48 protein-coding genes (1 of these 48 running past the window's edge) are annotated in these 57,671 nt (G+C 36.0%); 47 read left to right on the top strand and 1 reads right to left on the bottom strand.

Annotated elements, in window-relative coordinates; genetic code table 11:
- From C0430_RS10770 to C0430_RS10590, 37 genes are all read left to right on the top strand, one after another.
- Positions 1-658, top strand: the 3' portion of a protein-coding gene (locus tag C0430_RS10770; RefSeq protein ID WP_290869613.1) for a glycosyltransferase. The gene continues 554 nt to the left of window position 1, outside the view; 658 of the gene's 1,212 nt are visible here — the last part of the coding sequence; the start codon falls outside the window, past its left edge; the stop codon is at positions 656-658.
- A complete protein-coding gene (locus C0430_RS10765) occupies positions 659-2,176 on the top strand; it encodes an oligosaccharide flippase family protein (protein WP_290869609.1) in 1,518 nt (505 codons plus the stop codon).
- A gap of 299 nt (positions 2,177-2,475) precedes the next feature.
- Positions 2,476-3,582 carry an EpsG family protein gene (locus C0430_RS10760; protein ID WP_290869607.1) on the top strand — a complete coding sequence of 369 codons (1,107 nt, stop codon included), beginning with the start codon at positions 2,476-2,478 and terminating at the stop codon, positions 3,580-3,582.
- A gap of 46 nt (positions 3,583-3,628) precedes the next feature.
- Positions 3,629-4,831 (top strand): glycosyltransferase, encoded by a 1,203-nt coding sequence (locus C0430_RS10755; RefSeq protein ID WP_290869604.1) that lies wholly within the window; start codon positions 3,629-3,631, stop codon positions 4,829-4,831.
- A gap of 19 nt (positions 4,832-4,850) precedes the next feature.
- Positions 4,851-6,158, top strand: coding sequence for a hypothetical protein (locus C0430_RS10750; RefSeq protein WP_290869601.1), 1,308 nt, complete (start codon positions 4,851-4,853; stop codon positions 6,156-6,158).
- 86 nt (positions 6,159-6,244) lie between these two features.
- Positions 6,245-7,180, top strand: coding sequence for a hypothetical protein (locus C0430_RS10745; protein WP_290869598.1), 936 nt, complete (start codon positions 6,245-6,247; stop codon positions 7,178-7,180).
- Between the two features lie 170 nt (positions 7,181-7,350).
- Positions 7,351-7,617, top strand: coding sequence for a hypothetical protein (locus tag C0430_RS10740; protein ID WP_290869595.1), 267 nt, complete (start codon positions 7,351-7,353; stop codon positions 7,615-7,617).
- Positions 7,617-8,780, top strand: a complete 1,164-nt coding sequence (locus C0430_RS10735) for a glycosyltransferase family 4 protein (RefSeq protein ID WP_290869591.1) — start codon at positions 7,617-7,619, stop codon at positions 8,778-8,780. The genes C0430_RS10740 and C0430_RS10735 overlap by 1 nt, the downstream gene beginning before the upstream one ends.
- Positions 8,773-9,375 (top strand): sugar transferase, encoded by a 603-nt coding sequence (locus tag C0430_RS10730; RefSeq protein WP_290869588.1) that lies wholly within the window; start codon positions 8,773-8,775, stop codon positions 9,373-9,375. Before C0430_RS10735 ends, C0430_RS10730 begins: the two co-directional genes overlap by 8 nt.
- Positions 9,365-9,985, top strand: a complete 621-nt coding sequence (locus C0430_RS10725) for an acetyltransferase (protein WP_290869585.1) — start codon at positions 9,365-9,367, stop codon at positions 9,983-9,985. The genes C0430_RS10730 and C0430_RS10725 overlap by 11 nt, the downstream gene beginning before the upstream one ends.
- A 94-nt stretch (positions 9,986-10,079) precedes the next feature.
- Positions 10,080-10,634 carry a sugar transferase gene (locus tag C0430_RS10720; protein ID WP_290869582.1) on the top strand — a complete coding sequence of 185 codons (555 nt, stop codon included), beginning with the start codon at positions 10,080-10,082 and terminating at the stop codon, positions 10,632-10,634.
- On the top strand, positions 10,627-11,766 hold the full coding sequence (locus C0430_RS10715) for a DegT/DnrJ/EryC1/StrS family aminotransferase (RefSeq protein ID WP_290869578.1): 1,140 nt from the start codon (positions 10,627-10,629) through the stop codon (positions 11,764-11,766). Before C0430_RS10720 ends, C0430_RS10715 begins: the two co-directional genes overlap by 8 nt.
- A gap of 154 nt (positions 11,767-11,920) precedes the next feature.
- Positions 11,921-12,715 carry a polysaccharide biosynthesis/export family protein gene (locus C0430_RS10710; RefSeq protein WP_290869575.1) on the top strand — a complete coding sequence of 265 codons (795 nt, stop codon included), beginning with the start codon at positions 11,921-11,923 and terminating at the stop codon, positions 12,713-12,715.
- Between the two features lie 7 nt (positions 12,716-12,722).
- The gene (locus C0430_RS10705) at positions 12,723-15,113 is read left to right on the top strand and encodes a polysaccharide biosynthesis tyrosine autokinase (RefSeq protein WP_290869572.1); all 2,391 of its coding nucleotides are present in this window, start codon (positions 12,723-12,725) and stop codon (positions 15,111-15,113) included.
- A gap of 189 nt (positions 15,114-15,302) precedes the next feature.
- A complete protein-coding gene (gene recR, locus C0430_RS10700) occupies positions 15,303-15,923 on the top strand; it encodes a recombination mediator RecR (protein ID WP_290869568.1) in 621 nt (206 codons plus the stop codon).
- 228 nt (positions 15,924-16,151) lie between these two features.
- Entirely contained in the window at positions 16,152-16,940 is a 789-nt protein-coding gene (locus tag C0430_RS10695; RefSeq protein ID WP_290869557.1) for a polysaccharide biosynthesis/export family protein, read from the top strand.
- Between the two features lie 13 nt (positions 16,941-16,953).
- The gene (locus tag C0430_RS10690; protein WP_290869554.1) at positions 16,954-19,416 is read left to right on the top strand and encodes a polysaccharide biosynthesis tyrosine autokinase; all 2,463 of its coding nucleotides are present in this window, start codon (positions 16,954-16,956) and stop codon (positions 19,414-19,416) included.
- A gap of 29 nt (positions 19,417-19,445) precedes the next feature.
- Positions 19,446-20,426, top strand: a complete 981-nt coding sequence (locus C0430_RS10685; protein WP_290869551.1) for an SDR family oxidoreductase — start codon at positions 19,446-19,448, stop codon at positions 20,424-20,426.
- A gap of 200 nt (positions 20,427-20,626) precedes the next feature.
- Positions 20,627-22,018 (top strand): UDP-glucose 6-dehydrogenase, encoded by a 1,392-nt coding sequence (locus tag C0430_RS10680; protein ID WP_290869548.1) that lies wholly within the window; start codon positions 20,627-20,629, stop codon positions 22,016-22,018.
- A 115-nt stretch (positions 22,019-22,133) separates the two neighbouring features.
- A complete protein-coding gene (locus C0430_RS10675; protein WP_290869545.1) occupies positions 22,134-23,417 on the top strand; it encodes a nucleotide sugar dehydrogenase in 1,284 nt (427 codons plus the stop codon).
- Positions 23,418-23,633: 216 nt separating this feature from the next.
- Positions 23,634-24,680 carry a dTDP-glucose 4,6-dehydratase gene (rfbB, locus tag C0430_RS10670; RefSeq protein WP_290869542.1) on the top strand — a complete coding sequence of 349 codons (1,047 nt, stop codon included), beginning with the start codon at positions 23,634-23,636 and terminating at the stop codon, positions 24,678-24,680.
- Positions 24,681-24,930: 250 nt separating this feature from the next.
- Complete coding sequence (locus C0430_RS10665) at positions 24,931-25,410, top strand: UpxY family transcription antiterminator (protein ID WP_290869539.1); 480 nt, start codon at positions 24,931-24,933, stop codon at positions 25,408-25,410.
- 376 nt (positions 25,411-25,786) lie between these two features.
- Positions 25,787-28,207, top strand: coding sequence for an SLBB domain-containing protein (locus tag C0430_RS10660; protein WP_290869535.1), 2,421 nt, complete (start codon positions 25,787-25,789; stop codon positions 28,205-28,207).
- Positions 28,208-28,268: 61 nt separating this feature from the next.
- Positions 28,269-29,336, top strand: coding sequence for a Wzz/FepE/Etk N-terminal domain-containing protein (locus C0430_RS10655; RefSeq protein WP_290869532.1), 1,068 nt, complete (start codon positions 28,269-28,271; stop codon positions 29,334-29,336).
- A 12-nt stretch (positions 29,337-29,348) separates the two neighbouring features.
- A complete protein-coding gene (locus C0430_RS10650; RefSeq protein ID WP_290869529.1) occupies positions 29,349-30,860 on the top strand; it encodes an oligosaccharide flippase family protein in 1,512 nt (503 codons plus the stop codon).
- Between the two features lie 268 nt (positions 30,861-31,128).
- The gene (locus C0430_RS10645) at positions 31,129-32,460 is read left to right on the top strand and encodes a glycosyltransferase family 2 protein (protein WP_290869526.1); all 1,332 of its coding nucleotides are present in this window, start codon (positions 31,129-31,131) and stop codon (positions 32,458-32,460) included.
- A 57-nt stretch (positions 32,461-32,517) separates the two neighbouring features.
- On the top strand, positions 32,518-33,840 hold the full coding sequence (locus C0430_RS10640) for an O-antigen polymerase (protein ID WP_290869523.1): 1,323 nt from the start codon (positions 32,518-32,520) through the stop codon (positions 33,838-33,840).
- A 440-nt stretch (positions 33,841-34,280) separates the two neighbouring features.
- Positions 34,281-35,363, top strand: a complete 1,083-nt coding sequence (locus C0430_RS10635) for a glycosyltransferase family 1 protein (RefSeq protein WP_290869520.1) — start codon at positions 34,281-34,283, stop codon at positions 35,361-35,363.
- Between the two features lie 17 nt (positions 35,364-35,380).
- A complete protein-coding gene (locus C0430_RS10630) occupies positions 35,381-36,391 on the top strand; it encodes an NAD-dependent epimerase/dehydratase family protein (protein ID WP_290869517.1) in 1,011 nt (336 codons plus the stop codon).
- Between the two features lie 92 nt (positions 36,392-36,483).
- Positions 36,484-37,707 carry a glycosyltransferase family 4 protein gene (locus tag C0430_RS10625; protein WP_290869513.1) on the top strand — a complete coding sequence of 408 codons (1,224 nt, stop codon included), beginning with the start codon at positions 36,484-36,486 and terminating at the stop codon, positions 37,705-37,707.
- A 26-nt stretch (positions 37,708-37,733) separates the two neighbouring features.
- Complete coding sequence (locus C0430_RS10620; protein ID WP_290869510.1) at positions 37,734-38,627, top strand: NAD-dependent epimerase/dehydratase family protein; 894 nt, start codon at positions 37,734-37,736, stop codon at positions 38,625-38,627.
- A 149-nt stretch (positions 38,628-38,776) separates the two neighbouring features.
- The gene (locus C0430_RS10615) at positions 38,777-39,850 is read left to right on the top strand and encodes an EpsG family protein (protein WP_290869506.1); all 1,074 of its coding nucleotides are present in this window, start codon (positions 38,777-38,779) and stop codon (positions 39,848-39,850) included.
- Between the two features lie 84 nt (positions 39,851-39,934).
- Positions 39,935-40,891: a UDP-GlcNAc--UDP-phosphate GlcNAc-1-phosphate transferase gene (locus tag C0430_RS10610; protein ID WP_290869503.1), complete on the top strand. Its 957-nt coding sequence runs from the start codon at positions 39,935-39,937 to the stop codon at positions 40,889-40,891.
- A gap of 141 nt (positions 40,892-41,032) precedes the next feature.
- A complete protein-coding gene (rfbC, locus tag C0430_RS10605) occupies positions 41,033-41,581 on the top strand; it encodes a dTDP-4-dehydrorhamnose 3,5-epimerase (RefSeq protein WP_290869500.1) in 549 nt (182 codons plus the stop codon).
- A gap of 89 nt (positions 41,582-41,670) precedes the next feature.
- Entirely contained in the window at positions 41,671-42,528 is an 858-nt protein-coding gene (gene rfbD / locus C0430_RS10600) for a dTDP-4-dehydrorhamnose reductase (protein ID WP_290869497.1), read from the top strand.
- A gap of 122 nt (positions 42,529-42,650) precedes the next feature.
- Positions 42,651-43,520 (top strand): glucose-1-phosphate thymidylyltransferase RfbA, encoded by an 870-nt coding sequence (rfbA, locus tag C0430_RS10595; protein WP_290869494.1) that lies wholly within the window; start codon positions 42,651-42,653, stop codon positions 43,518-43,520.
- A gap of 363 nt (positions 43,521-43,883) precedes the next feature.
- Positions 43,884-45,821, top strand: coding sequence for a nucleoside-diphosphate sugar epimerase/dehydratase (locus C0430_RS10590; RefSeq protein WP_290869491.1), 1,938 nt, complete (start codon positions 43,884-43,886; stop codon positions 45,819-45,821).
- A 128-nt stretch (positions 45,822-45,949) separates the two neighbouring features.
- Here C0430_RS10590 and C0430_RS10585 read toward each other — a convergent pair whose 3' ends face one another.
- Positions 45,950-46,687 carry a CpsB/CapC family capsule biosynthesis tyrosine phosphatase gene (locus C0430_RS10585; RefSeq protein ID WP_290869488.1) on the bottom strand — a complete coding sequence of 246 codons (738 nt, stop codon included), beginning with the start codon at positions 46,685-46,687 and terminating at the stop codon, positions 45,950-45,952.
- Positions 46,688-46,999: 312 nt separating this feature from the next.
- Between C0430_RS10585 and C0430_RS10580 the strand changes: the two genes are divergently transcribed.
- The 10 genes from C0430_RS10580 to C0430_RS10535 all read left to right on the top strand — a co-directional run bounded on the left by C0430_RS10580 (position 47,000) and on the right by C0430_RS10535 (position 57,324).
- Positions 47,000-47,869 carry an ABC transporter permease gene (locus tag C0430_RS10580; RefSeq protein ID WP_290869485.1) on the top strand — a complete coding sequence of 290 codons (870 nt, stop codon included), beginning with the start codon at positions 47,000-47,002 and terminating at the stop codon, positions 47,867-47,869.
- 484 nt (positions 47,870-48,353) lie between these two features.
- Positions 48,354-49,610 (top strand): ABC transporter ATP-binding protein, encoded by a 1,257-nt coding sequence (locus C0430_RS10575; protein ID WP_290869482.1) that lies wholly within the window; start codon positions 48,354-48,356, stop codon positions 49,608-49,610.
- A 21-nt stretch (positions 49,611-49,631) separates the two neighbouring features.
- Complete coding sequence (locus C0430_RS10570; protein ID WP_290869479.1) at positions 49,632-50,348, top strand: bifunctional 2-polyprenyl-6-hydroxyphenol methylase/3-demethylubiquinol 3-O-methyltransferase UbiG; 717 nt, start codon at positions 49,632-49,634, stop codon at positions 50,346-50,348.
- Between the two features lie 44 nt (positions 50,349-50,392).
- Positions 50,393-51,232, top strand: coding sequence for a glycosyltransferase (locus C0430_RS10565; protein ID WP_290869476.1), 840 nt, complete (start codon positions 50,393-50,395; stop codon positions 51,230-51,232).
- On the top strand, positions 51,232-52,128 hold the full coding sequence (locus tag C0430_RS10560; RefSeq protein WP_290869473.1) for a glycosyltransferase family 2 protein: 897 nt from the start codon (positions 51,232-51,234) through the stop codon (positions 52,126-52,128). The genes C0430_RS10565 and C0430_RS10560 overlap by 1 nt, the downstream gene beginning before the upstream one ends.
- A complete protein-coding gene (locus C0430_RS10555; RefSeq protein ID WP_290869471.1) occupies positions 52,119-53,129 on the top strand; it encodes a glycosyltransferase family A protein in 1,011 nt (336 codons plus the stop codon). The genes C0430_RS10560 and C0430_RS10555 overlap by 10 nt, the downstream gene beginning before the upstream one ends.
- A 93-nt stretch (positions 53,130-53,222) precedes the next feature.
- Entirely contained in the window at positions 53,223-54,104 is an 882-nt protein-coding gene (locus C0430_RS10550) for an FkbM family methyltransferase (RefSeq protein ID WP_290869467.1), read from the top strand.
- Between the two features lie 23 nt (positions 54,105-54,127).
- On the top strand, positions 54,128-55,192 hold the full coding sequence (locus C0430_RS10545; RefSeq protein WP_290869464.1) for a glycosyltransferase family 2 protein: 1,065 nt from the start codon (positions 54,128-54,130) through the stop codon (positions 55,190-55,192).
- 10 nt (positions 55,193-55,202) lie between these two features.
- Positions 55,203-56,111, top strand: coding sequence for a glycosyltransferase (locus C0430_RS10540; RefSeq protein WP_290869461.1), 909 nt, complete (start codon positions 55,203-55,205; stop codon positions 56,109-56,111).
- 196 nt (positions 56,112-56,307) lie between these two features.
- On the top strand, positions 56,308-57,324 hold the full coding sequence (locus tag C0430_RS10535; protein ID WP_290869458.1) for an N-acetylneuraminate synthase family protein: 1,017 nt from the start codon (positions 56,308-56,310) through the stop codon (positions 57,322-57,324).
- Positions 57,325-57,671: the final 347 nt, after the last annotated feature.

Here is a 57,671-nt window from a genome sequence, read left to right as displayed (position 1 = left end):
AGTGAAAAAAGAATGTTTAGAAGAAATTAGAACTAAAACAGGGAAATACTTTAATGGTTTATCACCTGATATTTATTCAGCTGTAGCACTATCATTAGTTTCAAAAAACAATGTTTTTATAGATTACCCATTTACAATTTCGGGTATATGTAAAACAAGTGGATCAGCAGATTCTGCAACGGGCAGGCATACGGGTAAATGGGAGGATGCACCTCACTTTAAAGGACATTCAAATTATCAGTGGAATGATCAGGTTCCTAAAATATATAGCGTTGAAACTATATGGGCTGATTCTGCAATAGCGGCGATAAAAGATTTCAAAGTAAATGAGTTGATTTTTAACATAGCTCCTCTAACTGCATATTGTCTAATAAATCATACGGAATATTCAAAAATTCTAAAAACACACTATTATAACAGCATATCAAAGCGATGGGATAGCCAATTTTTGGCATATTTAAATTTATTTTTTCATATAGTAAAAGGACCAGGTTTAGATTTACTTCAACGAATAGTAAGAAAGATATTCAGAAAGAAAGGTGATTTTGAAAAGTTTTCTAATATACAAAATATAGGAATTGCTGAAAAAGTGTTAACGAATCACTTGCAAGAAAGTAAATTCAAGGAAGTGTTAATTAATCTTGAAAAGCTATATTAAATGAGTAGTAAAAAATCAGGTGTTATTCTGGGCTATATCGCCATGGCCGTAACTAACATATCTTCTTTTTTTCTTACGCCACTAATGCTGACTGTTTTTGGAACAAGTGAATTTGGCGTATATAAATTAGTACTAACATTTACCTCTTACTTTGCATTGGCCGATTTAGGATTGAGTAATGCAATTGTTCGCTATGTTTCAGAGTATAGAGCAAATAATGATAAAGTTTCAGAAGGGAAATTTGTCGGTTTGGTTACGCTTATCGATTTGTTAATGGGTGGCCTTCTTTTTATAGCGGGACTATTTTTCTATTATTACATTCCTCAGATATTCCATTCCTCTTTTAGCCAAAAAGAAATAATGCTTCTTAAAAATCTTTTCTTTTTGGTTGTGATCTCCGGAATATTGACATTATTTGTGAATTTAGCTGGTGGGATACTAAAATCATACGAAAGATTTTCTGTTCTCAAAACAATGAATATAGCTAAAACATTGGTTAGGGTTGGTTTAATAACAGTATTGCTTTTATTAGATTTTAAACCATTTGAAATTGTGTTAGTAGATACGGTTTTAATGATTCTGGTTTTTGCATATTCTTGGTATTATTGTGCAAAAGAATTGAACGTCAAACCGGTTTTTAGGAATTTAGATTTAGAATACAGCAAAAAAATTCTTTCTTATTCTTTAATAGTTTTTGTAGACGCCATTGCCTTTCACTTTTTTTGGGCCGCTGATACTTTTATTATTGGAATCTATATTTCAAGTGCAGCGATAGCAATATATTCAATTGGAACTTTATTATCCTCTTTGTTTTTTGCTTTTTCAATCGTGATTTCTGATGTCTTAATGCCGGATATTGTAAAACAGGTCGCTCTAGGCACTGATGACAGTGAACTTACGGCGCATATGATTAAAATAGGCAGAATAAAATTTATTGTTTTGGCTTTGCCCACTTTAGGCTTTATTTTTTTAGGAAAGCAGTTTATTAATTTGTGGGTAGGTGAAGATTTTGCAGAAGCTTATCTTGTTGCGATTTTAATTTTAGTGCCTCAAATGATTGCTGCATTAGCAGATGTAGGCTTATATGTTATGTGGGCTAAAAGCAAGCATAAAGTAAAATCATTTGTTTCGTTGGGTATTTGTATTATAAATATTTTTTTAACTATTGTTTTAGTTCAAAAATATGGTATTATAGGAGCTGCAATTAGTACCTGTTTGGCTTATGTTGCGGGTTATTTAATCTTTAATAGTATCTATTTTCATAAAGTTTTAAATCTTGATATGATTCGTTTTGTAAAGCAGACATTTCATAAAATGTGGTTTGGATTTTCCTTAGCCATAATCGGTGGGTTTTTAATTTCTTTTTACACAGCCACCAATTGGTTCTTTTTAGGAATACAAAGTGTAGGTATTACTGTGATTTATGTTTTTTCTTTATGGTTTTTCGGTTTTAATTTGTACGAAAAACAACTGATTATTGTTCCTTTAAAAAAAGTGTTATCTCCATTTAAAAAATAATAACAATGAATGGGATTACCTATTATATTATATAAGGACAAATGATAGGCAGAGGTGTTTTTGACATCAAATATTTCTCCAATGGATGATGTGTCAGGCGAAGGAGCTTTTTTAGTGAATCCCTCTAAATTAGAATCGATAAATAATGGATTTACAAGATTAATTTCGGATGATGTTTTTAAGACAAATTATTTTGGAAAAAGCACAAAAAAATGTTGTCAAATATTTACCAGCAAAAGTAGTTGATTAATATTGTCAAATATATAATGTATTATAAAAACACTTCAATTTAAAAAATAATGGATTTTCATGTATTCACTACTTTTTCAATAATTATAATAGGATTGTTTTTTTCAGTTCTAAAAAATGAAAACTCACTAAAAATAAGGAAGACCTATTTGTTTATTGTGTCGATTATACTTCTTCTAGAATCAGCTTTGAGGGGTATGTCTGTTGGAGATGACACATTGACGTACTTTGATTCATTTCAATCAATAAAATATACTTCGTGGGCTGATATTTTTCGCTATTTTACATTCTTTAGCGATAATAGTTATGAAAATCGTAATCAGGGTTATGATTTATTTCAGAAGATATTTCAGCTTTTTTCCGATGATTTTAGGGTTTATCTTTTTTTTATCGCCATAGTTTTTTTTTCGTCTTTGTATTATTTTTTATTAAGGAACACTTTTAATTTGTTTGAATTAATTCTATCATTTTTAATTTATAGTGCCCTGTTTTATTATTTTTTTTCAATAACGGGGATCAAGCAGACTATTACAACATCAGTGGCTTTATTTAGCATTAGGTATATTAAAGAAAGGAAATTATTGCGGTTTGTAATTCCTATAATGCTAGCATCTTTTATACATATCTCTGTATTGGTATTCTTGCCTTTTTATTTCTTTTCAGGGTTAAAAAAAATAAAATTAAATTTTCTAATAGCACTGTTTTTATTCATAATTATTTTTGGTTTTAAACAATATGTCGTGGCGATTCTAATTACTGATACTGTTTATGAAACATATCTATCAGATTTAGCAGGTCGTGGTACACTAGGTTTTACTTCATTATTACTTTTGGTAGTTTTACTCTCTTATTTTGTTGTTGATAAAATGGCAAAGGTTTATCCAAATTATATTCTTTATTATAATGGTATTTTGATGGCATTGGTATTGGTGCCATTAACTTGGGTTAACTCTAACGCTATGAGAGTAGTTCAATATTATTCAATATTTTTAATTGTATTTGCACCAAAAATAATTGAGGTTGTATATCGTAAGAACATCCTTTTTAAAAGGATTGCCTATTTTATATGTATTGTAATTTTACTTTCTTTTATTTTAAATGTACCAAGCTTTTATAAGTTTTTTTGGGAAGAGAGTAGTATTTATAGAGATTTATAGTTTTATTAAATCATTTATTTTCAGGCACTTAATTAATATAAATCTAATGCGAATACTTCAAATTAATGTTGTTTATAAAGTTGGTAGTACGGGTAAAATTGTTAACGAGATTCACAATCAATTACTAAAGTCAGGACAAGAATCGTTCGTAATTTACGGCAGAGGGAAAACGATTTCAGAATCAAATGTTTATAAAACTTCTCCAGATTGGGAAGGCAAACTACAAGCTTTATACGGAAGAATTTCAGGAGATTTTTATGGTGGTGCGTTTTACTCTACGTATAAATTAATCAAAAGGATAAAAAGCATTGCTCCTGAAGTTGTTCATTTACATCTTATGAATGGAAACTATGTTAATAATTACAGATTACTTTCGTTTTTAGCCAAAAATAATTATAAGACTATGATTACACTTCATGCTGAAATTGCCTATACAGGTATTTGTGAACATGCTTTCGATTGTGAAAGATGGAAAACAGGCTGCGGTAAATGTCCACAAGTTTTTAAAAAATACAAATCTTTATTTTTTGACAGGACAGCAATGGAATGGCAAAAAAAAGAAAAAGCTTTTGCTAAATTTAGTTCGTTAACAATAGTAAGTGTTTCGGCTTGGTTGCAAAACAGAGCAAAGCAATCACCAATGTTTAAGAATCGTAATTTTTATGTTGTTGGTAATGGTGTAGATACGGCAATATATAAACCCGTTAATGCAGCTACTTTAAGGGAAAGCCTTGGGCTAAAAAATCAAAAAGTAATATTACACGTAACCCCATCTTTTAAAAGCATTGTTAAAGGCGGAGAATATGTAGTTGAACTAGCCAAAAGATTGCAAAAAGAAAATGTAATAGTTGTTATAGTGGGGTATGATGGTTTTAAAGAAAAATTACCTTCAAATGTTATACCTATTAGTCATACTACTTCGCAAGAAGAATTAGCTGAATTTTATTCTTTGGCAAATATTACTTTATTGACAAGTAAATTAGAAACTTTTTCAATGGTTTGTGCCGAATCACTTTCTTGTGGCACACCAGTAGTTGGTTTTAAAGCCGGTGCTCCGGAGCAAATCGCAATAGCAGCGTATAGTGAATTTGTAACTAACGGTAATATAGACGCTTTGGAACAAGCTGTTAGAAATTGGTTGGCTAAAGACATTGATTGTAATGATGTAGTTCAAAAGGTTGATAATAAATATTCAATATTAAATATGATTGAAGGCTATAAAAGAATTTATGAAAAAAAATATAAATAATTTGTTTGAATTATAATATATGAAAATGAATGCTCAAAATTTCCCCAAATTATTAGTGATCACGGTAAATGCTTGGTCGGATAAAATAGCATCAGGAAATACAATTTCTAATCATCTCGGCGGCTGGGATAAGTCAAAATTATCAAATCTATATTTAAGAAATGAAGAAATAGATAACGATTGTTGCAATACCTATTTCAAAATCGATGAAAAACAGATTGTAAAGTCTTTTTTTTTTAAAAAGAAAATAGGGGTTGAAATTCAACTTAATAAAGAGATTGGAAAAAAGGAAACTATAGTTGCGAAACAATCAAAAATTAAATTTTTTTTTATAAGAACAAGACCTGTAATTATTTTGCTTTTGAGAGAGCTATTTTGGAAAGTAGGATTTAGAAGGAGAAGTAAACTTGATGAATTTCTTAATAAAAATGCACCCGAGGCCATTCATGTTCATAACTCTAGTATGATTTACGGACATAGAATTTTAAATTATTGCTATAGATTTACTAATGCTAAAGTTGTCGTGTTTTTTGGAGATGAAAATTATAGTTATAAAAATTATTGGCCTTTAAATCTTTTATATCAAAGTATTTTAAGGTATTGGATAAGAAAAACTGTTTCGATTTCAAGTATTAATTATGCAGCTACTCCAGAATTATGTGATTATTATTCAGATATTTTTGGCAAGGAATTCAAAGTGCTATACAAAGGGATATCTGTATTGCCTCCGGTTAGGAAATCGTATAGCAAACCATTGAAAATTGTTTATGCAGGAAATTTACTTTATGGCAGATGGCAAACCTTGTCCTTAATTTCAAAAGCCATTATTGAAATTTCTACAAATCAAATTGAGTTTGAACTATCGATTTATACGGGAACACCATTGTCAAAAGAAATGGATATTAATCTCAATACAAAAAATTCAACTGTTATGAATGCTGTTTCCTTTAATGAAATAAAAAAAATAATGGAGGATGCGGATATTGTTATGCACGTTGAGGCTTTTGATAAAAAGAATATTCAAAAGACAAAGTATTCATTTTCAACAAAAATTACCGATTGCATTCAAAGTGGTAATTGTGTTATGGGGGTTGGTCCTAGTGAATTAGCGTCAATTAATTTTCTTAAAAAATCAGAATGTGCAATTGTCGCAAACAGTTATGTTGATATAGTCTCTCAGCTACAAAAAATCACTTTAGATAGTGAAATAATTAACGATTATAGGATTAATATGTTTGCCGTTTCTAAAGATTTGTTTAATTTGGGTTCAATTAGAAAAAACCTTTATAAAGATATAATAGCATTAAATCAGAAAGAAATTCATTAAAGATTTAGCATTGACAAATTTAAATTATATCGAGTTCATAAAAGATTAACTTTTTTGAATATTTGTTTAACTCTTTTTTAGAAAATATGGATAAAATTTATCAACAATTACCTCATTTTTTTCAAAATATACTAATTAGTTTATTTAATATTTTAGCTTATAAACAGCGTTACGGAGGTAATTATAAAAAGTATATAAAATTATTTAAACAAAATAGAACTCTCTCAAAAGTTAATTTGGTAAATACTCAAAATGAAAAATACTCAAATCTGATTTCAAAAGCGATTGAACAATCTTTATTTTATAAAAATCTATATAGCAACATTGAAAAGGTTGAAGATTTAAAAAACATTAATCAATTACCAATTGTCAATAAAGAAATGTTTCGGAAGGACATTAATAAAGTACATACGATTAATAAAAATAATGGAATAGTTTCCAAAACAGGTGGTACCACAGGTAAATCTTTGGAAGTATTGTTTACTCATGATAATTTGCAAGAAAGATTTGCTATGTTAGATGATTTTCGAGGTAGATTTGGGTATCAATTAGGAAAAAAAACAGCTTGGTTTTCTGGGAAGAATCTATTGACAGAGAAAGATATTCATAAGAATCGTTTTTGGAAAACGGATAATTGGTATAAAGTACGTTATTATTCTACATTCCATATAAAAGAAGATTATTTGAAATATTACGTAGAAAATTTAATTCAATTTAAGCCGGAATATATTGTTGGTTTCCCATCTTCCATATTAGAAATTGCAAAGTATGGCATAAAAAATGGATATGATTTCCCCGCTGGAACTATGAAGGCTATTTTTCCCACTGCCGAAACTATTACTGCCGACATGAGACAGCCTATAGAAAGTTTTTTTAAAGCTAAAATGTATAATCAATACGCTTCGTCTGAAGGGGCTCCATTTATTTTTGAATGTACTAAAAACAATCTTCATTTAGAGCTCCAAAGTGGTGTATTTGAAGTGTTGGATGAGTACAATCAACCTGCTAAATCAGGTAATTAGTAATTACCTCTTTTACTACTGAGGGTACGCCTTTAATTCGATATGATATTGGTGACTCGATTGAATTATCGAATGAAGTTTGCGATTGTGGCAATAATAATCCTTTAGTAAAAGAAATTTTAGGCCGAATAGATGATTATATATATTCCCCTCAAAATGGTAAAATTAATTTGGGAAATGTTTCTAATACTTTAAAAGATACAAAAGGGATAATAAAGTTTCAGACCATACAAGATACTTTAGATACGATACATATAAAAATAATTGTTGATACAGATATATTCAATTCAAGTATTGAAAATGTTTTTATTAAAAATTGGAAGGATAGAGTAGGGAATGAAACTATTATAAATATTGAATATGTTGAAGATATTCAAAATGAAACTAGCGGCAAGTATCGTATGGTAAAAAATAATGTCAAACATTTGATAAATTGATGAGAAAACTCATTCGCATCACTACCGTCCCAATTTCTTTAGAAAAACTTTTGGAAAACCAATTGCTTTTTATGAAATTGCATTATGAAGTGACGGCTATTTCCTCTGATAAACCCTATTTAGAGCGAGTGGGAGAATTGCAGGAAGTTCCGGTATTTCACGTTGAAATGACACGGAAAATTACACCCTGGCAAGACTTAAAAGCAGTGTGGCAATTGTACAACTATTTCAAAAAAGAAAAGCCGTTTATTGTTCATAGCCATACTCCAAAAGCGGGTACTGTTGGCATGATGGCAGCTAAATTGGCCGGTGTACCTCACAGACTGCACACTATTGCGGGATTACCCTTGTTGGAAGCAAGAGGGCTTAAAAGAAAATTACTAATTGTCGTTGAAAAAGTAACCTATACTTGTGCCACTCATATTTATCCTAATTCACATGGTTTAAAAGAAATCATCATCCAGGAACAATTCTGCAAAACAAATAAACTAAAAGTGTTAGGCAATGGGAGTTCCAACGGTATCAACACCGCTTGTTTTAATCCCGAAAACTTTTCAGTGCAACAAAACATAGACTTAAAAAACAGTTTAGGAATACAGCCCGAGGATTTTGTTTTTGTTTTCGTGGGACGTTTGGTGGGAGATAAAGGAATCAATGAATTGGTCACCGCTTTTGAATCATTTAAAACCTATAACCTACAACCTATAACGCCAAAATTATTGCTTGTAGGCCCTTTTGAATCCAGTCTTGACCCCTTGCACCCAGAAACACTGCGAATAATGAATACGAATAAAAACATCATTTCAGTAGGCTTCCAGAAAGACGTTCGTCCCTATTTGGTCATCAGTGATTGCCTGGTTTTCCCTAGTTACCGCGAAGGTTTTCCCAACGTGGTGATGCAGGCGGGAGCCATGGGATTGCCCAGCATCGTGACCAATATCAATGGCTGCAACGAGATTATTGTGGAGGGTGAAAACGGCACCATCATTCCCGTTAAAAATACCGATGCGCTTTATGGAGCCATGCATAAAATGATGGAGGATAACGCTTTTAGAACCCAACTGCAACAAAATGCGCGTCCAATGATTGTTTTCCGTTACGAACAACAAGTGGTTTGGGAAGCCATTTTAGCGGAATATAAAAAATTGGAGCGCGATGTATAAACATTTTTTTAAAAGAACATTTGATTTTATGCTAGCCCTATTTGGGTTGGTAGTGTTGAGCCCTCTATTGGTTATAGTTACCATAGCTCTTTATTTTGCCAATGAAGGCAAGCCTTTTTTCTTTCAATTACGTCCCGGATTGAATGGTGAAATTTTCAAAATCATCAAGTTCAAGACCATGAACGACAAGAAAAACGAGGCAGGAAATTTGCTTCCTGATGGAGAACGGTTGACTAAAATGGGAAGCTTCGTGCGCAAAACTTCCTTGGATGAAATACCGCAATTATGGAATGTGCTCAAAGGGGACATGAGTTTGATAGGGCCAAGACCTCTGTTGCCGGAATATTTGCCTTTGTACAATGAAACCCAAAAACGCCGCCACGAGTTACGTCCGGGTATTACGGGTTGGGCACAGATTAACGGTCGTAACGCCATTTCGTGGAAACAGAAATTTGAATATGATATTTGGTATGTGGAGCATTTGAGTTTTGTGTTGGATTGTAAAATAGTGTTTTTAACCTTGAAGAAAGTAATGAAAACAGAAGGGATTAACGCTGTCGGTGCAGCAACAATTGAAAGATTTAATGGGAACTAATGTAACTTTATATGGAGCAAGTGGTCATTGCAAGGTCTTGATTGATATTTTAAATTTGCAGGGAATTCTAATCGAACTAATAGTGGATGATGACCCCGCAATAGTTGACTTGGTTGGTATTCCTGTGGTACTTTCAAAGGAATTCACAAAACAAGACAACTTGATTATTGCTATTGGAGATAATTTAATTAGAAAAAAAATCAGCCAAAAAAATAGTGCAACCTATTTTAAATTAATCCACCCAAAAACGACTATTTCGCCTATTGCCACAATTGGAAAAGGGTCCGTGGTAATGGCAGGAGCCATTATCAATTCGGACTCTAAAATAGGTTCACATTGTATTATTAACACTGGTGCTTTAATAGAACATGATTGCAATATTGGCAATTTTGTCCATATTTCCCCCAAAACTGCTTTGGCGGGTAATGTGAGAGTTGGCGAGGGTACTCAAGTAGGAATTGGCGCCGTTGTTGCTCAAGGAGTAAAGATAGGGAAGTGGTGTGTTATTGGTGCTGGGGCCGTCATCATCAAGGATGTTCCTGATTATGCGGTAGTCGTGGGAAATCCGGGGCGAATAATTAAGTATCTGGATAAAGAACTATATTTGTAAATGCGGGTTATGGCTGTCGGTTATGAGTTTTTGGTAAAAAAGAACTTTCCGCGGGAGTCGAAAAAAAGAAGTAGTGGATAAGATGATAAACAGCATGATAAAAAGAATTTTTGATTTTCTGTTTTCTTTTATTGGCTTACTGTTGGTTGGGGGACTTCTTTTTGTTCTTTGGGTCATGGCTTCCATCGATACCCACTCCAACGGTCTTTTTATTCAAGAAAGGATAGGGCAAGGTGGCAGGGTTTTCAAAATATACAAATTAAAAACGATACATCCTAAAACAGCGCAAATTTCCCCAATAGGAAGGTTTTTTAGAAAATCAAAAATAGATGAATTGCCCCAGTTGTGGAATGTTTTGATTGGCAACATGAGCTTGGTGGGGCCACGACCTGATGTAGCCAGCTATTATGATAAATTGGAAGGGGAAAATAAAAAAATACTGGAATTAAAACCTGGAATCACGAGCGAGGCTTCCATTAAGTATCAAAACGAAGAGTCTCTTATGGCACAACAAGATTGTCCATTAGCATACAACGACACCGTTATTTTTCCGGATAAAATACGGATGAATTTGGAGTATTATTACCAGCATTCCCTAGTTGGGGACATAAAAATTATTTTGAAAACAATATTTAGTTACAATGAATAAATCAAAAATTTGGCTTTCCTCTCCTCATATGGGTGGAAATGAGCAAAAATATGTTCAAGAGGCTTTTGAAACGAATTGGGTGGCTCCTCTGGGGCCCAATCTCACTGGTTTTCAAGAAGATTTGACAGAATATTTGGTAGACGATGTTTTTGTTGCCGCCCTGAGTTCCGGAACGGCCGCCATACATTTGGGTTTGATTTTATTGGGAGTAAAAGCTGGGGATGAAGTCATCTGCCAGAGCATGACTTTTTCCGCTTCTGCAAACCCTATTCTTTATCTTGGAGCCACGCCTGTTTTTATTGACAGTGAACTTGATACCTGGAATTTATGTCCCCTGGCTTTGGAAGAAGCCATTATTGACCGAATAGCCAAAGGACGGAAACCCAAAGCCATCATTGGCGTTCATTTATATGGTGTTCCTTATCAAGTGGAGGCCGTAAAAGCCATTGCCCAAAAATACAAGATTCCGGTTCTGGAGGACAGTGCCGAGGCTTTGGGCAGCAGTTATAAAGGGAGAAAGTGTGGTACTTTTGGAGATTTTGGGGTGTTGTCTTTTAATGGCAATAAAATCATAACGACTTCTGGAGGAGGGGCTCTTATTGTCAATAGCCAAAAACTTAAAAACAAGGCCATATTTTTGGCCACACAATCCCGAGATGATGCCCCTCATTATGAGCACAGCGAGATTGGCTATAATTACAGAATGAGCAACATTTGTGCTGGAATTGGTCGGGGTCAAATGGAAGTGTTGGATGATCACGTGACTTTGCGCAGGGAAATGCATGCCTTTTATGTGAAATTGTTTGAAGACATAGATGCGGTTACCGTGTTTACCGTACCCAACGATGATTATTTTTCAAATTGCTGGTTGAGCACCATCTTGATTGACCCCAAAATAAAGAATGGTATCACGAGAGAGACGGTAAGAATGGCTTTTGAGTCTGAAAACATCGAATCCCGCCCTTTGTGGAAGCCCCTGCATTTACAACCTATTTTTAAAAATTATCCGTATTATGGTCGTGCCGTGGCAGAAACCTTGTTTGAAAACGGTCTTTGTCTGCCATCAGGTTCCAATCTTACGGATGAAGACAGGGAAAGAATAGCGGCAGTTGTAAAGCAATTGTTTAAATAAATGTCTGTTATCGGTTATCGGTTTTCGGTTGGTTATGTGAAAAGGAAATCGATTGTCCGTAAATCGCCGCAATTAAAGCGTGTCTGTTTGTCATAAAAAAGGAATTAAACCAAGGTTAATGTCTATATTTGTCAACGTTAAAAAGTATAATTATATGAAGTATTTTTTTTTATTAAAAAAAACAATTCCATTTCTTTTAGTCCTGCTGTTCTTTTCGTGTAAGCCAAGAGCGGAAGTGGTTTATTATCAAAATATTGACGGTTTGGCCAAAGCGAGTCAATCCAATTCTTACGAAATAAAGATACAACCCGATGATTTGCTGACCATTATCGTGTCGGCAGACGATCCAGAAACGGCCATTCCTTTTAATTTGAGTACCGTCAGCGTGTCATCGGCAAGCAGCATGAGTGCCGCGCGAGGCCAGGAAACAATGCAATCCTATTTAGTGGATTCCAATGGGATGATTGATTTTCCAGTTTTGGGAAAATTAAAAGTAGGCGGGTTAACGCGTTCCGAAGTGCTGCAACTCTTTAAAGACAAAATCTCGAAATACATCAAGAACCCCATCATCAACCTTCGCATCATGAATTTCAAGGTTTCGGTGCAGGGCGAAGTGACCTTGCCGGGGACTTACAACGTTGCTTCCGAACGGATTACCTTGATTGAAGCCATCAGTATGGCGAAAGACTTGACCATTTACGGGAAAAGGGACAATATCCTCGTTATCCGGGAAGTGAATGGCGTGAAATCCTATAATCGGGTCGACATCACGAAGGCTGATTTCATTAATTCTCCTTTTTATTATTTGGCCCAGAATGACGTGGTGTATGTGGAGCCCAACAAAACCAGGATTAATGGAGCTGCAGTGGGTGCCAATACGGGGGTTCTTATCTCCATTACTTCTTTATTAATAACAGTAATCACCTTGATTATCACTGCTTCAAACTAAACTTTTTATGGATTATAATACTACTAGCCACTCGGACGAAAATCAAAACGAAGATTTTAATTTAAGGGATACTTTAGAGCGTTATCTCGACAATTGGCAATGGTTTGTATTGGCAGTTTGTTTCTGTCTTACTTTGGCTTTCGTTTATTTAAGATACGCCACGCCCCAATATCAGGCCAGTACCACGATATTGGTCAAGGATGAAAAAAAGGGCGGCATGCTTTCCGAACTGTCCGCTTTTTCTGATTTGGGATTGGGGAGTGGGTTGAAAAGTAATGTGGACAACGAAATCGAAATTTTGAAGTCCAGAACCTTGGTCGAAAGAACGATAAAAAAACTCGGATTGCAAGTCGTGATTGCTGAAAAAGGGAATGTCATCAGCAGCGAAAAATACAAGGATGCTCCCATTGAAATCAATTTCAGCAACACCAAACCCGCATTTGATACCGAGAAGCTGCAGTTGGAGTTTAAAGAACTGAGCCCGGCCACCTTTGCACTGGGAAGTGAATTGACAGCAGGAGAAAAGCCGTCATTTTTGCATGCCAAAAAAGAATTTCGATACGGAGAAATCATTCCCACTCCAAACGGGGATTTGATTATTACCAAGTCCATCACTAAAAATAATCGATTTAATGCCAAAGACAAGTCGCTAAGCATCAGCGTAAATCCTCTCGAAAAAGTGGTGGCGGGTTATTTGGCTCGTCTCAAGGTGAATCCCGTAAGCAAAACGAGTAGCGTGGTCGAAATTTCCATCACGGATGCCGTAACCAAGAGAGCGGAGGATTTTCTGGACAATTTGATTCAAATCTACAATGACGATGCCGCGGCCGACAAGAGTTACATTTCTGAAAACACTTCGAAATTCGTGGCCGAAAGATTGTTGTTGATCACCCAGGAGTTGGACGGAGTCGAAAAGGACGTGGAACGCTTCAAGACGTCCAATAAATTGACCGACATAGAAACCGAAGCCAAACTTTTTATTGAAGGCTCCAGCGAGTACAACAAAAAAAGGGTCGAGATGGAAATACAGTTGAACATGGTCAATTCGATGTTGGATTTTATCAAAAAAAGCACGAATGCCGATTTATTGCCCGCCAATATTATTTCTGGCAGCGATGCCTCGGGATTGATGGATTCCTACAACCAATTGGTCTTGGAACGCAACCGGATTTTGAAATCGGCCACGATGGAAAATCCAGCCGTTGTTAAATTAGAGCAACAAATTGCTTCCTTGAAATCGAATATTGGCGAGAGTCTGCGCCGATTGCAAGCCAATTTGAACATACAGAAAAGAGATTTAAGAGGTCAAGAAGGATTTCTGGATTCCAAAATTGGTGAAATCCCGGGTCAGGAGCGCCAGTTTCGGGTGATTGCCCGCCAGCAAAAAGTAAAAGAGGAATTGTATTTGTATTTGCTGCAAAAAAGAGAGGAAACAGCCATTTCGTTGGCCGCAACGGAGCCCAATGCCCGAGTGATCGATGCGGCAAAAGCGGTCAAGACACCGGTTTCTCCCAAAAAAAATATTATTTATCTGGCCGCCTTGTTGTTGGGACTTCTTGTGCCATTCGGGATTATCTACATCATTGATTTATTGGATACCAAAGTGAAAAATCGCTTTGATGTAACGAGCAAATTTGACATTCCATTCTTGGGCGATATCCCCAATTCGATTAGTCCGAATGAACTCATAGATGCCGCCAGTCGAACAGGAACCGCCGAAGCACTTCGAATAGTCAAAACGAATCTTGATTTTATGTTGGGGCAAGTGCCGGAGGACGAGGCCAAAACCATATTCATGACATCGACATTGGCCGGAGAAGGCAAAACATTCTTGTCGGTTAATTTGGCAGGAACGATGGCACTTTCCAAGAAAAAAGTACTTTTAATGGGGCTGGATTTCAGGAATCCCAAATTAAATGAATACATCGATTTGCCCAATAATTCTGGATTGACGGATTATTTGTCGTCAAGCAAGGCCATGATTGGCGATTATATTTTTAAATCCAATAATTTCGACAATCTGTACGTGCTTCCTGCAGGTGTCATTCCTCCGAATCCCACGGAATTGTTGATGAGCAAAAAACTGGGAGAACTATTCACCGAATTCAAGAAGGAATACGATTATATTATCGTGGACATGGCGCCGGTAAGCTTGGTTTCGGATACCCTGATGTTGTCTAAACACGCTGATGCCACCGTATATGTGGTGCGAGCCAACTTTTTGGACAAAAGAATGCTCCACATTCCGAAAATACTGTACAAAGAAAATAAACTCAATAATATGTCCGTGGTGCTCAATGATACCAAGCTCAATAAAAGTTATGGCTACGGCTATGGTTATGGTTATGGCGTGAAAGTGGAGGAAAAACCTTGGTACAAGAAAGTTTTTAATAAATAAAAGGGAGGCGAAAGCCTCTTTTTTTTGTTTGAAGGGTTATCGGTTGTCAGTTATCAGTTATCGGTTATCTGTTGTCTGTTGTCTGTTGTCGGTTGCGTGTTTTGCGGGAGACGATGGGCGGTGTATAAAGAACTCATACCCTTTTTAAAAACGATTCCCATTCCCAACCAAATTGTTACCTTTGCATTTATGGAATTTTCATCGAAACTTTTAGAAAAAGCAGTCAACGAAATGGCACAATTGCCGGGAATTGGCAAGCGAACCGCCTTGCGATTGGTGTTGCATTTGTTGAAGCAACCCAAAGAGCAAACCGGATTTTTATCGCAAGCCTTGACGGCAATGCGCGAGGAAGTGAAATTTTGCGTGAGTTGCCACAACATTTCGGATGTGGCCGTTTGCGAGATTTGTGCCAATCCCAAAAGGAACCACCAGATTATTTGTGTTGTCGAAGATATTCGCGACGTGATGGCCATTGAAAACACGGGACAATTTAGGGGAATTTATCACGTTCTGGGAGGCAAGATATCGCCCATAGACGGAGTGGGTCCCAGTCAATTGAACATCAACACGCTGGTCGAGAAAGTGAAATCGGGTGTTGTCAGTGAACTCATTTTTGCCTTGAGTTCCACCATGGAAGGGGATACCACGAATTTTTATATTTACAAACAAATACAAGATTGTGGCATCATCACCTCGACCATTGCTCGAGGAATTTCCGTGGGCGATGAACTGGAGTATGCCGACGAGGTTACGCTGGGAAGAAGTATTTTGCAAAGAATACCATTTGAGCATTTTTTCAAGAACAATTAAATTGGGGACACGGTTCTCGGGACGCGAATCAAACGGATTTGCCAAAGCGAAAACACGGTTGAATACGGAATTTTTTTTGGGATAGGGATGGGGTCCTATTTTGGAAATGTTTTTAAAGGAAACCGCTTTGAATGATTGTTTCAGGGAAAGAAGAATTAATCCATTTATTGAATGGCGATATTTTTGAATTGTGAAATGAAACCCTATATTTGTTATCAAAATTAAAAGATGAACAAATCCATACTCTATATATTGCTGGGGATTAGCCTGCTTTTTACCTCCTGTATTCCCGTAAAAGACCTGGTTTACCTGCAAAACAAAAGCGGAATCGAAACGGAAGCCCCAATAACCGAGGTAATGTTGAAGCCGTATCGGCTACAGGCCAATGATGTTTTGAGCATCACCATCAAGGCAGATGACCCCAAGTTAGTCACTATTTTTAACCCCACCAACAAAGGGGAAACCGACAAAGGCGGATCGGCCTTGTATTTTGACGGCTTCACGGTTGACGATCACGGGAACATCAGGATTCCGGTTTTGGGTGAAATCAACGCCATTGGTTTTACGACAGAGGAATTGCGAATGCACATCGAGAAACAACTCTTGGACGAGTATTTCAAGAAAGAGGCCAATATTTTTGTGACCGTGCGTTTGGCGGGATTCAAATACACCATCAACGGAGAAGTGGGAAGCGTGGGCACGAAATTTTTATACCAGGACCATGTCAATATCATGGAAGCCATCGCCAATTCGGGTGACATCACGATAACGGGAGACAGAAAAGCGGTAACCATCATTCGGCAACTGCCCACGGGAACCGAAATGCACGACATAGACCTTACGGACATCAACGTGATGCAATCTCCTTATTATAACTTGCAGCCCAACGATTATATTTACGTAAAACCACTCAAGCAAAAAACTTGGGGAACCGGTAAAACAGGGATAGAATCGATAGGAGGCATAATGACTTTAATTTCCCTGATCACCACTACCATTTTAATATTAAAACTATAATACAAATCCAAAAATGTTAGACATAAAAGATTTTTCTATTTTTGAAGCCCAGTCAGGATTTGATTTTAAAGGGTTTTTATTAAAAATTGGAAGTTATTGGAAATGGTTTGTCTTGAGTCTAATCATTACTTTCACCATTGCCTACCAAGTGAATATTCGCAAGGAAAAAATTTATGCCATGGAGACGCTCATCTCCGTCAAGGAAGAAAATAATCCGTTATTTACCTCCAATACCAGTTTGGTCTTCAATTGGGGCGGCACTTCAGACCAAGTCCAGGCGATTTCCACCACCTTGCAATCTCGCTCCCACAACGAATTGGTCGTAGACAAACTACAATTTTACATCGGTTACTTGGCCCAAGGCAAATACAATCTTGTGGATGCTTACGGCGCCGTGCCTTTTTATGTGGACATCGACAAAAACAAGGGGCAAATAGCGGGAAGCCTCATCGGCATCAAATTCTTGAGCGAAAATGAATATGAAATCCGAATCCCGTTTGCTGGCAATACAGTTTCGATGATTACCTACAGGGACAATTCCTATAGCCAAACGGCCGTTGTTCCGGGTGATTTTGTCAAAAGATACAAAGTGGGACAACAGGTCTCCTTGCCGTTCCTGAATTGGAAATTGCAAATAAAAGACAAACCCGGACTTTACAAAGGGAACGAATATTTTGTGCAATTCAATGATTTTGACGGCACTGTTTCCAGTTACAGGGGAATCAATGTGCGGTCTGATGACAAAGGAGGATCCATCATTACACTGGGAATGCAGGGAACCAACAAGGCCAGAATGGTCGAATATTTGAATGCCACCGTCAAAATGCTCATCAAAAGCCAGTTGGACAGCAAGAACCAATTTGCCACAAACACCATACGATTCATAGACAGTACGCTTGTGGCGATGGAAGCCCAATTGAAAGAAACGACAAACGAGTTGAAATCTTTCAGAAGCGGCAAAAATATTTATGACATAGAAGAAGGCGGTTCCAAATTTTCGGGACAAATTCTGGAATTTGATGTCCAAAAAGACGAGATTACCCGCAAAGTGACTTATTATAATTCCTTGAAAGCCTATTTGAAAAACAGCGTTGATTATTCCAAGCTTCCTGCACCTTCCGTGGCGGGAATTGAAGATCCGAATATCGTCGTGAATGTTTCCAAATTGATTGCCCTGTCCACCCAAAGATCAGAAATGGCCTATGCCGTAAAAAGCGAAAAAATATTCAAGGATTTCGACAATCAAATGGAAGCGATCAAGAAAGTCCTGTTGGAAAACATTGTCACTGCCAAAGCCTCGCTGCAACATGATTTGGCCATGATCAACAGTAAAATCAACGAAACGGAAAGCACCATAAAACAGCTCCCGGAAGACCAGCAGGAACTGATAAAAATCAAACGAAAATACGATTTAAGCGATAACATCTACAGCACGTTTCTTCAAAAAAGAAGCGAAGCCGACATTGTAAAAGCCGCAAACTTGTCGGATGTTCATTTTATCGATCCTGCCAAAGACATTGGCGGAGGACTCATAGGACCAAGAACTTCGGTGAATTATGTGCTGGCCTTATTTCTGGGATTATTGATTCCGTTGCTTTTTGTCTTTGCCATTTTCTTCATCAACAATTCCATACAAAACACGGAAGACATCAGCAAATTGAGCCAGATACCACTGATAGGCGTTATCGGGCTGAGCAAGGAAAATACGGAGTTGGCGGTTTATGACAAACCTAAATCGGCTTTGTCGGAGTCCTTCCGGGCGATTCGATCTTCACTTCAGTTTTTGTACAAACAACAAAAGCTGGATGGTGCAAAAACGCTCATGATCACGTCCTCCGTCAGCGGTGAAGGAAAAACATTCTGTACCCTGAACATTGCCACGGTATTTGCTTTGAGCGAAAAAAAGACCGTAATCATAGGATTGGATTTAAGAAAACCCAAATTGTTTGACCAATTTAATTTGAAGAATGATGTGGGGGTCGTGAATTATCTCATCAAACAAAAAACGGTGGACGAAATCATCAATTCCACCCAAATTCCTTTTCTCGACGTTATCACTTCCGGTCCCATTCCTCCGAATCCCGCCGAGATGATCATGAGCGACGGCATGAAGGAATTAATCGAAGAATTGAAGAAAAAATACGATTACATCATTTTGGATACACCTCCTGTTGGCTTGGTTTCTGATGCCCTGGAATTGGCGCAATATTGTGATGTCACCTTGTATATCGTGCGCCAGAACTTTACCAAAAAAGACATGATTACTTTGCTCAACAACAGGGTAAAACGTGGCGAGCTCAACAATACCAGCATTATTTTGAACGGATTTCAAAATAAAGCCAAGTACGGAGCCGGTTACGGTTACGGATATGGATACGGATACGGCAATACGACTTATGCCAATGGTTACACGGACGATACGTCGAAAAATATTTTTGAAAAAGTGATTCGAAAATTCCCCAAGAAAAGAAGCTAGCAACACGATTGTTTACAATAAAAAAACACATGAAACTGGAAGTAAAAAGCATATTAATTACCGGTGGCGCAGGATTTATAGGGTCCAATCTTTGCGAATATTTTTTGTCCAAGGGACACCAAGTGACCTGTTTGGATAATTTTGCCACGGGACATCGGCATAATTTGAAGGATTTTATGGAGAACCCCAACTTCCGTTTGATGGAAGGCGACATTCGTGATTTATCCGATTGCCACAAGGCGGTACAAGGCGTGGATTATGTTTTGCACCAAGCCGCTTTGGGTTCCGTTCCGCGATCCATCAAGGATCCCGTTACCACGAATGACGTCAATGTTTCGGGTTTTTTAAACATGCTCGTGGCTGCCCGTGATGCCAAGGTAAAGCGGTTTGTGTATGCGGCAAGTTCGTCGACCTATGGCGATTCGCAAGGATTGCCCAAAGTGGAAGACGTAATCGGGAAACCGCTTTCCCCTTATGCCATCACAAAATACGTGAACGAATTGTATGCCGATATTTTTAGCAGAACTTATGGATTGGAAACCATAGGCTTGCGTTATTTCAATGTTTTTGGTCGAAAACAAGATCCAAAAGGCGCTTATGCCGCCGTAATACCAAAATTCGTGATGCAATTGATGCAGCTTGAAAGTCCGGTAATCAATGGCGACGGAAACTATTCCCGCGATTTCACTTATATTGACAACGTGATCCAAATGAATGAATTGGCGATGACCACCCAAAATCCGGCAGCAGTAAACACGGTTTTCAACACCGCATACGGAGACCGGAACACCTTGAATAATTTGGTGGATTATCTGAAAGAATTTTTGTCTGCTTATAATCCAAAAATAGCCGATGTTGCCATTGACCATGGTCCCAACAGGGCGGGCGATATTCCCCATTCTTTGGCCAGTATTGACAAAGCGAAGACATTGTTGGGTTATGACCCGAAGTTTTCTTTGCAACAGGGATTGAAGGAAGCGATAGATTGGTATTGGGAGAATTTGAGGTAGTTATCGGTTTTCGGTTTTCGGTTTGAAACTTGAGGTTATCGCGCCGTGCTGGTTCAGGATTACATTGATGCCGTGCTTTCGACTACATAAGAAAAACAGATAACAGATAACAGATAACAGATAACAGAAAACAGATAACAGAAAACACATAACAGAAAACTGACAACTGAAAACAGATAACACATAACAGAATTAAAAAAATGAAAATTACAAAAATTTGTTGCATCGGAGCCGGATATGTTGGAGGACCGACCATGGCCGTTATTGCACAAAAATGCCCCCACGTACAAGTCACGGTGGTCGATTTGAACGCCGAAAGAATTGCGGCTTGGAACGATGAAGACGTGCACAATATTCCAATATATGAACCGGGTTTAAGCGAAGTTGTAGCCGAAGCCAGGGGAAGAAACTTGTTTTTTTCGACCGATGTGGAAAAAGCGATTGACGAAGCCCAAATCATTTTTATTTCGGTGAACACGCCAACGAAAACCTATGGAAAAGGGAAGGGAATGGCTGCCGATTTAAAATACATCGAATTGTGTGCCCGACAAATTGCCAAAATAGCCAAAGACAACAAAATTGTGGTCGAGAAATCGACTTTGCCGGTGCGAACAGCAGAGGCCATCAAAAGTATTTTGGACAATACCGGAAATGGCGTACAATTCCAAATTCTTTCCAATCCAGAATTTCTTGCCGAAGGCACCGCTGTACATGATTTATTGCATCCAGATCGGATTTTGATTGGCGGAGACGAAACTCCCGATGGCCAAAAAGCCATTCAGGCCTTGGTTGATGTCTATTCGAATTGGGTTCGTCTCGAAAAAATATTGACCACGAATGTATGGTCGTCCGAGTTGTCGAAATTGACCGCCAACGCATTTTTGGCACAAAGAATTTCTTCGATCAATGCCTTGTCCGAACTTTGCGAGAAAACGGGAGCCAATATCAATGAAGTGGCCAAAGCCATAGGGATGGATAGCAGGATAGGTTCAAAATTCCTCAAAGCGTCCGTTGGTTTTGGAGGATCATGTTTCCAAAAAGACATCCTGAACTTGGTTTACATTGCCAAATCCTACGGATTAAACGAAGTGGCTGATTATTGGGAACAGGTAATTATCATGAACGACCACCAGAAAAGACGGTTTTCCAACACTATTGTCCAGACCTTGTACAATACCGTTGCCGACAAAAAAATCACGTTCCTGGGATGGGCTTTCAAGAAAGATACCAACGATACGAGAGAATCAGCAGCCATTTACGTGGCCAATGATTTGATCAGCGAACAAGCCAAAATTGCCGTGTTTGACCCCAAGGTTTCCGGAAAAAAAGTCTTGGCCGATTTGGATTATCTGGAAACCAGGACTTCCGAAAAAAACAAGGACGGGGTAACTTCATTTGATAATCCTTATGAAGCCTGCAAGAATGCACATGCCATTGCCGTGCTAACCGAGTGGGATGAATTTAGACAGTACGATTGGAAAAAAATATACGACGGAATGCAAAAACCAGCTTTCGTTTTTGATGGCAGAAATATTTTGGATGCCGCGGAACTCGAAGCGATAGGGTTTGTTTATCATGGTATTGGAGCGTGATTTCGGTTATCAGTTATTGGTTATCAGTTATCTGTTATCTGTTATCTGTTTTTCGGAATAAAAAATTAATATAAATCTGGGTTTTATTATTGTAAAATCTAAAACACTTTAAAAATTGGACACAGCCATAAAAATTGGGGTTATAGGATTGGGATACGTGGGTTTGCCTTTGGCACGATTGTTTGCCACAAAATATTCCGTGACGGGATTTGACATCAATCCATCCCGAATAGCCGCCTTAAAACAGGGCAATGACAGTACGCTCGAGATCGATTCCGACACTTTACGGGACGTATTGGTTGCAACCAAAGGGAATGCCGTCGGTTTGTATTGCACGGCATCCTTGGATGAAATAGCGGATTGCAATTATTACGTGGTAACAGTGCCCACTCCGGTGGACAAAAATAACCGCCCCGATTTGACTCCGTTGTACAAATCCAGTGAAACGGTTGGTAAAGTATTGAAAAAAGGCGATATCGTCATTTATGAATCTACCGTTTATCCCGGCGTAACCGAGGAGGAATGTGTACCGGTATTGGAACGGGTTTCGGGATTAAAGTTTAACGTCGATTTTTTTGCGGGCTATTCGCCGGAAAGAATCAATCCCGGTGACAAGGAACATACAGTGGACAAGATTTTGAAAGTCACTTCGGGTTCCACTCCCGAAATTGGACAAAAAGTAAATGAATTGTACCAATCGGTGATAACGGCAGGAACACACCTGGCTCCTTCGATAAAGGTTGCCGAAGCCGCCAAGGTAATCGAGAATTCGCAGCGCGACATCAACATTGCTTTTGTCAACGAATTGGCCAAAATATTCAATATTCTCGAAATTGACACCCATGCCGTGTTGGAAGCCGCCGGCACGAAATGGAATTTTCTTCCGTTCAAACCGGGCTTGGTTGGGGGACATTGCATTGGAGTCGATCCTTATTATTTGGCCCAGAAAGCACAAGAAAAAGGATATCATCCTGAAATAATTTTGGCAGGTCGCCGTTTGAACGACAGTATGGGCGAATACGTGGCTTCGCAAGTAGTCAAATTGATGATAAAAAAGGGAATTGCCATCAATGGCGCAACCCTTTTGATGTTGGGGATCACCTTTAAAGAAAACTGTCCCGATGTGCGCAACACCAAAATTGTCGATGTAATAAGCGCCCTGGAAGATTACGGGATTAAAGTGGGAATGCATGATCCTTGGGCAAACCCCGAAGAGGTTTTGCATGAATATGGATTGACAACCAGTACGGACAAACCAGCCACTACTTTCGACGCCGTGGTTTTGGGTGTGGCCCATCAAGAATTTCTGGATTTGGACATCAATGCCTTGAGGAATAAAAACAGTGTTCTTTATGATGTTAAAGGGGTTTTGGGAGACATGGCCGACGGGAGGCTTTAAGAGTGTTCCGTTTTCAGTGGTCAATGACCTGTATGGGTTTTGTGTTGTCTGTTGTGGGGTATCGGTTGGGAGTTATGGGTTTATGACAATAGATTGATGCGCTGCACTGCGTTTCGCTCGCAATGACGGTGGGTTGTGCAAAGAATAAAGAGAACGGCTAATCAGGATTGATTTCCATTATTTAAAAAAAATATAATTTTATAATATAGGACTAGAATGAAAAAAATATTGATCACGGGTGGAGCAGGATTTATTGGGTCGCATGTCGTTAGACGTTTTGTGCAAAAATATCCAGAATATCAAATATTCAATTTGGATGCACTTACTTATGCGGGCAATCTGGAAAATATCACCGATATAGAAAACGAACCCAATTATACTTTTGTGAAAGGGGACATCACAGACGAGCGTTTTATCAATAATTTGTTTCAAGAACACCAATTTGACGGCGTAATCCATTTGGCTGCCGAATCGCACGTGGATCGTTCCATTGAAGATCCAATGGCCTTTGTGAAGACCAACGTGATTGGAACCGTGAATTTGCTCAACGCCGCCCGGAAAACATGGGTCAATGCCAGTGAAGGAAAACGGTTTTACCACGTGAGCACGGATGAAGTTTATGGCTCGTTGGGAGCGGATGGCTTGTTTGCCGAAACCACCGCTTACGATCCCAATTCTCCTTATTCCGCTTCCAAAGCAAGTTCCGACCATTTTGTGAGGGCTTATGGCGAGACTTATGGATTGCCGTATGTGCTTACCAATTGTTCCAATAATTATGGACCGAACCATTTTCCTGAAAAGTTAATTCCGTTATTCATCAACAACATCATCCACAACAAGCCTTTGCCTGTTTATGGAGACGGGAATTATACCCGCGATTGGTTGTTCGTGAAAGATCATGCCGTGGCCATCGACTTGGTTTTTCACCAAGGCAAGAATCACGAAACCTACAACATCGGTGGATTCAACGAATGGAAAAATATTGATTTGGTAAAGGTATTGTGCCAAATCATGGACACAAAATTAGGTAGGGAAACAGGAGAATCGGCAAAACTGATCACATACGTGAAAGACCGACCGGGACACGATTTGCGATACGCCATTGATGCCAACAAAATAAACAAGGAATTGGGTTGGGAACCTTCCGTCACTTTTGAGCAAGGTTTGGAGATGACCATCGATTGGTATTTGAACAACCAGCAATGGCTCGACAGTGTGACTTCCGGGGATTACGTGAAGTATTATACCAAGATGTATTCTTAGGAGGGTTGTTGAATGTCTGTTTTCGGTTCAGATTGTTAATATTATTGACTTAAGGGTAATTGAAGGTTATTTCAAAATCGATATCCCATAGTTTAAACAGACCTAACAGATTACAAAAGACAGATTACAAAAGACAGATTACAGAAAAATAGAAAACAGACAACGGAAAACAGAAAACGGATAACATAAAACCGACAACGGACAACAGAAAACAGACAACGAAAAACCGACAACGGATAACAGATAGACTATGAACTGGTATGTAGTGTACACCAAGCCCAAATGGGAAAAAAAAGTGGCGGAGCGATTGAATGAGATTGGGGTGGTGGCTTATTGTCCATTGGTTACAAAAATAAGCCAGTGGTCGGATCGAAAGAAGCGCATTAGTGTTCCCTTGTTCAATTCATATGTTTTTGTGCAAGTGGAAGACAAGGATCGGAATCGAGTTTTCGAAATTTCGGGCGCCGTCCGGTATTTGTTTTGGTTGGGAAAACCAGCCGTAGTGAAGGATTTAGAGATAGAGGCCATCCGGCAATGGCTTTCTGCTCCGGATGTTTACGAGGTCGTTTTGGACCAATGGAAAAAAGGGGATAAAATCACTTTGGAATCAGGGCCGTTTATCAGTCAAACCGCCATCATTCAGGAAGTAAAACAAAACCATTACATTTTGATTTTGGAATCTTTGGGCTGTATGCTCAGGGTAGATAAAGTGGCTAAAAAAGAGGTTTAAATTTTTTTGTTTCAAATTATTTAAACAATTAATTAGTTGTATTTACAAGTAATTTCTTTGTTTTTAGTACAATAGCGGCAAGGAACAGTATTTAAAGGGCTTGTTTCGGGTCTTTAAATTTTGTAAGTAAAAGATGAAGAGTTCTTTTTATTTACCATAAATTTGTAGCATTGGAAGTTTTGGTGCCCCTTTTTGGGAGTCACCACGGCGAAGCCGTTAAATGGCTAAAAAATTTCATTATTTTTGGATGTATAAATCAGCAATAATTTTATTTATTGCATCCATTTTTGAATAGTTTAAAAGAGTTTATTTTGCAACAAAATATCGTAAAGGAGATTGGTTTCCTTTTAAAAATTAATACAAATTATATCGCATCATGAAAAAAATAATTACTGCCTTTTTACTTTTGTTTGCCCTTTTTCAAACGGGTACATTGTTAGCCCAAGATTTGTTTAAAGGAACAGATTTAAGCACGCTCAAAGTAGATTATTTGTCGGATACGGATATAGCAAAAATTAAAACGCAGTTGCAAACCAACAACGTCACTGTCGAACAAGCAGAACCTATGGCTTTGGCCAAGGGAATGTCGGCGACCGAGTTTGCCAAATTGAAAATGCGATTGGGGTCACAGCCTACCTCGGCAAGCGTTGCACTCAAAGAAAATTTGGATGACACTAAAGAAGAATTGACTCGAAAACAGGACAAAATTGTCAACAAAAAGGTAAAAGACACGTTGCATTCGCTGGTTTTTGGATCGGAACTGTTTGACAATCCCACCCTGAATTTTGAACCGAATTTGAAATTGGCCACTCCCGTGAATTATGTTTTGGGACCTGGAGATGAATTGCAAGTTAGTGTTTACGGCGTGCAAGAATTTAATGCCAGTATTCCCGTTACGGTCGAAGGGAAAGTCAATATTCAATACGTGGGACAAATTTCGGTTTCGGGAATGACGATTGAAGCGGCCACCCAGAAGATTCGAGGGGCAATGGCAAGAGTCTACAGCACCGTAAGCTCGGGCCAATCCCAAGTGGGCGTAAGTTTGACTCGCATCAGGACGATAAAAGTGACTTTAATTGGGAGCCAACAGCCAGGCAACTATTCCATTTCTTCCTTGGCCACGGTTTACAACGCTTTATTTTTAGGTGGAGGACCTGGAAAAAACGGAAGTTACAGAAACATCGAATTGTTGAGAAACAACAAGGTATACAAGAAAATTGACATTTACCAATTTTTGGTCAACGGCAACCAGTCGGATAATGTGGGTTTAAAAGACAACGACGTGATTCGGATTCCGGCTTACACCCAAAGAGTGACTGTTGAAGGACAAGTCAAACGTCCCGGCATTTTCGAGATGAAAGCAGGGGAAACCTTCAAGGATTTAGTGTCTTTCGCTTCGGGATTTAACGAGTTTGCTTATACGGCATCGGTGAATGTGTTGCAAAAAACCAATAAAGAATTCAAGGTAAAAGACATCAAACAATCTGAATTCGGCACATACAAACCGCTTGCAGGAGACGTGTTTCGGGTTTCGAAGATTTTGAATCGTTTTGAAAACCGCATTAAAATTGAAGGTGCTGTTTTTAGACCGGACACTTATTCCTTTTATGAAGGCATGCGCATTTCCGACCTTATAGCCCAAGCCGACGGGTTAAAGGAAGACGCTTATGCTGATAGGGCTACCATTGTACGGTTAAAACCTGATTTGACCACCGAGGCCGTCAACGTGAACTTGTCCAAAGTTTTGGCAGGTGATGCAGCAGCCAATATTAGTTTGCAAAAAGAAGACATTGTGACGGTGTATTCCATCCTGGATTTTAGGGAAGAATATAAAATAACTGTCGACGGCGAAATCAAGAAACCCGGAGTTTATGACTATCAAGACAATCTGACCTTGAATGATTTATTGGTTCAAGCCGGCGGATTGACCGGTTCGGCCTCCAAAAGAGTCGAAGTGGCCCGAATGATACAATCAGACGAAATAGACGATTCGAATCCGAACAGGGTACAATTGTTCAATCTGGAGATTACCCCTGAAAACAACGAGCAAATCAAGAATTTTGCATTGGAACCTTTTGACGTGGTCAATATCCGAAAAATGGCGGTTTATCAAAAACCGGAAATGGTGTCCATAACAGGTGCCGTCAATTATTCCGGTAAATATGTATTGGCCAGCAAGAAGGAAAAAATATACGATATTATTCAAAGAGCGGGAGGGTTGACTGCCGTTGCCAATTTGGATGGCGTTAAAATCAAACGTCCCATACAGGCGAAACAGATTGAAGAATTGGAAAATGTCGACTTGAATCTAGGAAAAAAAGACAGTATCCAGAATAAAGTGGTCAAAAAGTTAAAAGAGGAATTGAAGTATGCCACCATTCCCATAGATTGGAGAAAAATTGTTAAAGACCCTGAAGACAAAACCAATGTTACCTTATTTCCGGGGGACGAAATTGAAGTTTCTGTTTACAATGAAGGCGTGAAAGTGACCGGAAATGTATTGTTGACTTCGGAAATTCCCTATAACAAAGGAAAAGGTTTTGCCTATTATCTCGATGCCGTTGGCGGAACGGATGCCAAGGGATGGAAGAAAAATGCTTACATCATTTATCCCAACGGAAAGGCGGCCGTTTCGAGTTCTTTCCTTTTTATACGCTCTTACCCAAAGGTATTGCCAGGTTCACAGATCGTGGTTCCCGAGAAACCCGATACCAAAAAAATGACTACGGGGGAATGGGTTAGTATAGGAAGCGTGATTACGAGTATTGCTTTATTGATTGTAACGGCGTTTAAATAGTGATTGCCAACTAGACAGAAAGATATAAAAATAGATATAGATAAAGAAAAAAAATAATAAAATGTCAACAAGCGAACAAACGCCCCAAGACGAAATTTCGTTAAAAGAATTGATAGAAAGAGTTAGGATATGGTTTGCCTATTTATTGTCGCGATGGAAAGTCATCGTTTTGGCAGGATTTATTGGAGGGGCTTTAGGTTTGACATATTCTTTTATTACTAAACCAATTTACATAGCTACTTTGTCTTATGTGGTTGAAGATGAGAAAGCCGGAGGAGGGCTTGGAGGTGTTTTAGGTTTAGCGAGTTCTTTTGGATTTGATTTGGGAGGAAGCGGCGGCAGTATTTTTTCAGGATCGAATTTGACCGAGTTGTTTAAGTCCCGTAAAATGGTAGAACAAACTTTGTTGACTCCAGTTATAGTGAATGATAAAACAATTTCGTTGGCTGAAATGTATATACAAAATGTAAAATGGCGAAAAAGTTGGGTTAATAAACAAAAATTAGCATCCATTCAATTTTTGCCTAATACAAATAGAAACTATTTCACGCGTACTCACGACAGTATTTTAGGAGCAATCTATTATGATTTGTCAAAGAACAGTTTGTCTGTTGCGCAAAAGGACAAGAAAATTGGGATTGTCAGTATAGAAATGAAATCGACAAGTGAATTGTTTGCCAAGTATTTTTGTGAAGCATTAGCCCAACAAGTAGGTCAATTTTATGTCACGACTAAAAGTAAAAAAGCCAGGATGAATATGGCTATTTTGCAAAGACAGACTGATTCTATTCGAGGTGAATTAAACAGTGCTATTACCGGCGTAGCTGTAGCGAATGACAATACCTTTAATTTGAATCCAGCACTCAACGTAAAACGTTCCCCATCTGCCAGAAGGCAGGTTGATGTTCAGGCAAATACAGCTATACTGACTGAATTGGTTAAGCAAACAGAATTGGCCAAAGTGACACTTAGAAGAGAGACTCCTTTAATTCAGGTTATTGACAGGCCAATTTTGCCTTTAAAGAAAGAAAGGTTTGGTAAAGTTTCAGGAATCTTAGTAGGAAGTTTTTTATCAGCGATATTAACTATTTTATATTTAGTAGTTAGACGTTTCATTAAGGAAATGTAAATTAAATAAAAAATGAACTTTAAAATATTTAATGGCAATAAAATAAAAAATAAGAATTTTATAAAATTTAATTCAATACAGAATGTTTTTTGGAACTTTGTTGCAGGAGTATGGTTAGCTTTGCTGATTATTTTATCTACACCGTGGTATATAGCAACACTTGGTTTGGAGTTGTATGGTGTTTTAAGTATTTGGTTAGTTTTTCAAGCTTTGATGAGTTTCTTCGATTTTGGATTAGGTGCCACAATAATCAGAGAATTTGCAGGAGCAAAATCTGATAAAGATGGGGACTTTCATAAACAAAATCTTCTCAAAACCACGGAAATATTTTATTGGAGTATTGCAGTTATTTTATTTTTTTTCTTAATCATATTTTCAATTTTTTTTTCAAACTATTGGTTTACTTTTGATATTAGTAAAGAGATTAACATAGTGTATATTATGCTATTGATGAGTTGTACATTGTTTTTTCAATTTCCCAATGTTTTGTATTTTAATGGGTTAATAGGGTTGCAAAATCATAGACTTATGAATATGCTTCAAATTTCTGCAAATACACTTAGATATGGAATGGGATCTTTGATTTTGTTTTTTCATAATGATTTAGTCTGGTTCTTTTCTGTTCAAATCATTATTGCGATTTTGCAAACTTTTATCACACGTTATTTTTTATGGAAAGGTATTAACTATACAGGTATATATAAACCTGTTTTTAATTTAGACTTACTTCGAATTTCTGCTAGATTTTCAGGTGGTATGGCATTAACATCTATTGCTGCTGTATTGATTTCAAATATTGATAGAATTGTAATAAGTAAAGTTCTTCCCGTGTCAGAGCTTGGGAAATATGCAATTGCATTCACCGCAACAGGACTTTTGCAGTTGGGGATACAACCTTTTTATAGGGCATTTTTCCCACGATATTCAGAATTACATTCTTTGGGGGATGATGGAAAATTGAAAAATGAATATTTTTTCAGCAATAAAATTATAGCAGTAATAATCATATCTTTAGGTGTTGTTTGCTTGTTCTTTGCGGAAGATATTTTTCTTTCATGGATGAATATTAGTGATTCGACTATTATTAAAACATTTAGGTTTCTAATTCTAGGTATTCTTTGTTCAGGTTTAGGTTGGTTACCGGCAGCAATGCAGCAGGCTCAGGGTTGGACTAGTCTTCATGTCAAGATGATTTTTGGTTCTGTTTTAATTGGTTTGCCATTAATGATTTTCGCTATTCATTTTTTTGGAATTATTGGAGGTACAGTAGTTTGGCTCATTCATGGTGTTTCTGATATTACTTTAGGATTGTGGTTAATGCATAGACGCATTTTGAAGGGAGAATTGACGAGATGGTATCGAACGGTTGTTTTACCCCCAATTTTGATATCACTTCCTATTGCCTACATATCTTTTTTATCAAAACCCGACAATCTAGGTCGGTTTGAAAATTTAATATGGATAATTGTTACAGGAATTATTTTGATTTTAACTTCTTTTTATTACACTTTAAAAAAACAATGATTTTCAGCCTTCTGTTTAGCTTTCAAATTAAGTTTATTTTTTTTAATTATTGTAAAAGTAAACGAATTTAAAATTCTGATTTGAGTATCAATGTTCACATAGAATAAAAGCACTTTTGTTTTTTTATATTTATTTATTGTAAAATTTAAATTTTTATTTTGAGCATAATTTTAATGAACTAGGTTCACAAAATTAGAAAGTAATAAGTTAAACAAGAATTAAACTGCTAATTTATATTTCAAGATTTGCAGAAATAATTTAAACATAGTTGAAAAAGATTAAAAATATTTTTATGCTAAATAAAACAGACAACATTCATTTTACAGTTATTATTCCAACTAAAGACAGAGCTCAATATTTATATCAGACGCTTAAGACATGTACAAATCAAGATTATGAAAATCTTGAGATTATCGTTTCCGATGATGGCAGCTCAGATAATAGTAGAGAAATTGTAGAAGAAGCTGCAAGAAAGGACCCTAGAGTTCGCCTAATTTCTCCAGGTTCAGGTGTTGGAATGTTAGATAATTTTGAATTTGCATTGAATCACGTAAAATCAGGTTTTGTCATTGCTTTAGGTGGTGATGATGGGCTGATGCCAAATAGTATTGTTCGTATGCGTGATATCTTAGTTGAAACTGGAATGGAGATATTGACATGGCCTACAGCTACTTATTTTTATCCAAAAACAAAAATGGAAAATGGACAATTAATTTTGCATTTGAAAAATGCTAAATTATCTTCTGGAGTCAAAATAATTAAGTCAAAGCCTTTTCTTGAAAGACAATCCAAAAACTTATTTTATATTTCAGATGTTGAATCACCTATGATTTATGTTAAAAGTATAGTGTCTACCAATTTAATTGAAAAAGTAAAAAGTCGTTCAAGTGATGGAAGATTTTACTCATGTTCTACTCCTGATGGGTATTCTGGCATTGTCTTAGCGGGAGAAGTTGAAGAATATGCTTTTTCTGGTGAACCATTGTCAATTCATGGAGTTTCACCAACCTCGCAAGGACTTGGATATTTAACAAAATCGGAAGAAGCCAAAAGACATTCAGAAGATTTTTTTAAAAAAACCACGCATAAGCCGATGCATCCTGAATTGGGTTCACAACCATATTCGCCATTAATTTCTTTAATGACTGCTGATTTTCTTTTAACTGCCAGAGATCTTCCTGGCTGGACAGGTGAATTCTCTCCAATTAATTATAAAAAATTACTTTCTATAGCGTTAACAGAAATCGAAGACGGTTTGTTCCCTGAAGACAGGGTTATGAGAGAGCTAAATATTTTGCATAAAATAGCTGAATATCATAATTTAGGAGGTTTTTTTATAAAAAAATTAAGCAAGTCAAAAAAAAATAGTAGAAGACCTCTTGAGGGTAATGCAATAAGTCCAAGGTTGCTTTATCTTGATGCCATTGATTATAAAATTTATAATGTTTTTGAAGCATCATTTGTAGCTCATTATTTGCACCAGATTGTGCCTAAATTGAGTTTAAATACATTTAGAAAAATGATAGTTAATTCTTTTAGATATAGATTTTTATCTTTTAAAAAGAGATATAGATTGCCAAATGACTTTTTAAACAAATAACTATGAATTTTTTTGTCATTAGTTAGTCTTTGGTGTCTTGTTTAAAATAAAAAAATAATGTTTTTACTGTTTGTACCAATTTTTGTGACTCTAATTTTTTACTTTTTTTATGCAAATTTGTTAAAAAAAGTGAATGGTGAAACTTTGTTTTGTGATTTGGGTTTTATTTATTGTTCTTTGTTGGTTTTGTATACAGTCATTCCAGGGCTAGTTTTGGTATATGGATTAACTAAGCCCGGAGATCCTATTGCGGTTTTGCTTGATAATATGTCTGTTACGAAAACTGATTTAAGTATACATCTATGGAGACATTTTTTATTTTTATTTTGTTTCTCTGTTGGTTATTTGTTTTTTAGAGGCAAAGAAAAATTTAAGTATGTAGAAATAAAAAGATCTATGCATTTTTCAATAGTTTTTTTAATGATTACTATTGTTGTTTCTTTGTTAATTTTGAGTTTATTGTCTGCTCCTGTTGAGACTTATTACGATAATTATATTCGTTATGATCACTTATCAGTTCCTGTACGGAAAATTGTATCTGTTTTAATTAGATTTAAAGGAGGATTTTGTGTTATTTTAATTACATTGTTGTTTTTAAATTATAAGAAATATAAATTTTATATATTAATTTCAGTTTTATTGATATGTGTTTATGAACTTCTATATTCTCACGGCTCTAGAATTAATATTTTTATCATTTTATTACAAGTTTTTTTTCTCTACAGTTATTTTGTTAAAGTATTAAGTGTAAAAAAAATATTTGGTTATGCTTTAATTTTGCTTACTTTTTTTTCAATTATTGAAATTATACGTTTGCTAGATGGAAATGTTGTTAGTACAAAAGAAGTAATTTCAGAAGATGGTATTAAACCTCCAGGAGAATTAGGAGCTTTATTTATAACCAGTTTTCATTTGTATTCCGAAAGAGAAAAAGGAGTTCTTCCAAAAAGAGAATGGCAAATGTTTTTTTATGACATAATTTCGCCATTTACTTTTAATTCTGACACTAGTTTGAACCCAATGTATTGGTATGCTAATTATTATTTTCCTGAATCTATAGTTCCTCCTTTTACCATAGGGCCAATTGCTGAAAGTGCTATCTGGGGAGGTGAAATTGATCTGTTTTTTCGAGGATTAATAAATGGAGCATATTTCGCCTTTATTGTTAAATGGTTTTTGAAAAGAAGAGATAAATGGTGGGGAGTAGCTACCTATGCTTTTCTTTTTTCTTACTCTGTTATCACATTAAAATATTCCGTGTTTTTCTATTTGACTCCTGTTTTTAAGGATCTTTTGCCTACATTGCTTCTCGTCGCAATTTTAATAAAACTTTTTAAGTGCAATCAAAATGAAATATTGAAAAAAGAAGTAGAAAATTAAATAATATAAATCTTAGGGTGTAATTATTTGAAGTACAAAATAATGATTTATTCCTAGTCATTATCTAGAAGTCGTTATACAAATCAATTATATATATATGTTAAATATAGTAAAAAATTATTTTTGATTTTTAAGATATAAATTCATTGGGTTGTGAATTAAAATACAAATCTGGTGTTTATAAAAAATAAAACATCTGATTTGTAGATGGTTGTAATTGTTTTAACAATTGGGTTTATATATATTGATAGTAAAAATTCTTTATTTAAAGAGATTAATAAGCAACAAATATCAATATTGGTATTATTTTGACTAAAGTTTGCGTATAATATAAGGCTAAACTAATTGTGTAAAAAAAAATACAGTTTAAGTCTTAAGTGCTTATTTTGATTGTTAAAAAAAATCTTAATAATTTATTAAATCCAAAAAATATCGTAATAATGAATGTAATAGTTGATTTAATAGTTTTTTCTCTTCAAAAATCAGGTGGTGTTTCAGTTTATTGGCAAGAAATAATTAATAGAATATTAATTCAATCTGATTGTAAGCATTTATTTATTGAGAAAAATGATAAGACAGAAAATTTTTTTAGAAAGGAATTAAAAATTCAAGAAAATCATATTGTTAAAGAGAAAACAGGATTATTTAACTACTTGTCAAGGTATAGAGAAATCAATTTAGAAACAAATAATAAGAGTTTTATTTTTCATTCTTCATATTATAGAACTTTGAGTAAAGTTGTAAAGAAAAATAATAGGGTTAAAGAAATTGTTACTGTACATGACTTTACTTATGAGCATTATAGTAGAGGTTTAAAAAAATGGGTGCATTGCTATCAAAAGAAAAAAGCGATTGGGGCGGCTGATGTTGTAATATGCATTTCAGAAAACACAAAAAGAGATTTGTTACATTTCTATCCGCAATTTTCAAATAAAGATATAAGGGTTGTTCATAATGGTGTTTCTTTGGATTATTTTAGAATACAGGAATTAGAATATGAAAATAATTCTTCTTTTTTTTTATTTGTTGGTTCTAGGGCAGATTATAAGAATTTTGATTTTACAGTAAAAGCGATAGCTCAATCAAAAAAATATTCATTGAAGATTGTTGGTGGTAATTTAAGAGACAGGGAGATATTGTTTTTAAATGACTTAATTCCTGGGCGTTGGGAATTGTGTATGAATGTTAGTAATGAAGAGTTAAATATTCTCTATAACACTGCTTTTGCTCTACTTTATCCTTCATCTTATGAGGGATTTGGCATACCAATAGTTGAGGCTATGAAAGCGGGTTGTCCGTTTATTGCTTTAAATTGCTCTTCTATACCAGAAGTGGCTGGAAATGCTGGTTTTTTAATGGAGACATTAGATATGTCCTCTTTTAATGAAGCAGTTTTTTGTATTAAAAATGATAGAGAAGGAATAATAAAAAAAGGTTTTGTTCAAGCCAAAAAATTTTCTTGGGAAAAATGTTATCAAGAAATACTGGAAATTTACAAAGAAGTATACAAACAATTAATTTAAACATAGAAAATAAGATAATGAAAAAAGTAATCGTACTAGGGGGAGGAGGCTTTATAGGAGGTCACCTTGGAAAGAGATTGAAAAATGAGGGGTGTTATGTGAGAATCGCAGATATTAAAAATCATGAGTATTTTGAGCATCAAGATATTTGTAATGAATTTATTTTGGCTGATTTGCGTGATCCAAAAGCAGTTGAATTGGTTATCGGAGAAGGATATGACGAGGTATATCAATTGGCCGCAGATATGGGGGGGGCAGGTTATATTTTTACAGGTGACAATGATGCTAATGTAATGCATAATTCGGCACTTATCAATTTAAATGTGGTTCACGAGTGTGTTAAAAAGAATATTAAAAAAGTTTTTTATTCTTCTTCCGCCTGTATGTATCCTGAGCATAATCAATTAGATCCGGATAACCCAAATTGTGAAGAATCATCTGCGTATCCTGCTAATCCGGATTCAGAGTATGGTTGGGAGAAATTATTTAGTGAGCGTTTGTATTTTGCATTTAATAGAAATTATAAATTAGATGTAAGAGTGGCAAGATTTCATAATATTTTTGGGCCACTGGGGACATGGAATGGAGGAAAAGAAAAAGCGCCGGCTGCCATGTTAAGAAAAGCGGCAGAAACAGATGAAGGAGGGGCTTTCGAAGTATGGGGAGATGGTTTGCAAACAAGAAGTTTTCTTTATGTTGACGAATGTATTGAGGCAGTTTTAAGATTGATGGAAAGTGATTTTTTAGGACCTGTAAATATTGGATCTGATGAAATGGTAACGATTAATCAATTAGCTGAGATGGCTATAAGAATTAGTACAAAGAAGATTGAAATTAAAAATATTACGGGAAATGAATTTATTCACAAATATGGATTTAAATGTCCTGAGGGTGTAAGAGGAAGAAATTCAGATAACAAACTTTATGAAGAAAAAGTGGGGTGGAGAGTGTCAGAACCACTCGAGAAGGGGATGATAAAAACTTTTTACTGGATCAATGATCAAGTTAAAAAATCTAAAAACTTATAATACTAAAAAAGGAAATCTAAAGGGGTTAGCTATAAATTTCATTAGATTTCTCCACTTATAATCAATACTTTTGAGAAGTACAAAAATCAATAATGAATAATAAAATATTAATTTTAAATCATATATTTTGGCCTGATAAAATTAACACCGCTAGACATATTTCTGAGCTTTCAGAAGAGTTAGTTACCAGAGGTTGGGATGTGACCGCAATAGTAGGGAACAGATATTATGTAAATCATAAACATACAATAACACCAAAAAAAGGCATCTGGAAAGGTGTTAAATACAGGAGAATTTATATACCGCCTTTCAATCAAAAACAGGATATTCAAAGATTAATTACTTCATTTTGGTTGGTTTTTTCTTGGGTTGTTCGATTGCCTTTTATGGGTCGTTATGATGCAATTATCATTGGGACGAATCCTCCTTTTGTTTATTTGTTAGTACCCTTTGTTAAAGTATTTAAAAGGAAAACTAAAATTTTAATGTGGGGCTTTGATTTATATCCAGAGGCAATTATTGTTTCAAAAGGAAAGTCATTCAGTTTTTCGGGAAAAGTGTTAAAAAAAATTGCGAAATTCTGTTACAAAAAAATTGATGTTATTGTGGATATTGGTCCGTGTATGAGGGATATCTACAGACTCTATAATCATTCTGCAAAAGAAGAAACTTTACCCCCGTGGTCTTTTGTGGAACCAATTGAAATGTTGCAACCGCACGTTGAAACACGTCAAAAATTGTTTAAAAATGCAAACTTGACTTTGTTGTATACTGGAACAATTGGCAATGCTCACGAATTTGATAATTTTTTACAACTTGCAAGAGAATTAAAGCGAAGAAATGCTTCTGTTGGATTTTGTTTTGCTGGATTTGGAAATCGATTTGAAGATTTAAAATCTCAAATCGATAAAAATGATACAAATATAAGCTTTGCAGGTTTTGTTGAAACAGATCAAGAACTGGAAGAAAGGTTATCATCTGCAGATTTAATGTTAATCAGTTTAAAAGAGGAGTGGACAGGCGTTTCTGTTCCATCAAAATACTTTTCAGCATTAGCAATAGGGAAAGCAGTACTTTTTTCTGGAGCTGAGAATTCGGCTCTAAGTATTTGGACTAAAAAATACAATTTAGGTTTTCAGTTACAAAATAGTAATGTTAATGAGATAGCAAATGTTTTATGTGATATAGCCAACAATCCGGGAATGATTTTAAAAATGAAAGAAAATTCATTTAAAACTTATCAAGATTGTTTTTCCAAAAAAGTAATTTGTGATAAATGGTCTATCCTTTTAAAAAAGACTATCAATAATTTTTAATTTCTTGAAAATAAAGTTAGTGTATTATGGAGAAAATATTAATTACAGGAGCAAATGGTTTTTTGGGTAAATTGATTTTTAACAAATTGTCAAATGTAAATATTCTTTTTAGTTTGTCCAGAACGTCAGGGGATTACATAATTTCTTTAGAAAATAAAGTCCCAGTCTTTAATCAGGATTTTACACTAGTTATTCACGCTGCAGGAAAGGCTCACTTTGTCCCTAAAACGGATGATGAAAAACGACAGTTTCATGAAGTGAATGTTGTTGGTACTGAAAATCTATTAAAAGGACTTGAAAAGGTAGGGGTGCCCAAACAGTTTGTTTTTATTAGTTCGGTTTCGGTTTATGGTCTGGAGTCTGGAACACAAATTGTGGAAGAGCACAAACTAGAAGCTAAAGACGCTTATGGTTTGAGTAAGATACAAGCAGAAGAATTAGTGACGAAATGGTGCATAAGGCATAATGTGGTTTGTACTATTTTGCGTTTACCATTATTGGTAGGTAAATGTCCTCCTGGAAATTTGGGGGAAATGATGAAGGCAATTGATAAAGGATGTTATTTCAATATAGGAGGAGGTAAAGCTAAAAAAAGTATGGTTTTGGCAGAAGATGTAGCCGAATTTGTTCCAAATGTTGCTAAAATAGGAGGGGTATTTAATCTCACAGATGGTTATAATCCGAGTTTTTTGGAATTGAGCAATGAAATTTCAAAACAAAAAGGAAAATCCAATCCTTTAAATTTGCCAATTTTTCTAGTAAAAATGTTAGGGTATTTAGGTGATTTGTTGGGGAACAAAGCTCCAATGAATTCGATAAGATTAAAAAAAATCACTTCCGATCTAACTTTCGATGATTCAAAAGCAAGAAAAGTTGCGGGGTGGAACCCTCGAAATGTCCTGGATTGGTTTGGTAAATAAATGAATAGTTCATTGTATTTACTTTGCACATAAAATAGATTGATATAATGGTTAAAGTTGTACTTATGACAGAAATAGACCGAGGATTGGATGATTTCCTAAAAGACTTATAGATTCAGTTCAATTTTGATAGGAATTAAATAAAAAATATGGTTTTTTATGTTTTATTAGTTGTTGTATTTGTCTGTTTTTTCCTTGTAGCTTATAAACATCCAACTACCGAAAAAGATGTTAGTTTGACTCTTTTGGGGATTATAATTCTGATTGGAGGGTTTAGAGATAGAATAGGATGGGATTATTATTCCTATACTAATTGGTATCTTAATGGAACTAGGGATGATGGTTTAGAATTTGGGTTCTTGGGGATTATGCAAGTCTTCAGGTATTTTAATTTAGATTATCATTTTCTTTTTTTCTTTTTTTCTTTTTTTACTTACCTTTTCGCTTATTTAGGAATCAGGAAGTATACCAAAAACAGTAGTCTTCCTATAGTCTTATATGTCTTGATTCCTGTTTTGTTTTTGTATTCTTTTACATATATGAGGCAATTCTTATCGGTTGCCATTGCTTTTTATGCTTTTAGTTTTTTATTGGATAAAAAGTACCTTGGTTATTTTTTATTGATGTTTGTTGGGACTTCAATTCATTACAGCTGTTTGATTCCTTTTTTCTTTTTTTTAATAGTGCATAAATGGGGAATTTTTGTAAAAAGCTATTATTTATACTTACTAATGGGAGCTACCTTTATTATGGGGCAAGTAGGTATTATTCATTGGTTGGGTTTGCTTTTCAAGGATTCTCATTATCTGCTTTACGTTTCCACCAAACTTGCTGTTTCAGTTCCTTTGTTAAAGTTGTTGGTAATTAATACAATGGGTTTTTTGGTGATTAATTATTATGATAAATATGGATTTCAAAATCACAATCAAAAATATTTGTTGTTACTTTACGTAAGTTCCATACTTATTCTTAATCTATTTTCAGAATCAACCGAATTAACTAGGCTTTATATTTATTTTAGAATTTTTGAAATTCTTCTTGTGGCCGAACTTATATATGTTGCACTGGAAAACAAACGATTTTGGTTTATGAGTTTTGTATGTTGCTTTTATCTGTTACCTTATTTTAGAGCAATTAATATAGATTATGAAAGAGCTCCTGAAAATTTAAAATTGATTCCATACAAATCATTATTGTTTAAAAAGACTGAAATTGATGATTAATAAATAATTTTTAGGAAAAGAGACACTCTTTATTCCGAATAAACATAACATTATCAAAAAAACATTCGAATCATTTAAACTAAAATGAACTATATAATTATCGCTTTTATCCTTTTTTTTCTAGAGCTTGTTTATTTCAAGATAGCCAACAAATACAATATCATAGATAAACCCAATCATCGTTCGTCCCACTCCAAGATTACCATTAGAGGAGGAGGAATTATTTTTCCATTTGCCATCGGTATTGCTTTTTTCTTGGAATATGTTGGCTGGGCATTAACTTTGGCTGTCCTTTTGGTGGCTATAGTGAGTTTTATTGACGACATAAAGCCTTTGTCGCAGTTGCCGCGCTTTGGTTCCCATGTCCTTGCGGTCTTGTTGGTTGCTTATGGGCTGCATCTCTTTCAGGATGCCTTTTGGGTATTGCCATTGGTATTCGTTTTGTTTATTGGATGGATTAATGCCTTCAATTTTATGGACGGCATCAACGGCATAATGGTATTGTATGCTTTGGTAGCCATTGCCAGTTTTTCTGTTTTGCCCATTCACGAAACGAGTATGCCTTTGTTGATTACCATGGGATTGTCTTGCGGGATATTTGGTTTTTTTAATGTTCGCCAAAAGGCAAAAACTTTTGCAGGGGATGTGGGAAGTATAAGTATGGCGGTGCTTTTGGGTTATTTTTTGTTTAAAACAATTGTTGAGACGGGGCAATTGGGGTATATTCTTTTTTTCTCTATTTATGGTATTGATGCCGGCATCACCATCTTTTACAGGATTATAAAAAGAGAAAATATTTTGGAAGCCCATCGCTCCCATTTATATCAGTACCTAGCCAATGAACTAGGTCGTTCCCATATCCATATTTCTGTTATTTATGCAGTACTGCAATTATTGGTAAATTTGATTGTTGTTTATTTGGATAGGAAAGGTTATTTGACAATGGCTGTTTCATTATTTATTTTACTGGTGTTAACATCCATTTATTTGGGAGTTCGAACTATTGTAGTGCAAAAAATGGCTTTTATGGACAGAATTTAGAGTTTCATCTTTTTTATGTTGACTTCTAATTATATATGTGTAAATAGATATAAATAAGAAATTGAAGAACAAAATTTAAAAAAAATAATTATTGTTATTTTTGCTTTTTAAGGTTAGGATTAACCATTATTTTCAATGACGATGAATTTAGAAAAAACATTTATAAAAGACTTGGTGATTCTAGCGCCAGCCGTATTCGAAGACGAAAGAGGCTACTTTTTTGAGGCCTACAACAAAAGTAAATTTGCCGATTTGGGAATCCACATCGATTTTGTGCAAGACAACCAATCTTTTTCCAAAAAAGGAACCTTGAGAGGGTTGCATTACCAAAATCTTGCTTTTGCCCAAACCAAATTGGTTCGTGTACTCCAAGGAGAAATAATGGACGTGGCGGTAGATTTGCGAAAAGATTCTCCCACTTTCGGAAAACATTTCGGCATCTTGTTGTCATCGGAAAACAAAAAACAATTGCTGGTTCCTCAGGGATTTGCCCACGGATTCTCGGTGTTGAGCGAAACAGCCGTGGTACTTTACAAGTGCGACAATTATTACAACAAACAAAGCGAAGGCGGAATTCGTTATGACGATGCTTCACTAAATATCGATTGGGGAATGGATTTGGCAGCAGCCATTGTTTCCGAAAAAGACGCCGTTTTACCTGATTTCGCCCATTGTAATTCCCAATTTTAATGAAACATCCATAACAATGGCTCTTGATGCACAATGGGATGATTATGGGTGTTCCCCATCTGACCAATAAAAAAAATTAGTACAAACAGATGAAAAAAATACTAGTAACAGGAGCCAACGGACAGTTGGGTTCGGAAATAAAAGAATTGGCGGGTAATTATCCCGACTTTGATTTTATTTTTACCGACATAGCCGATTTTCCTTTGGATAAAACCGAGGAAATAAAGGCCAATTTCAATCGCATTAAACCCGATGTTGTCATCAATTGTGCCGCTTATACTGCGGTGGATAAAGCAGAGGAGGACCAAATTACCGCCGATGCCATCAATCATTTGGCCATTGCCACATTGGCCAGTTTATGCAACGAATCCCGGGCAAAGTTGATACATATTTCCACCGATTATGTTTTTGACGGAACTTCACCCATTGCCTATAAAGAAGATGACCTGCCCAATCCCAAAAGCGTCTACGGAGCCACAAAATTGGCGGGCGAAACCGCTTGTTTGAAAAATTGTCCGGAGAGCATCATCATTAGAACGGCTTGGGTGTATTCTGAATTTGGAAACAATTTCGTAAAAACGATGTTGCGGTTAATGACCGAAAGAGACCACTTGGGCGTAGTCAATGACCAGATAGGGTCGCCCACTTATGCGGCCGATTTGGCACAGGTGATTTTAACCATTTTAGACAGCAATAAATGGGAGCCCGGTATTTATCATTATTCCAACGAAGGGGAGATCAGCTGGTTTGATTTTGCAATGGACATCAAAGAAATTGCACATAAATCCTGTGAAATAAAAGGAATTCCAGCTTCGAGTTATCCAACACCTGCCGAAAGACCCGCTTATTCCTTGTTGGACAAATCAAAGATCAAAGAGGTTTACGGAATAGTTCCCGTGGATTATAAAACAAGTCTCAAAATCATGATGGCTAGATTAGAAAAATAGTTTTCGGTTATCGGTTATCGGTTGTCAGTTGTGTGTTATCCGTTGTCTGTTACAACCGGTAACCTAAAACCTAGAACCGATAACCGAAAACTGAAAACTGAAAACTGAAAATCGAAAAAACTATGAAAGGAATAATATTAGCCGGAGGATCCGGTACCCGATTGCACCCGTTGACTTTGGCGATGAGCAAGCAAATGATGCCTGTTTATGACAAACCCATGATTTATTATCCTTTGTCTACCTTGATGATGGCCGGGATTCACGAAATATTGATTATTTCGACACCGCATGATTTGCCTAATTTCAAAAAATTGTTGGGCGATGGAGCCACTATTGGTTGCCAATTTAGTTATGCCGAGCAAGCTGTTCCCAATGGGTTGGCCCAAGCTTTCGTGATTGGCGAAGAATTCATAGGAAAGGACAGTGTGGCCTTGGTTTTGGGGGACAATATTTTCTTTGGCTCCACGATGGACGAGTTGTTGCAGTCGAATACCAATCCGGTGGGAGGAGTCGTTTTTGCTTACCACGTTTCGGATCCGGAGCGTTATGGTGTGGTGGAGTTCGACGAGAATTTGAAAGCCCTTTCGATTGAAGAAAAACCATTGGAACCCAAATCAAATTATGCCGTTCCGGGTTTGTATTTTTATGACAATTCGGTGGTGGAAATCGCCAAAAACATCAAGCCAAGTGCTCGAGGTGAATATGAAATTACCGATATAAATAAAGTGTATCTGGAAAAAGGCGCTTTAAAAGTGGGAATTTTGAACCGGGGTACTGCTTGGTTGGATACGGGAACTTTTAACAGCTTGATGCAAGCCGGACAATTTGTGCAGGTTCTCGAAGAAAGACAAGGGTTGAAAGTGGGGTGCATAGAAGAAATTGCTTGGCGCCAAGGATTTATAAGCAGCGATCAATTAAAGGCCATAGCCGAGCCATTGATAAAATCGGGTTATGGCAATTATTTACTTCAATTGTTGAAATATAAAATATAAAATACCGTTCAATAAAGAGTTTCAGTTTAATTTCAACCACAAATGCTGCTAATTTTAATGGATGGATTGGGTGCTACTAAATCAGGGGATGCTAGTGCTTATTGCATTTTTTTGTATTTCCAAAAAAAGGGTTGATGCCTCTTCTGGGTTTCGTGGGGAAAGAAAAACAGAAAGTGTTGAAAAGGGAAGTAAATCGTCTTAGGACTCAAAAAAGCGTCATACGACTGGTTTTTTTTGCTTTTTGTCGGCGTATTTGAAATGTTTTTTTAGGAAAGCATGTTTCCGGGCTATTAATTTGTATTTTTGCTTTCCATGAAATTAAAAAAGAATATTTTTGATTAATGTCGAAAAAGAAGTTGGACCATGAGTGTTTTAAAATATTTTTCTAGAGCTAATTTAAAATTTAGCATTCATAATTTGAGTTATTTGCCAAGATGGATCATTGTCTTGATAGATGTTTCAGTTTTGATAACGGCTTTTTCTTTGACCTATCTCATGTTCAATGGAACAGGACTCGATTATATCATCACGACGCATGTCCTGACATTTATTGGGTTGTTTTTTGGGATAAATATATTCTTCTTTTGGCTCTTTAGGACCTATTCCGGGATCATTAGGCACTCCTCATACATAGACGCCGTAAAGATTTTGTTCTCGCAAACGTCTGTTTTGGTTTTCTTCCTTTTTTTTAATTTTATTTTTGAGTTGCTTTTCAAGGAAAAAGCGTTTTTGAACACGGCTCTTTTCATCAACATAGTGCTTTCTTTTTGTGGCTTGTTTTTGTATCGTGTGGTAGTGAAACAAACTTTTGAACTCTATTTCATGGAAAAGGCTGACCACAACTTGATAAAAGCCATCATTTATGGAACGGATGCCAATGCCATATCGGTAGCCAATGCCTTAAAGTTTGAGACGCCTTCCCGTTTTAAAATTGTGGCCTTTGTGGACAAGAACAACCAGAATGCTTCCAAACGAATGTTGGATTTGCCCATATTGGTCCAAAGAAAAAAATTGCCGGCTTTAATGCGTTCCGTTGGTGCCGAGGGAATCGTTATCGCGGACAAAGGGTTGTCAAAAGAAGAAAAATTGGCTATTATTGACCAATGTTTGGAATTTAATTACAAAGTATATACGATACCTTCCGTTTCGGATTGGGAAAATCAAAAGGAAATTTCCCAAAAAGTAAAAAACATACAAATTGAAGATTTACTCGAGCGAGAACCCATTGTTTTGGACAGTAAATCGATCTCAAAACAGCTGAAGGACAAAACCATTATGGTTACTGGTGCCGCGGGTTCCATAGGAAGCGAAATTGTGAGGCAAATTTTAAGTTTCAGTCCCAAAAAAGTGATCATATTGGATCAGGCCGAAACGCCTTTGCATCACATCAGTTTAGAAGTGGAGTGCATCAAGTCACGAACAATCATACATTCTGTCATTACTGATATAAGGAATAAAGGAGCCTTGGAAAAAGTATTCAAGCAATACCGTCCCCAAATGGTATACCATGCTGCTGCCTACAAACACGTGCCCTTGATGGAAGAAAATCCCTCCCAGGCCATTCTGACCAATGTGGACGGAACAAAAAACCTGGCTGATTTAGCCTGTCAATACGGTGTCAAGAAATTTGTGATGATATCAACGGACAAAGCCGTGAATCCTAGCAATGTCATGGGGGCAAGTAAACGAATTGCCGAAAAGTATGTGCAATCCCTACACCTGAAATGCAAAGAAAACAATGAATTGTATGCCACCAAGTTTATCACGACCCGTTTTGGAAATGTGTTGGGGTCCAATGGTTCCGTAGTGCCTTTGTTTTCAAAGCAAATTGCCGATGGTGGCCCTATTACCATCACGCATCCCGACATCATCCGCTATTTCATGACCATTCCGGAAGCCTGCCAACTGGTGCTTGAGGCGGGTTCGATGGGCAATGGTGGCGAAATTTATATTTTCGACATGGGAAAACCGGTCAAGATTATGGATTTGGCTAAAAAGATGATAAAGTTGGCAGGATTTATCCCCGACAGGGACATTAAAATAAAGGTGGTGGGTTTGAGACCAGGAGAAAAATTGTATGAAGAATTGCTCAACGACACCTCAAAAACGTTGCCTACTTATCACGAAAAAATCATGATTGCCCAAGAATTGCAAATAGAGTTTGAGGACTTGCATGCCCATATCGAAGAGCTCATAGGTATCGCCAGTTTCTTTGACAATGACGACATCGTCGCGAAAATGAAAAAAATTGTACCCGAATTCATAAGCATGAATTCCACTTTTACGGAATTGGACAAATAATTATATTCGCTGGTAGAGCATAAAAAAAGTGTACGGGAAAGGATTTTCTTTGTACACTTTTTTTATGAAGCCTTAAAGTTTATTCTGTTTTAATTCAATAGTTTTGCGGAGAGGTCAAGAGGTTGGTCCTACAGTCTAAAAAATTGGTTGTTCGCCATGGTTTCTTTCAAGGGAGCCAAATCCTTCAGTTTTACTTTTTGGACAAAAGCGGCTATGTGATTGTCGTGATGCACATCGGAGCCCACAAAGTCATACATGCCTTTTTGGAGCAATCTCTCCGCAATCTTGGCAATTCCATCACCATAATACCCAACAACGGCCAATAAATTCAACTGGAATAAGCAGCCCGCTTTTTTTAATTTTTGGTATTCCTCAAAATTATGGTGGTAAAACAAATAGCGCTCCGGATGGGCCAAAACGGGAATGTAACCGGCCACCTGTAAATCGAATAAAATGGAGTACAATTGGATGGGTGCGTTGATGTAGGACATTTCAACCAGTACATACTGGTCTTTGAGGGGCAATAAATCACCGGTCTTGAAAAGTTGCACAAAATGGTCGTCCATCATGTACTCGGCGGCGGCACGAAAAGGAATCGTGATTTGGTTCTTTTCCAGTGCAATTAGGACTGCAGCTTCCTTAGCCTTGATGAGGTCAGGAGTGTTGTCCCAAACATGTTCGATGATGTGTGGGGTCGTAATCAATTGCGAGATTCCAAAACCCTGAAGCGCTTTGACCAGCCTCAGCGTGTCGTCAAATTTTCGGGCACCATCGTCGATACCCCACAAAAGATGGGAATGAATATCCACGTGGTTGTCGGGAATTAAATCCTGGAGAACCGGTTTTGATTTGAAAAAGTGTAACATTGTGCAAAGGTAAATAATTTGGTGTTGATTTCGTACACCGACGAAGCGGATTCGCTATCAAAATCAAGACTGTTTTTGGTATGTTAGAGTTAATTGTACTGTTGTTGATATGTTTATTTTTGCGAAAATTTGTGTAATTTGTGGTTAAAGAGAATCATGCTTTTTAAAAGCGAATGTCCTGTGACTTGTCCTAAAATAATTATACAGGTTATTTTAATTGTTATATTTGCCAAGAGCAAGCGAAGCATTCCTGATTTAATTGTCAATAAATGGTTTCCGCCTTGTTCGCCAGAGTGAATCTAGCCCATACCCATGAACAATACCGAAAATAGAGAACAAGACTGGTTGTTTGAAATAACGCCCAAAAACAAATTCTTCTCGCTGAACCTCAAGGAGGTCTGGCAATACCGCGATTTGCTGCTGCTGTTCGTGAAACGCGACGTGGTGACGGTTTACAAACAAACGGTATTGGGGCCTTTGTGGTATTTGATCCAGCCCTTGTTTACCTCGGTGACATTTACCATCATTTTCAACACAGTGGCTGGAATCCACACCGGAAGCGTGCCGCCGTTTTTGTTCAACTTGGCAGGTATCACGGTTTGGAATTATTTTACGGCCTGCTTGGGTGGCACTTCCGACACCTTCAAGGCCAATGCCAATATTTTTGGCAAGGTATATTTTCCCAGAATCATAACGCCTTTGTCGGTGGTGATTTCCAATTTAATCAAGTTTGGCATCCAGTTTTTTATTTTTGTTGCTTTTTACCTGTTCTTTTATCTCAAAGGCGCTTCCCTGGATTTGACCATATTCGTCTTGTTTTTTCCCCTTTTGATTGCCTTGATGGGCATCCTCGGACTCGGTTTGGGAATGTTGATTTCCTCGATGGTCACCAAATACAGGGACTTGAGCTATTTGATAGGTTTTGGTGTGCAATTGCTGATGTACCTCTCGGCCGTCATGTATCCGATGGCCTTGATCAAGGACAAAATGCCTGATTACGCTTGGTTGGTACAGTACAATCCCCTGGCTTACATTATAGAAACCGCCCGTTTCATGCTCTTGGGTGTCGGAACCGTTTCAATTTGGGGCTTGGTTTATACCGTTGGCATCACCGTTCTGGTTTTTTTCTTGGGATTGCTGGTTTTCAACAAGACGGAGAAGAGTTTTATAGATACGGTGTAGGAGTTGGGTTCTAGGTTTTGGGTTTTGGGGAGGAAAGCGTAAGTATCCCGTAAGTATCCCCTACTTTGACCCTAAGTGTCTTAGTGTTTTCGGTTATCTGTTATCGGTTATCTGTTTTCTGTTATTGTTAACCGTTTAACTGTTTAATCGCTTAAATGGCGTAACCGATTAACCTTCTCTTGAAAGACATCAGCCCTAAAACCCAAACTTATATGTCCTTAAATGCCTTATATTGTTTAAAAAAAGTTTTGCCATATAAGGCATATAAGTTTCATATAAGAAAAAAGATTAGTTTGTATGTTTTCGGTTATCTGTTATCTGTTATCTGTTATTGTTTAAAAAAAGTTTCACCATATAAGGCATATAAGTTTCATTTAAGAAAAAATAAAATAACTTTGTGGCATAGCGCAAAATGGTTACGCTGTTTAATCGATTAAATGCTGTAACCGATTGACCACATAACCGATTAACCAAATAACCCCAATTGAAAGACATCATCCTCAAAGCCGAAAACATCTCCAAACAATACCGCCTAGGTCAGGTAGGAACCGGTACGCTTAGTCACGACCTGAACCGTTGGTGGCATCAGTTGCGGGGCAAAGAAGATCCTTATCTTAAAATTGGCGACACCAACGACCGGAGCACCAAAGGCGAGAGCGATTACGTTTGGGCACTCCAAGATATTAATTTTGAAGTGGAACGGGGCGAAGTCCTGGGCATCATTGGCAAAAACGGAGCGGGAAAATCTACTTTGCTGAAAATATTGTCCAAGGTTACTGCACCCACCACCGGCAGTATTAAATGTAGGGGGCGTATTGCTTCCTTGCTGGAAGTGGGCACAGGTTTTAACGGCGAAATGACGGGGCGCGAAAACATCTTTTTGAACGGCGCCATCCTGGGAATGACCAAAAAAGAAATAGCCTCCAAGATAGACGAGATTATCGCCTTCTCGGGTTGCGAGCGCTATATAGACACCCCCGTAAAACGCTACTCTAGTGGTATGACCGTGCGACTGGCTTTTGCCGTAGCGGCTTTCCTCGAACCCGAAATATTGGTGATAGACGAGGTTTTGGCCGTGGGCGATGCCGAGTTCCAGAAAAAAGCCATTGGCAAGATGCAGGATATTTCTAAGCAAGGAGGTAGGACTATTTTGTTTGTGAGCCATGATTTAAGTGCAATAAGCACATTGACAAAAAAGACAATTGTTTTGTCAAATGGTAAAATTGTAGCTTTTGAAGAAACAAATAAATCAATTGCTATATATTCTTCTATGGATAGTTTATCAAATGTTTTTACACAAGATTGTTTGTTGAATAAACCAACGGTAACTAAAGTTAAAATTTCACCTTCCGAGGGCGGAACTTTACAAGGAAGTAATAAACCATTTAGTATTGACTTTGAAGTAACAATGCCTAACAAGGATATGGAAAATATGGCATTATCTTTTCAGATTTTGAATCATTTGCAAGTTCCTGTTTTATATGATTATATTTTTGATATTAATACTGAAATTTGCAGGTCAAAAGGGGTGAATCGTCTTTCATTTACATATCCTAAATTAGCACTTTATAAAGGAAATTATAACGTTATGGTTCATTTAGCCGAAACAAAAACAAAAACAAAATTTCAAGAATTTAATTGTTGCTCATTTGAAGTAGAAATGATTGAAATGAAAGAACCGGAATGGGGATGGCAGAAAAATGTTTGTCAATATTTGGATGAAGGTAGTTGGGAATATTAATGGTTATTAAATTGTATTTTAATGATAAATAATGTTGAGAAATACATAAATGATTGGTTTATTAATATAAAACCAGAAAAAATGTTATTCTCGTTTTATATAATTAGAAAATCATTATTGGAGGCTGTTACTGAGTTGAAACCTAAATTACATGGTAGTGTTCTTGATCTTGCTTGTGGTGTTATGCCATATAAAGAGTTTCTCAAGAGTAGTTTGGTTGAAGAATATATAGGCATAGATCTAGAGCCAACAGAATATCATTACGATGTAAAACCAGATTATTATTGGGATGGAAAAAATATTCCCCTTGGTGATGCTTCTGTTAATTTTGTAATTGCTACCGAATTTTTGGAGCATTATTTTGATACTAATCACATTTTAAAAGAAATAAAAAGAGTTTTGAAACCTGGCGGGGTTTTCTTTTTTACAGTGCCGAGTATATGGCCACTTCACGAAGTTCCATATGATTATCATAGATTTACACCGTATGCTTTGGATGAGCATTTTAAAAAATCTGAATTTTCTTCATGGGAGGTTAAGCCTTTAGGAGGATTTCATTATAATCTCGCCTTATCATTAGCTTTGTGGAATGATTATAGTTTATCTGGAAAATATAAAAAAATCATTAAACCTTTTTTAAATGTTTTTTTGAAATATTTGATTAAGAAAGATAATAAAGCTTTAGTTTTTAAAAATGGGCAAATGTATTCAGGTTTATATGGTTTTGTAGTCAAGTAATTTTTGTAGTCAAGTAATTAATATAATGTGTTCAATAGAATATTATGAATCCAATTTTATCCATAATAATACCTTGTTACAATTCGGAATCTACTTTAGAATCTACTTTGGAGTCAGTGATTAGTCAAGATTTTCAAGATTGGGAAGCCATTATAATCAACGATGGTTCTACTGATACTACCGAAGAGATAGCTTTGAGATGGGTAGAAAAGGATAAGAGATTTAGATATTTTGCCAAACCAAATGAGGGTTTGGGTAAAACCAGAAATTTTGGTATTGAAAGGTCTAATGGAGAATATATTTTACCCTTGGATTCAGACAATCAATTGATGAAAGATTTTACTCAAGAGGCAATTGCTGTTTTTGAAAAGAATCAAGATATTGGAGTTGTTTATGGAGATGCGGAATATTTTGGAGAGAAAATAGGTCTTTGGGAAGTTGCCGAATATGATCTTAAAAAGATATTAGCAAATAATTATATTGATGCTTGTGCTATTTTTAGAAAAAAGGTATGGGCTGCAGTTGATGGTTATGATGAAAATATCCCACATCAAGGTCATGAAGATTGGGAGTTTTGGATTGCTTTGGGAGTTTTAAATGTTAAATTTCATCATTTAAATAAAATCACTTTCAAATATTTTGTTTCTAAAGATTCTATGATTAGATCGTATACTTTTGAAATGTTGCTTTTGAACTATGATTATATATCTAATAAATATAGTAAACAATATCAAAAATTTTATAGGGATGTATATTTATCATTTGAAAAGAATGAAATAAAATATGACAATAATTTAAAAAGTGAGAAGTTTGTAATTGATCTCTTCTTCAGTACCTTTTTTGGTTTTTCTATATTCGGATTGTATAAAATAAAAAAGAATTAATGCTGGCTATTGTAATACCATATTACAAGTACACTTTTTTTGAAGAAACCTTAAAGTCCCTGACAAATCAAACGGATAAGCGATTTAAAGTTTATATTGGTGATGATGCCAGTCCAGAAAATCCTTCAGATTTATTAAAAAAATATAAGGGAAAGTTTGATTTTGTGTATCATCGATTTGAAAAAAATTTGGGAGGAACTTCGTTAACTCAACAGTGGGAGCGGTGTATAGCATTGTCTGGTAATGAAGAATGGATCATGATTTTGGGGGATGATGATGTGTTGGGAGAAAATGTGGTAGAGGCTTTTTACAGGAATTTGGAAGAAATAAAATTAGTTTCAAATGTAGTGCGTTTCGCCAGTTGCAAGATTGATGGTAAAGGAATAATGATGTCTTCAGTTTATCATCATCCTAGGTTGGAGTCTTCTGTGGAGTTTTTTTTTAGAGGAGTTCGAAGTTCATTAAGCGAGTATGTTTTTAATAAAGAAAAAATATTGGACATAGGCTTCAAGAATTTTCCTTTAGGATGGATGTCAGATGTATTGGCTGTTTTGGAATTTTCCAATTTCAAAAATGTTTATTCCATAAATGAAGCGTTGGTTTATGTCCGAACATCAAATTTAAATATTTCAGGTAGGCAGGATAATCTAAAACAAAAAGGAAAAGCATACTTTTGTTTTCATTTATATTTATTAACCCAAAAACATAATTTTTTTACTGAACTTCAAAAGAAGGAATTATTGTCAAGAATAAGCAGGAGTTTTTTAAATAATAAAAAACAGTTGGGTTTGTTTTTTGAAATTTCAAAAATTTATCTAAATAATTTTTTAGTTGCTGATTATTATAGGTTTTTAAAATCCATAGTTATAATTATATTTCAAAAAGAATGCGAATAGGATACAATCCACATAAGGATCAGCCACAAGAACAATGCGAATATCTTCATCAGATTGTAATACCCGTTTATATTCCTAATTTGGAAGGCTATTTCAAAGATAGTTTCCGTATTTTTCAGCTTTGTTTGGAGTCGCTATTTTCTACTATTCACGATAAAACGTTTGTTACCATTGTCAATAATGGCAGTGGGGATTTTGTAAAGGATTATCTGAATAAATTATTGAAAGAAAATAAAATTCAAGAATTGATTCATACACAAAACATTGGTAAACTTAATGCTATACTAAAAGGTTTGGTCGGGAATGAGATAGAATTAGTTACTATTTCAGATGCAGATGTGTTGTTTCTTCCCAATTGGCAAAAAGAAACAACAAAAATATTTGCACAAGTCCCTCAAGCAGGAGTAGTGGGTATAGTTCCACAATTCAAGACTTATGAATCTAATTGTGGCACTGTGATTTTTGATAATTTATTTAACAGTAAATTAAAATTTATTCCAGTTAAAAACAGAAAGGCCTTAATTAATTTTTATGACAGTATTGGCTGGACATGGGAATATAATAAAGATTATTTGAAGTATAATTTAGCATTGGAGATAAATATTGATTTAACAGTTTTAATTGGTTCTGGACATTTTGTGGCTACTTACAAAAAAGATATGTTTCAGGAAATCATAATCTATTTGGGGTATAAATTAGGAGGATGCAGTGAAGGATATTTAGATAAAGCACCCCTTAAAAAGGGATATTGGCGGTTAACTACTTATGATAATTATGCTTACCATATGGGGAATACTTTTGAGGATTGGATGAAAGTTGAACCATCGCTAGAGAAGGATAAAGAATTTCCATATTCAAATTTCAGTAAAAGTAAAACAGTTAATAGTGTTAGCTATTTCATTAAAAACAGACTTTTTGTAAAATTTATTTCGATAAAGTGGTTGGTCAAATTATTTGTAAAATGGAAAGGATTGCCACAAGAAATGATTGAGAAATATTAAAGAAAATACGTGCTAGATTCGTTGTTGCATATTTAATTGGAACGCAAAAAACATAAATTTAGATAAATTTTGAATGAATATTTAATTTTAAAAATGGTAAGCATAAACAAATTTATAAATTTCAAACGATTAGATTTAAAAAATACAATTATAGTGTTCTGTTATTTTATAAAAAAAACTTTTAATATTAGACCCAACCTGAAAGAACGTAGCGTTTATAATTATTATAATTATTTGATAGACTTAAATGGAACTCTTATTGAAGAAACACAAAACTATTATGTGACAGATTTTAAAAACACCATTAACAAAAGAATAAAAATCAGAAAAAAACCTTCAAGTGATTTCCAAGTTTTTATACAGGTTTTTTCAATTCAAGAATACCTTCCCGTTGTAAATGCTTACTATAATAATTTTAAAAATAAAGAGAATAGGTCATTAAATATTATTGATGCGGGAAGTAATATTGGATTAACTTCTTTGTTCTTTTTGGATCATTTTCAAAATGCTGCCATTATATGTATAGAACCTGAACCCGAAAATTTTAAAATACTAGAATTTAATTTGGATAATGTCAAAAATAGTAAAGCTATAATAATTAATGGAGCAATCTGGAGTTCTAATTGTAAAATTAAAATTTTAAATGATTTTAGAGATCAATTAAATTGGTCTTTTAGGGTAGAAGAAACTGATCAGGCAGATGCCATAACTGCTTACTCTATTAATCAATTAATCGCAGACAACAATTTTGAAATAGTGGATATTTTAAAAATAGACATTGAAGGATCCGAAAAACAAATTTTTACTCATCCATCATCGAATTTAGATTTTTTGAAAATTACAAAATGTATTGCTATTGAAATTCATGATGAATTTGATTGTAGAGAAGCAATAAATAGGGTTCTTATTGAATATGGCTTTGTTTTGTTCAACGAAGGGGAATTAACCATTGGGATCAATCAAAAATTAAAATAATTATACTGTCCTCTGATATGAATATGACTCCCAAAATAACCGTTTTATTACCCGTGTACAATTGCGAATTGTATATAAAAACGGCTGTTGAAAGTATTTTGAATCAAACTTTTACTGATTTTGAATTTTTGATTATAGATGATGCCTCAACGGATACCACTGTTGCTATTCTGAAAAAAATTGTAGATCCCCGCATTCAACTGATCCAAAAATCAGTAAATTCTGGTTACACACAAAGTTTGAATTATGGGTTGCAAATTGCCAAGGGGCAATACATCGCCCGAATGGACGGTGACGACATCAGCTATCCGGAGCGTTTTGCCAAACAAGTAGCCTATTTGGACGCTCATACCGAGGTGGTAGTTTGTGGAACCAATCACAAAATTGTGGGTAATGTTAAGCTAATTACGCTTCCCCTAAGTAATGAGGCTATAAAAATTGGATTACTTTGGGGCAACCGTATTCCGCATTCGTCAGCAATGATTAGAAAAAAAATATTGGAAGACTATGGCATACAATACGATACCGCCACAGAACCGGCGGAGGATTACCATATGTGGATTCAATTGCTGGCTTTCGGAAAACTGTACAACCTGCCCGAAGTGCTATTAGAATACAGAGTCTATAACAATCAAGTGTCTAGAAAACGAGCTGAAGAACAGAAGAAAAGTGATATTGCTGCCAAATTTAGAATGTTTCAGTATCTACATATAGCGTGGAATCCTGTTGAAAGGGAGTTTTTAGAGCGGCAATTTGGCAAAACCGAACTGGTTTCCTTTCAAGACCTAAAGATTTTCAAAGGCATACAAAAGAAATTGGCTATTGCCAACAGCACACTTGGCTTTTTTGAATCTAATTTGTTTAATCAATATCTCATTGATTTAGAAGTGGATGTTCTAAGAAAATGTTTTTTAAAACAAAAGCGCTATTCACTTCTCATATATTTTGAATATCTATTGGCTAAATACAAATGGAAAGCTCAATTGCCTTTCAGGCAAGAATTGAAATTAGGATTGAAATCATTAATGCTATGGAAGACTCAGCGATTCAAACCAAAAACGAATCCTGCAATGACTACAAAGCACTAAAACAATGTAAATGACAAAGCCAGATTTTTCCATACTCATCACCACCAAAAATCGACTACACGATTTGATTTTTACCTTGGATAAAATTAAATATTTACTGGATAAGGAGGATGTAGTATGTCTGATTTGTGATGATGGTTCTACTGATGGAACCTTTGAATTTTTAAGCCTAAATTACCCCAAAATTATGCTCATTCAAAATTCAAAAAGTGAAGGTTTGATTTATAGCCGGAATCGATTGATGGGTTTAGTCACAACCGAATTTGCCATATCATTAGACGATGACGCTCATTTTCTTACTGATAATCCATTAGCATCCATCCGAAACTATTTTGATGCGTATAAGAATTGCGGGCTGCTCGCTTTAGGAATTTTTTGGGGATTGGCAGCACCAAGTATCTCAGTTTATTCAGATAAACCACATCGAGTTCAGGGATTTGTGGGTTGTGCCCATGTCTGGCGGATGAAAGCCTGGCAGGATATCCCCAATTATCCCAATTGGTTTGTTTTTTATGGGGAGGAAAATTTTGCTTCGTATCAATTGTTTAAAAAGCATTGGGACATTTACTATTTGCCTGAGGTTTTGGTGCATCATCGGGTGGATATTAGGGCACGGAAACAGCACAAGGATTATATCGAAAGACAACGTCGTTCGTTGCGTTCGGGTTGGTATTTGTTTTTCTTGTTTTATCCTTATCGCGAAATACCTCGAAAAATGGCCTATTCGCTTTGGATACAGTTCAAAAACAAAGTATTTCAAGGCGATTTCAAAGCCTTAAAAGCTATTGTATTGGCTTTATTCGACTTGATTTGGAATTTTCCTAAAATCTTAAAAAACAGTAACCGCTTGACCAGGAAAGAATATGAAGATTATAACAATCTTTCTGAAACCAAAATTTATTGGAAACCCGAAAAATAGTTCTTCAATAGTATTAAACGTGCAAATTAAAAATAACAGTTTAAATTTGCACAGTTTCACGATAACAAGAGTTTAATTGTTTGGTTTGTAGTTGTTTGTTGGCCTTTTTGAAATATTTATTTTAGAACTAATGGCTATTGTAAAGGAAACCAGAAATAATAGCTATTTTTGATACGAACAAGAACGAAATCTAACTATGTCGTCAAAAAAAATATTACCCTATATCATCGCCGAAATCGGCCAAGCACACGAAGGCAGTCTAGGTATTTTATATTCCTATATTGATGCCCTTGCCAGAACAGGTGTCGATGCCGTTAAGTTTCAATTGCACATTGCCGAGGCAGAAAGCAGTGAACACGAACCTTTCCGTGTCCAGTTTTCATTGGAAGACCAAACCCGATTCGATTATTGGAAACGGATGGGTTTTTCATTGGAACAATGGAAAGGAATTAAAGCACATTGTGATGCCGTGGGACTTGATTTTATTTGTTCCCCTTTCAGTAATTTGGCAGTCGATTGGCTGGAAGAAATAGGAGTGGAGCAATACAAAATAGGTTCGGGTGAAGTGAATAATTTCTTGATTTTGGAAAAAATTGCCCAAACCGGCAAGCCCGTGATTTTGTCTTCGGGGATGAGTTCTTATGCCGAGTTAGACCAAACCGTGGCATTTTTAAAAGAAAGAAAGGTCGGTTTTTCTATCTTGCAATGCACCACCGCTTATCCCACCCAACCCGAACAATTTGGTTTGAACGTGATCCAGGAATTGAAAAAAAGATATAATGTGCCCATAGGGTTTTCAGACCATTCCGCCAAAATAGAAACCTGTATCGCAGCGACTGCTTTGGGAGCTAATATCCTCGAATTTCATATTGTTTTTGACAGGCAACTATTTGGCCCCGATTCAAAGTCTTCTTTGACCATTCCGGAAACCAAGGATTTAGTAATTGCCGTTCGGAACATAGCCACTGCTTTGTCCCATCCTGTTGATAAAAATAATGGGGAAACTTTTTCTTCGCTCAAGCAAATCTTTGAAAAGTCATTGGCAGTCAACAAGGATTTACCCCAGAATCACGTTCTGGCTTTTGATGATTTGGAATCCAAAAAACCCAAAGGTTTTGGGATTGATGCTTCCCGTTTCCAGGAAATAATTGGAAAAACCCTGAATAGAGATTTAAAGAAATGGGATTTTTTGAATGAAGAGGATATTGTTTGATAACTAGGTCTTCGACCCTTCGGTAAAAACTCAGGGCAGGCTCAGCTCAGACTGACAGCCGTAGTAAAAAAAAACATAATTAGAAGCACGATGTCACGCTGAGCCTGTCGAAGCTCTTTTATGAAACAAACGTTATTGTGTAAAAAGTCTTCAACCCTTCGGTAAAAACTCAGGGCAGGCTCAGCTCAGACTGACAGTTGTGGTAATAACACAATTAGAAAAACAATGTCAAGCTGAGCCTGTCGAAGCGCTTTTATGAAACAAACGTTATTGTGTAAAAGGTCTTCAACCCTTCGGTAAAAACTCAGGGCAGGCTCAGCTCAGACTGACAGTTGTGGTAATAACAC

The sequence above is a fragment of the Flavobacterium sp. genome (genome assembly GCF_013823965.1).
In the GTDB taxonomy this organism is placed as follows: Bacteria; Bacteroidota; Bacteroidia; order Flavobacteriales; family Flavobacteriaceae; genus Flavobacterium.
This window is presented reverse-complemented; position numbering and strand designations above follow the sequence as displayed.

Coding starts and splice junctions, on each gene's coding strand:
- C0430_RS10765 (WP_290869609.1), top strand. CDS start 659: ATGAGTAGTAAAAAATCAGGTGTTATTCTGGGCTATATCGCCATGGCC.
- C0430_RS10760 (WP_290869607.1), top strand. CDS start 2,476: ATGGATTTTCATGTATTCACTACTTTTTCAATAATTATAATAGGATTG.
- C0430_RS10755 (WP_290869604.1), top strand. CDS start 3,629: ATGCGAATACTTCAAATTAATGTTGTTTATAAAGTTGGTAGTACGGGT.
- C0430_RS10750 (WP_290869601.1), top strand. CDS start 4,851: ATGAAAATGAATGCTCAAAATTTCCCCAAATTATTAGTGATCACGGTA.
- C0430_RS10745 (WP_290869598.1), top strand. CDS start 6,245: ATGGATAAAATTTATCAACAATTACCTCATTTTTTTCAAAATATACTA.
- C0430_RS10735 (WP_290869591.1), top strand. CDS start 7,617: ATGAGAAAACTCATTCGCATCACTACCGTCCCAATTTCTTTAGAAAAA.
- C0430_RS10730 (WP_290869588.1), top strand. CDS start 8,773: ATGTATAAACATTTTTTTAAAAGAACATTTGATTTTATGCTAGCCCTA.
- C0430_RS10725 (WP_290869585.1), top strand. CDS start 9,365: ATGGGAACTAATGTAACTTTATATGGAGCAAGTGGTCATTGCAAGGTC.
- C0430_RS10720 (WP_290869582.1), top strand. CDS start 10,080: ATGATAAAAAGAATTTTTGATTTTCTGTTTTCTTTTATTGGCTTACTG.
- C0430_RS10715 (WP_290869578.1), top strand. CDS start 10,627: ATGAATAAATCAAAAATTTGGCTTTCCTCTCCTCATATGGGTGGAAAT.
- C0430_RS10710 (WP_290869575.1), top strand. CDS start 11,921: ATGAAGTATTTTTTTTTATTAAAAAAAACAATTCCATTTCTTTTAGTC.
- C0430_RS10705 (WP_290869572.1), top strand. CDS start 12,723: ATGGATTATAATACTACTAGCCACTCGGACGAAAATCAAAACGAAGAT.
- recR (WP_290869568.1), top strand. CDS start 15,303: ATGGAATTTTCATCGAAACTTTTAGAAAAAGCAGTCAACGAAATGGCA.
- C0430_RS10695 (WP_290869557.1), top strand. CDS start 16,152: ATGAACAAATCCATACTCTATATATTGCTGGGGATTAGCCTGCTTTTT.
- C0430_RS10690 (WP_290869554.1), top strand. CDS start 16,954: ATGTTAGACATAAAAGATTTTTCTATTTTTGAAGCCCAGTCAGGATTT.
- C0430_RS10685 (WP_290869551.1), top strand. CDS start 19,446: ATGAAACTGGAAGTAAAAAGCATATTAATTACCGGTGGCGCAGGATTT.
- C0430_RS10680 (WP_290869548.1), top strand. CDS start 20,627: ATGAAAATTACAAAAATTTGTTGCATCGGAGCCGGATATGTTGGAGGA.
- rfbB (WP_290869542.1), top strand. CDS start 23,634: ATGAAAAAAATATTGATCACGGGTGGAGCAGGATTTATTGGGTCGCAT.
- C0430_RS10665 (WP_290869539.1), top strand. CDS start 24,931: ATGAACTGGTATGTAGTGTACACCAAGCCCAAATGGGAAAAAAAAGTG.
- C0430_RS10660 (WP_290869535.1), top strand. CDS start 25,787: ATGAAAAAAATAATTACTGCCTTTTTACTTTTGTTTGCCCTTTTTCAA.
- C0430_RS10655 (WP_290869532.1), top strand. CDS start 28,269: ATGTCAACAAGCGAACAAACGCCCCAAGACGAAATTTCGTTAAAAGAA.
- C0430_RS10650 (WP_290869529.1), top strand. CDS start 29,349: ATGAACTTTAAAATATTTAATGGCAATAAAATAAAAAATAAGAATTTT.
- C0430_RS10640 (WP_290869523.1), top strand. CDS start 32,518: ATGTTTTTACTGTTTGTACCAATTTTTGTGACTCTAATTTTTTACTTT.
- C0430_RS10635 (WP_290869520.1), top strand. CDS start 34,281: ATGAATGTAATAGTTGATTTAATAGTTTTTTCTCTTCAAAAATCAGGT.
- C0430_RS10630 (WP_290869517.1), top strand. CDS start 35,381: ATGAAAAAAGTAATCGTACTAGGGGGAGGAGGCTTTATAGGAGGTCAC.
- C0430_RS10625 (WP_290869513.1), top strand. CDS start 36,484: ATGAATAATAAAATATTAATTTTAAATCATATATTTTGGCCTGATAAA.
- C0430_RS10620 (WP_290869510.1), top strand. CDS start 37,734: ATGGAGAAAATATTAATTACAGGAGCAAATGGTTTTTTGGGTAAATTG.
- C0430_RS10615 (WP_290869506.1), top strand. CDS start 38,777: ATGGTTTTTTATGTTTTATTAGTTGTTGTATTTGTCTGTTTTTTCCTT.
- C0430_RS10610 (WP_290869503.1), top strand. CDS start 39,935: ATGAACTATATAATTATCGCTTTTATCCTTTTTTTTCTAGAGCTTGTT.
- rfbC (WP_290869500.1), top strand. CDS start 41,033: ATGAATTTAGAAAAAACATTTATAAAAGACTTGGTGATTCTAGCGCCA.
- rfbD (WP_290869497.1), top strand. CDS start 41,671: ATGAAAAAAATACTAGTAACAGGAGCCAACGGACAGTTGGGTTCGGAA.
- rfbA (WP_290869494.1), top strand. CDS start 42,651: ATGAAAGGAATAATATTAGCCGGAGGATCCGGTACCCGATTGCACCCG.
- C0430_RS10590 (WP_290869491.1), top strand. CDS start 43,884: ATGAGTGTTTTAAAATATTTTTCTAGAGCTAATTTAAAATTTAGCATT.
- C0430_RS10585 (WP_290869488.1), bottom strand. CDS start 46,687: ATGTTACACTTTTTCAAATCAAAACCGGTTCTCCAGGATTTAATTCCC.
- C0430_RS10580 (WP_290869485.1), top strand. CDS start 47,000: ATGAACAATACCGAAAATAGAGAACAAGACTGGTTGTTTGAAATAACG.
- C0430_RS10570 (WP_290869479.1), top strand. CDS start 49,632: ATGATAAATAATGTTGAGAAATACATAAATGATTGGTTTATTAATATA.
- C0430_RS10565 (WP_290869476.1), top strand. CDS start 50,393: ATGAATCCAATTTTATCCATAATAATACCTTGTTACAATTCGGAATCT.
- C0430_RS10560 (WP_290869473.1), top strand. CDS start 51,232: ATGCTGGCTATTGTAATACCATATTACAAGTACACTTTTTTTGAAGAA.
- C0430_RS10555 (WP_290869471.1), top strand. CDS start 52,119: ATGCGAATAGGATACAATCCACATAAGGATCAGCCACAAGAACAATGC.
- C0430_RS10550 (WP_290869467.1), top strand. CDS start 53,223: ATGGTAAGCATAAACAAATTTATAAATTTCAAACGATTAGATTTAAAA.
- C0430_RS10545 (WP_290869464.1), top strand. CDS start 54,128: ATGACTCCCAAAATAACCGTTTTATTACCCGTGTACAATTGCGAATTG.
- C0430_RS10540 (WP_290869461.1), top strand. CDS start 55,203: ATGACAAAGCCAGATTTTTCCATACTCATCACCACCAAAAATCGACTA.
- C0430_RS10535 (WP_290869458.1), top strand. CDS start 56,308: ATGTCGTCAAAAAAAATATTACCCTATATCATCGCCGAAATCGGCCAA.